Origin of the sequence: Dactylosporangium aurantiacum, from assembly GCF_000716715.1 — a bacterium.
Lineage (GTDB): Bacteria > Actinomycetota > Actinomycetes > Mycobacteriales > Micromonosporaceae > Dactylosporangium > Dactylosporangium aurantiacum.
In genome coordinates, this window is record NZ_JNYJ01000006.1 from 168,084 (window position 1) to 225,754 (window position 57,671).

General features: G+C 74.2%; 45 protein-coding genes and 1 pseudogene (2 of these 46 cut by a window edge). 32 read left to right on the forward strand and 14 right to left on the reverse strand.

Annotated elements, in window-relative coordinates:
- Position 1, reverse strand: partial view of a ParB/RepB/Spo0J family partition protein gene (locus OP18_RS08545; RefSeq protein ID WP_033358194.1) — a 1-nt sliver only. Its footprint begins 938 nt before the window's first position; a 1-nt sliver of its 939-nt coding sequence is all that appears in the window; only part of the start codon is in view: it crosses the left edge, with 1 base visible at position 1; its stop codon lies off the left edge, out of view.
- A 344-nt stretch (positions 2-345) separates the two neighbouring features.
- Here OP18_RS08545 and OP18_RS08550 point away from each other — a divergent pair, with 344 nt between their 5' ends.
- From OP18_RS08550 to OP18_RS62475, 12 genes and pseudogenes are all read left to right on the forward strand, one after another.
- Positions 346-1,476 carry a methyltransferase gene (locus OP18_RS08550; RefSeq protein WP_081970543.1) on the forward strand — a complete coding sequence of 377 codons (1,131 nt, stop codon included), beginning with the start codon at positions 346-348 and terminating at the stop codon, positions 1,474-1,476.
- Positions 1,473-3,011, forward strand: a complete 1,539-nt coding sequence (locus tag OP18_RS08555) for an FAD-dependent monooxygenase (protein ID WP_033358195.1) — start codon at positions 1,473-1,475, stop codon at positions 3,009-3,011. Before OP18_RS08550 ends, OP18_RS08555 begins: the two co-directional genes overlap by 4 nt.
- 15 nt (positions 3,012-3,026) lie before the next feature.
- A complete protein-coding gene (locus OP18_RS08560) occupies positions 3,027-3,377 on the forward strand; it encodes a TcmI family type II polyketide cyclase (protein ID WP_033358196.1) in 351 nt (116 codons plus the stop codon).
- On the forward strand, positions 3,374-4,663 hold the full coding sequence (locus tag OP18_RS08565; protein ID WP_033358197.1) for a beta-ketoacyl-[acyl-carrier-protein] synthase family protein: 1,290 nt from the start codon (positions 3,374-3,376) through the stop codon (positions 4,661-4,663). Before OP18_RS08560 ends, OP18_RS08565 begins: the two co-directional genes overlap by 4 nt.
- Positions 4,664-4,748: 85 nt before the next feature.
- Positions 4,749-5,960: a ketosynthase chain-length factor gene (locus OP18_RS08570; protein WP_033358198.1), complete on the forward strand. Its 1,212-nt coding sequence runs from the start codon at positions 4,749-4,751 to the stop codon at positions 5,958-5,960.
- Between the two features lie 41 nt (positions 5,961-6,001).
- On the forward strand, positions 6,002-6,262 hold the full coding sequence (locus OP18_RS08575) for an acyl carrier protein (protein ID WP_033358199.1): 261 nt from the start codon (positions 6,002-6,004) through the stop codon (positions 6,260-6,262).
- Positions 6,259-7,944 carry an acetyl-CoA carboxylase carboxyltransferase subunit alpha gene (locus tag OP18_RS08580; protein WP_081970545.1) on the forward strand — a complete coding sequence of 562 codons (1,686 nt, stop codon included), beginning with the start codon at positions 6,259-6,261 and terminating at the stop codon, positions 7,942-7,944. Before OP18_RS08575 ends, OP18_RS08580 begins: the two co-directional genes overlap by 4 nt.
- Positions 7,944-8,429 carry an acetyl-CoA carboxylase biotin carboxyl carrier protein gene (locus tag OP18_RS08585; RefSeq protein WP_033358200.1) on the forward strand — a complete coding sequence of 162 codons (486 nt, stop codon included), beginning with the start codon at positions 7,944-7,946 and terminating at the stop codon, positions 8,427-8,429. The genes OP18_RS08580 and OP18_RS08585 overlap by 1 nt, the downstream gene beginning before the upstream one ends.
- A gap of 9 nt (positions 8,430-8,438) precedes the next feature.
- Positions 8,439-9,875 (forward strand): acetyl-CoA carboxylase biotin carboxylase subunit, encoded by a 1,437-nt coding sequence (locus tag OP18_RS08590; protein ID WP_063745454.1) that lies wholly within the window; start codon positions 8,439-8,441, stop codon positions 9,873-9,875.
- Positions 9,842-10,627 (forward strand): 3-oxoacyl-ACP reductase FabG, encoded by a 786-nt coding sequence (gene fabG, locus OP18_RS08595; RefSeq protein WP_033358201.1) that lies wholly within the window; start codon positions 9,842-9,844, stop codon positions 10,625-10,627. Before OP18_RS08590 ends, fabG begins: the two co-directional genes overlap by 34 nt.
- 8 nt (positions 10,628-10,635) lie before the next feature.
- Positions 10,636-11,577, forward strand: a complete 942-nt coding sequence (locus OP18_RS08600) for an aromatase/cyclase (RefSeq protein WP_033358202.1) — start codon at positions 10,636-10,638, stop codon at positions 11,575-11,577.
- A pseudogene (locus OP18_RS62475) lies at positions 11,574-13,013 on the forward strand (FAD-dependent monooxygenase); the annotation flags it as partial. The gene OP18_RS08600 and the pseudogene OP18_RS62475, both read left to right, overlap by 4 nt.
- A gap of 113 nt (positions 13,014-13,126) precedes the next feature.
- On the opposite strand, the gene OP18_RS62480 reads toward OP18_RS62475, so the two are convergent.
- Entirely contained in the window at positions 13,127-14,269 is a 1,143-nt protein-coding gene (locus tag OP18_RS62480) for a sigma factor-like helix-turn-helix DNA-binding protein (RefSeq protein ID WP_425388628.1), read from the reverse strand.
- Between the two features lie 281 nt (positions 14,270-14,550).
- On the opposite strand from OP18_RS62480, the gene OP18_RS08610 reads away from it, so the two are divergent.
- The 7 genes from OP18_RS08610 (at position 14,551) to OP18_RS08640 (ending at position 22,403) form a co-directional block, all read left to right on the forward strand.
- Entirely contained in the window at positions 14,551-16,443 is a 1,893-nt protein-coding gene (locus OP18_RS08610; RefSeq protein ID WP_033358203.1) for a P-loop NTPase family protein, read from the forward strand.
- Between the two features lie 146 nt (positions 16,444-16,589).
- Positions 16,590-17,867, forward strand: coding sequence for an amidase (locus tag OP18_RS08615; RefSeq protein WP_033358292.1), 1,278 nt, complete (start codon positions 16,590-16,592; stop codon positions 17,865-17,867).
- A gap of 11 nt (positions 17,868-17,878) precedes the next feature.
- Positions 17,879-19,363: a glutamine synthetase family protein gene (locus OP18_RS08620; protein ID WP_033358204.1), complete on the forward strand. Its 1,485-nt coding sequence runs from the start codon at positions 17,879-17,881 to the stop codon at positions 19,361-19,363.
- Between the two features lie 15 nt (positions 19,364-19,378).
- Positions 19,379-20,671, forward strand: coding sequence for an adenylosuccinate lyase (gene purB / locus OP18_RS08625; RefSeq protein ID WP_081970547.1), 1,293 nt, complete (start codon positions 19,379-19,381; stop codon positions 20,669-20,671).
- Complete coding sequence (locus OP18_RS08630; RefSeq protein ID WP_033358293.1) at positions 20,646-21,071, forward strand: GNAT family N-acetyltransferase; 426 nt, start codon at positions 20,646-20,648, stop codon at positions 21,069-21,071. The genes purB and OP18_RS08630 overlap by 26 nt, the downstream gene beginning before the upstream one ends.
- 33 nt (positions 21,072-21,104) lie before the next feature.
- Positions 21,105-21,896, forward strand: coding sequence for a DUF3050 domain-containing protein (locus tag OP18_RS08635; protein ID WP_033358206.1), 792 nt, complete (start codon positions 21,105-21,107; stop codon positions 21,894-21,896).
- 99 nt (positions 21,897-21,995) lie between these two features.
- Positions 21,996-22,403, forward strand: a complete 408-nt coding sequence (locus tag OP18_RS08640; RefSeq protein WP_063745456.1) for a (R)-mandelonitrile lyase — start codon at positions 21,996-21,998, stop codon at positions 22,401-22,403.
- A 9-nt stretch (positions 22,404-22,412) separates the two neighbouring features.
- On the opposite strand, the gene OP18_RS56905 is transcribed toward OP18_RS08640, so the two are convergent.
- From OP18_RS56905 to OP18_RS08650, 3 genes are all read right to left on the reverse strand, one after another.
- On the reverse strand, positions 22,413-22,565 hold the full coding sequence (locus OP18_RS56905; RefSeq protein WP_156089368.1) for a hypothetical protein: 153 nt from the start codon (positions 22,563-22,565) through the stop codon (positions 22,413-22,415).
- Positions 22,566-22,730: 165 nt separating this feature from the next.
- A complete protein-coding gene (locus OP18_RS08645; RefSeq protein ID WP_052386398.1) occupies positions 22,731-23,999 on the reverse strand; it encodes a hypothetical protein in 1,269 nt (422 codons plus the stop codon).
- 313 nt (positions 24,000-24,312) lie between these two features.
- Positions 24,313-25,110, reverse strand: coding sequence for an SDR family oxidoreductase (locus OP18_RS08650; RefSeq protein WP_033358295.1), 798 nt, complete (start codon positions 25,108-25,110; stop codon positions 24,313-24,315).
- A 218-nt stretch (positions 25,111-25,328) separates the two neighbouring features.
- Here OP18_RS08650 and OP18_RS08655 point away from each other — a divergent pair, with 218 nt between their 5' ends.
- The 10 genes from OP18_RS08655 to OP18_RS60395 all read left to right on the forward strand — a co-directional run bounded on the left by OP18_RS08655 (position 25,329) and on the right by OP18_RS60395 (position 43,391).
- Positions 25,329-26,942 carry a hypothetical protein gene (locus tag OP18_RS08655; RefSeq protein ID WP_211273474.1) on the forward strand — a complete coding sequence of 538 codons (1,614 nt, stop codon included), beginning with the start codon at positions 25,329-25,331 and terminating at the stop codon, positions 26,940-26,942.
- 10 nt (positions 26,943-26,952) lie between these two features.
- Entirely contained in the window at positions 26,953-27,387 is a 435-nt protein-coding gene (locus tag OP18_RS08660) for a hypothetical protein (RefSeq protein WP_033358209.1), read from the forward strand.
- Positions 27,384-29,525 carry an FHA domain-containing protein gene (locus OP18_RS52170; RefSeq protein ID WP_156089369.1) on the forward strand — a complete coding sequence of 714 codons (2,142 nt, stop codon included), beginning with the start codon at positions 27,384-27,386 and terminating at the stop codon, positions 29,523-29,525. The genes OP18_RS08660 and OP18_RS52170 overlap by 4 nt, the downstream gene beginning before the upstream one ends.
- A 30-nt stretch (positions 29,526-29,555) precedes the next feature.
- Positions 29,556-30,818, forward strand: a complete 1,263-nt coding sequence (locus tag OP18_RS08670) for a cation:proton antiporter (RefSeq protein WP_052386400.1) — start codon at positions 29,556-29,558, stop codon at positions 30,816-30,818.
- Between the two features lie 200 nt (positions 30,819-31,018).
- Entirely contained in the window at positions 31,019-32,386 is a 1,368-nt protein-coding gene (locus tag OP18_RS52175) for a lactonase family protein (protein ID WP_052386401.1), read from the forward strand.
- 142 nt (positions 32,387-32,528) lie between these two features.
- On the forward strand, positions 32,529-34,730 hold the full coding sequence (locus OP18_RS08680; RefSeq protein ID WP_052386402.1) for an MDR family MFS transporter: 2,202 nt from the start codon (positions 32,529-32,531) through the stop codon (positions 34,728-34,730).
- Between the two features lie 77 nt (positions 34,731-34,807).
- Positions 34,808-37,432 carry an MGH1-like glycoside hydrolase domain-containing protein gene (locus tag OP18_RS08685; RefSeq protein WP_033358210.1) on the forward strand — a complete coding sequence of 875 codons (2,625 nt, stop codon included), beginning with the start codon at positions 34,808-34,810 and terminating at the stop codon, positions 37,430-37,432.
- A complete protein-coding gene (locus tag OP18_RS08690) occupies positions 37,429-39,348 on the forward strand; it encodes an amylo-alpha-1,6-glucosidase (RefSeq protein ID WP_033358211.1) in 1,920 nt (639 codons plus the stop codon). Before OP18_RS08685 ends, OP18_RS08690 begins: the two co-directional genes overlap by 4 nt.
- 489 nt (positions 39,349-39,837) lie before the next feature.
- Positions 39,838-43,158 (forward strand): ThuA domain-containing protein, encoded by a 3,321-nt coding sequence (locus tag OP18_RS08695; RefSeq protein WP_081970569.1) that lies wholly within the window; start codon positions 39,838-39,840, stop codon positions 43,156-43,158.
- Positions 43,044-43,391 (forward strand): discoidin domain-containing protein, encoded by a 348-nt coding sequence (locus OP18_RS60395; RefSeq protein WP_245635303.1) that lies wholly within the window; start codon positions 43,044-43,046, stop codon positions 43,389-43,391. Before OP18_RS08695 ends, OP18_RS60395 begins: the two co-directional genes overlap by 115 nt.
- A gap of 143 nt (positions 43,392-43,534) precedes the next feature.
- Here the strand turns inward: OP18_RS60395 and OP18_RS08700 are convergent, their stop codons facing one another.
- From OP18_RS08700 to OP18_RS08715, 4 genes are all read right to left on the reverse strand, one after another.
- Entirely contained in the window at positions 43,535-43,798 is a 264-nt protein-coding gene (locus OP18_RS08700; RefSeq protein WP_033358212.1) for a hypothetical protein, read from the reverse strand.
- 160 nt (positions 43,799-43,958) lie between these two features.
- Positions 43,959-44,837, reverse strand: a complete 879-nt coding sequence (locus OP18_RS08705) for a TIGR03620 family F420-dependent LLM class oxidoreductase (protein WP_156089370.1) — start codon at positions 44,835-44,837, stop codon at positions 43,959-43,961.
- Between the two features lie 74 nt (positions 44,838-44,911).
- Positions 44,912-46,204, reverse strand: coding sequence for a lipopolysaccharide biosynthesis protein (locus OP18_RS08710; RefSeq protein WP_033358214.1), 1,293 nt, complete (start codon positions 46,202-46,204; stop codon positions 44,912-44,914).
- Positions 46,205-46,308: 104 nt separating this feature from the next.
- Positions 46,309-46,716, reverse strand: a complete 408-nt coding sequence (locus OP18_RS08715) for a nuclear transport factor 2 family protein (RefSeq protein ID WP_033358215.1) — start codon at positions 46,714-46,716, stop codon at positions 46,309-46,311.
- 160 nt (positions 46,717-46,876) lie between these two features.
- Here OP18_RS08715 and OP18_RS08720 point away from each other — a divergent pair, with 160 nt between their 5' ends.
- On the forward strand, positions 46,877-50,662 hold the full coding sequence (locus tag OP18_RS08720) for an nSTAND1 domain-containing NTPase (protein WP_052386403.1): 3,786 nt from the start codon (positions 46,877-46,879) through the stop codon (positions 50,660-50,662).
- A gap of 14 nt (positions 50,663-50,676) precedes the next feature.
- On the opposite strand, the gene OP18_RS08725 is transcribed toward OP18_RS08720, so the two are convergent.
- Positions 50,677-51,471, reverse strand: coding sequence for a hypothetical protein (locus OP18_RS08725; RefSeq protein ID WP_033358216.1), 795 nt, complete (start codon positions 51,469-51,471; stop codon positions 50,677-50,679).
- Positions 51,472-51,492: 21 nt separating this feature from the next.
- Between OP18_RS08725 and OP18_RS08730 the strand changes: the two genes are divergently transcribed.
- Entirely contained in the window at positions 51,493-51,774 is a 282-nt protein-coding gene (locus OP18_RS08730) for a hypothetical protein (protein ID WP_156089372.1), read from the forward strand.
- A gap of 39 nt (positions 51,775-51,813) precedes the next feature.
- Here the strand turns inward: OP18_RS08730 and OP18_RS08735 are convergent, their stop codons facing one another.
- Both OP18_RS08735 and OP18_RS08740 read right to left on the reverse strand, forming a co-directional pair.
- Positions 51,814-52,359, reverse strand: a complete 546-nt coding sequence (locus tag OP18_RS08735) for a hypothetical protein (RefSeq protein WP_156089373.1) — start codon at positions 52,357-52,359, stop codon at positions 51,814-51,816.
- 11 nt (positions 52,360-52,370) lie between these two features.
- On the reverse strand, positions 52,371-53,372 hold the full coding sequence (locus OP18_RS08740; protein ID WP_162189756.1) for a PH domain-containing protein: 1,002 nt from the start codon (positions 53,370-53,372) through the stop codon (positions 52,371-52,373).
- Between the two features lie 190 nt (positions 53,373-53,562).
- Between OP18_RS08740 and OP18_RS08745 the strand changes: the two genes are divergently transcribed.
- Positions 53,563-54,459 carry a hypothetical protein gene (locus OP18_RS08745; RefSeq protein WP_156089375.1) on the forward strand — a complete coding sequence of 299 codons (897 nt, stop codon included), beginning with the start codon at positions 53,563-53,565 and terminating at the stop codon, positions 54,457-54,459.
- A 16-nt stretch (positions 54,460-54,475) separates the two neighbouring features.
- Here OP18_RS08745 and OP18_RS08750 read toward each other — a convergent pair whose 3' ends face one another.
- Positions 54,476-56,926 (reverse strand): hypothetical protein, encoded by a 2,451-nt coding sequence (locus OP18_RS08750; RefSeq protein ID WP_033358221.1) that lies wholly within the window; start codon positions 56,924-56,926, stop codon positions 54,476-54,478.
- 231 nt (positions 56,927-57,157) lie between these two features.
- A protein-coding gene (locus tag OP18_RS08755; protein ID WP_033358222.1) for a response regulator crosses the window boundary here: on the reverse strand, positions 57,158-57,671 show its 3' portion. It continues 137 nt past the right edge of the window; the window shows 514 of its 651 coding nt (coding positions 138-651); the start codon falls outside the window, past its right edge; the stop codon is at positions 57,158-57,160.

The window sequence follows — 57,671 nt, forward strand, 5'->3', positions numbered from 1 at the left end:
CGTCGATGGATTTCGGGGCCGTTACGGAACGCTCACCGGTCGGCAGTGAAGGCACCGCAAAGAGTGTTCTGCTTGCTGGCATGAGAACCGGTCTCCTTAGGGAATAGGTCTCCTCAGAATGCGAGGGGCGTCATCGCATTCGCCGCAATGAGTGCAGATGAAGTTTGCTGGACCCCACCTGGTTTGCCAATCGAAGATGTCACCGCTTGGGCGTGAGAATCTCATGAGGATTGCGTGGCGGGATAACTACTGCACTTGCCATGAATGGCTCGACACTGGGGGTCGGCCGCCGCCCTGGCGCGGCATCCGCGCCGTCGCAGCGCACACCTTGACGAAGGAGCCCGCATGTCCGTCGAAACGTTGCCGCCCGCCCAGCTCGCCCGCCTCGCCGACGGCGCCAGGACCGACCTGCGCCGCCTGCAGCAGCGGCTGTCGTCGCCCTCGGCGATGCTGCTGGAGCTCATCCACGGCTCCGTCATCACCCAGTCCCTGTACGTCGCCGCCCAGCTCGGCGTGGCCGACGCCCTGCGCGACGGCCCGCTGTCCGCGCCGGAGCTCGCCGCCCGCGTGCAGTGCGACGCCGACGCGCTGCGCCGCGTGCTGCGCCTGCTCGCCAGCAACGAGGTCTTCATCGAGTACCCCGACGGGTCGTTCGGCCTGACCCCGATGGCCCAGGCGCTGCGCTCCGACGTGCCCGACTCGATGCGCGGCATGGCCGTGCTGATGGGCCACCCGATCCACTGGGAGGACTGGTCGCACCTCATCGACACGGTGCGCACCGGCCAGCCGTGCGTGCCCGCCCTGCGCGGCATGGACGCCTTCTCCTACCTGGCGTCCCAGCCCGAGTACGGCGCGGTCTTCTTCCAGGGCATGGCCAACATGTCGGTGGTCGAGACCCAGCCGATCGTGGAGGGCTACGACTTCAGCGCGTTCCGCACCATCGTCGACGTCGGCGGCGGTGGCGGCGCCCTGCTCGCCGCGGTGCTGCAGCGGGCCACCGGCTCGCGCGGCGTGCTCTTCGACGCCCGGGCCGAGGTCTTCGGCGCCCGCGACATCCTGGCCGCGCACGGCGTCGCCGAGCGCTGCACCATCGCCGCCGGCGACCTGTTCGACCCGGTCACCCCGGGCGCCGACGCGTACGTGCTCAAGCACATCATCCACGACTGGCCGGAGGAGCAGGCGCTGACGATCCTGCGCAACGTCCGCGACGCGATCGCCGAGGACGGCCGGATCCTGCTCATGGAGTTCGTGCCGGAGGAGGGCAACGCCCCGCACCCGGGACGGCTCACCGACCTGATGCTGATGCTGCTGGTCGGCGGCCGCGAGCGCACCGCCCGCGGGTACGCCGAGCTGCTGGACAAGGCCGGGTTCGAGCTGGAGGAGGTCGTCGGCACGACCGCCGCGGTCTCCGTCGTGGTCGGCCGCCCCAAGCCGCGCCTGCGGCACCGCGCCACCGACACGGACGCGGCCGCATGAGCGCCGTGCGGGCCCGCGGTGGCGTCGTCGACTACGACGTGATCGTGGTCGGCGCCGGCCCGGTCGGGCTGATGCTCGCCGCGGAGCTGCGGCTGGGCGGCGTCACCGTCGCGGTCCTGGAGCGGCTGGAGCAGCCCTCCGGCGAGTCGCGCGGGCTCGGGTTCACCGCCCGCGCCGCCGAGATCTTCGACCAGCGCGGCGTGCTGGACCGGCTCGGCGCGGTCGAGACCAGCCCGATGGGGCACTTCGGCGGCGTGCCGATGGACTACACCCTCATCGAGGGCGGCCACTTCGGCGTGCGGGGCGTGCCGCAGCACCGCATCGAGCAGGCCCTCGCCGAGTGGGCCGTCGAGCTCGGCGTGGCGCTGCTGCGCGGCCGCGACGTCGTGGACATCGAACCCGACGAGGCCGGCGTCACGGTCGTCACCGACGCCCGCGACCTGGAGGTCTTCACCGCCGGCTACCTCGTGTGCTGCGACGGCGGGCGCAGCACGCTGCGCCGCATGGCCGGGTTCGACTTCCCCGGCACCGACGCCACCCGCGAGATGTACCTCGCCGACGTCGCCGGCGCGAACATCCGGCCCCGCTTCATCGGCGAGCGCACCGACGCCGGCATGGTCATGTCGGCGCCGCTCGGGGAGGGTCTCGACCGGATCATCGTGTGCGAGGACGGCCGCAAGCCGACCGGCCGCTCCGCGCCGAGCTGGACCGAGGTCGCCGACGCCTGGCAGCGGATCACCGGCGAGTCGCTGCACGGTGCGAACGCCCGCTGGGTGAGCGCCTTCACCGACACGACCCGGCTGGTCAGCCAGTACCGCCGCGGCCGGGTGCTCATCGCCGGCGACGCCGCGCACGTGCACCTGCCGGCCGGCGGCCAGGGCCTCAGCCTGGGCGTGCAGGACGCGGCCAACCTCGGCTGGAAGCTGGCCGCCACGATCCGCGGCTGGGCGCCGGAAGGGCTGCTCGACACGTACCACAGCGAACGGCACCCGGTCGCGGCCCGCGTCCTGCGCAACACCCTCGCCCAGGGGACGCTGTACCTCACCGGCGCGCACATGGAGCCGATGCGCGAGATCATGCGCGAGCTGATCGCGCAGCCGAGCGTCGTGCGCCTGCTGTCCGGCATGGTCAGCGGTCTCGACATCCGCTACGACATGCCCTACGCCACGGGCGCCGACGAGCCGGTCTGGCTCGGCCGGCGGATGCCGCACCGCACGCTCGGCCGCACCGACGGCGATGCCGACGGCGGCCAGGTCCGGGTCCCGGACCTGCTGCGGCACGGCCGCGGCGTCCTCATCGACACCACCGGCGACGACGCCGTCGCCGCCGCGGCGGCCCGCTGGGCCGGCCGGGTGGACCTGGTCCGCGGCGAGTGGGCACCGGCGCCCGACGGTGTCGAGCCCGCCCCGAAGGCGGTCCTGCTGCGCCCGGACGGCTACATCGCGTGGGTCCCGGGCGCCGGTGAACTCTCCCAGGCGTTGACCGCCTGGTTCGGCGCCGACGACGCCGGACGCCCGTCCGGCCGGCACGACTGAACTGGAGCAGAAAACATGTTCAGCACGCTCATCGTGGCGCGGATGGCCCCCGAGTCCGGGCCGTCGGTCGCCCGCCGCTTCGCCGAGTTCGACGCCAGCGACATGCCGCACCGCATGGGCACCCGTCGCCGGCAGCTGTTCCAGTACCGCGGCCTCTACTTCCACCTGCAGGACTTCACCGCCGACCACGGCCCGGCCGCCATCGACGCGGTGCGCGACGACCCGGCGTTCGTCGGGATCAGCGAGGACCTCAAGGAGTTCATCGCCGCCTACGACCCGGCCACCTGGCGGTCGCCGGCGGACGCGATGGCGACCCGGTTCTACCACTGGTCCGCGGCGGCCACGGCCGAGGTGGGGCAGCGGTGAGCACGCCCAACCCGCACCGGCGCCGCCGGGTCGCGGTGACCGGCATCGGTGTCGTCGCGCCCGGCGCGATCGGCGGTGCCGCGTTCTGGGACCTGCTGAGCTCCGGGCGCACCGCCACCCGCACCATCCGCTCCTTCGACGCCTCACGCTTCCGCTCGCGGGTCGCGGCCGAGATCGACTTCGACCCGGCCGCCCACGGGCTGGCCCCGCAGGTGGTGCGGCGCACCGACCGGGCCACGCAGCTGGCCCTGGTGGCGATGCGGGAGGCCACCGCCGAGTCCGGGCTGGACCTGTCCAGCCTGGACCCGGGCCGCATCGGCGTCACCATTGGCACCGCCGTCGGCGCCACCATGGGCCTGGAGGAGGAGTACCGGGTCGTCAGCGACGACGGCCGGCTGCACGTCGTGGACCACCGCTACACCGTGCCGCACCTGTACAACTACCTCGTCCCCAGCTCGTTCGCGAGCGAGATCGCGTGGGCGAGCGGGGCGCAGGGACCGGTCGCGGTGGTCTCCACCGGCTGCACCTCCGGCCTGGACTCCGTCGGGCACGCGTACGAGCTGATCCGCGAGGGCTCCGCCGACGTCATGATCACCGGCGCGACCGACGCCCCGATCTCACCCATCACCCTGGCCTGCTTCGACGCGATCAAGGCCACCACCCCGCGCAACGACGACCCGGAGCACGCGTCCCGGCCGTTCGACGCGACCCGCAACGGGTTCGTCCTCGGCGAGGGTGCGGCGGTGTTCGTCCTCGAGGAGTGGGAGCACGCGCGCCGCCGCTCGGCGCAGGTGCTGGGCGAGATCGCCGGGTTCGGGGCGCGCTGCAACGCCTTCCACATGACCGGGCTGCGCCCCGACGGCCGGGAGATGGCCGAGGCGATCACGGTCGCGCTCGCCGACGCCGGCATGACCCCGGACCGCATCGACTACATCAACGCCCACGGCTCGGGCACCCGGCAGAACGACCGGCACGAGACCGCCGCGTTCAAGCACAGCCTCGGCGATCACGCGTACCGCACCCCGGTCAGCTCGATCAAGTCGATGATCGGGCACTCGCTGGGCGCGATCGGCTCCCTCGAGATCGCCGCGTCACTGCTGGCGATGCGGCACAACGTGATCCCGCCGACGGCGAACCTCACCACCCCCGACCCGGAGTGCGACCTGGACTTCGTGCCGCGGGTCGCCCGGGAGCGGCGGACCGACGCCGTGCTGACCGTCGGCAGTGGCTTCGGCGGCTTCCAGAGCGCCATGATCCTGCGCGACGCCGAGGCGGTGCCGGCATGACCAGGCCGGAGCGCAGCGGAGGGCTGGGCATCACGGGCGCAGTTTCGAGGTCAGGGCGGCGCCGGAGCGCAGCGGAGGTGACGGCATGAGCGGGCCGCTGGTTACCGGGATGGGGGTGGTGGCGCCGAACGGCGTCGGGGTCGAGGCGTACTGGTCGGCGGTGCTGGCCGGCACGCCGGCGATCGGCCCGGTCCGCCGGTTCGACGCCTCCGGCTACCCGAGCCGCCTCGCCGCGGAGGTCGACCTCGACGCCGCGGCGTACCTGCCGAGCCGGCTGCTGCCGCAGACGGACCACATGACCCGCCTGGCGCTGGTGGCGGCGGAGGCGGCGCTCGCCGACGCCGCCGTCGCCCCCGGCACGTACGACCCGTTCGACCAGGGCGTGGTCACCGCCAGCTCGGCCGGCGGCTTCGACTTCGGCCACCGCGAGCTGGAGAAGCTCTGGCGCAGCGGCAACGAGTTCGTCAGCGCGTACCAGTCCTTCGCGTGGTTCTACGCGGTCAACACCGGCCAGATCTCGATCCGGCACGGGCTCAAGGGGCCCAGCGGCGTGATCGTCACCGACGCGGCCGGCGGACTGGACGCCATCGCGCAGGCCCGCCGGCAGCTGCGCCGGGGCAGCCGGCTCATCGTCGGCGGCGGGGTGGACGGGTCGCTGTGCTCGTGGGGGTGGGTCGCCAAGCAGGCCGGCGGCCGGCTCAGCGAGTCCGACGACCCGGCCCGCGCCTACCTGCCGTTCGACGCGCGGGCCGCCGGGCACGTGCCGGGGGAGGGCGGCGCGATCCTCGTCATCGAGGACGCCGACGCCGCCCGCGACCGCGGCGCACCGCACGTCTACGGCGAGATCGCCGGCTACGGGGCGAGCTTCGACCCGGCGCCGGAGTCCGGCCTGCCGCCGACGCTGCACCGGGCCGTGACCGCCGCCCTCACCGACGCGGCCATGGACCCGTCCGACATCGACGTCATCTTCGCCGACGGCGCCGCCGTGCCGGAGCTGGACTGGCAGGAGGCGACGCAGATCGCCACCGTGTTCGGGACGCGCTCGGTGCCGGTCACCGTGCCGAAGACGATGTTCGGCCGGCTCGACGCGGGCTCGGCGGCCCTGGACGTCGCCACCGCGCTGCTGGCGATCCGCGACGGGGTCATCCCGGCGACGGTGCACGTCGAACCGTCGGCCGACTACCCGATCGACCTCGTCGTTGGTGAGCCGGTCCGGCGACGCATCCGCGCGGCGCTGGTCATCGCCCGCGGCCACGGCGGGTTCAACTCCGCCCTGATCGTCCGGTCCGCGGCCTGAGCGGCACCGGGCACGTAACCACACCCTTTCTGGAGGACACCATGACCGGCTCCGTGCTCGATCTTGCCGAACTGCGGCGCATCCTGCGGATCGTCGCCGGCACCGAGCAGGGCGTCGACCTCGACGCCGACATCCTCGACACGTCGTTCAGCGACCTGGGCTACGACTCGCTGGCGCTGCTGGAGGCCGCCGCGCAGATCCTGCGCGAGTTCGGGGTCCGCCTGGACGACGACGCGCTGCTCGAGGCGAAGAGCCCGCGCCAGCTGCTGGACCTGGTCAGCACCGCGGACAGCCACTCGTGAGCACGCTCGCCGTCCCCGTCACCGAACTGGTCACCGACGAGGCCCAGTTCGTGCTGTGCGACAGCTGCCGCACCGCGCTGTACCGGCCGCGGCTGGAACGCGGGCTGAAGGTCTGCCCCGACTGCGGTCACCACCACCGGCTGACCGCCGCCGAGCGGATCGCGCAGCTCATCGACGACCCGGTCGTGCTCGACGTGCCCGTCGAGACCGCCGACGTGCTCGAGTTCGTGGACACGGTGCCCTACACCGAGCGCCTGGACCGCTCGCGGCGGCGCACCGGCCTCGACGATGCCGTCATCGCGGTGGAGGGCACCGTCGACGGCTACCCGCTGGTCGCCGCCGTGATGGACTTCGGCTTCCTCGGCGGCAGCCTCGGCGCCGCCGTCGGCGAGGCCATCACCGTGGCGGCGGAGCTGGCCCTGCAGCGGCGGGTACCGCTGCTGCTGGTCACCGCGTCCGGCGGCGCCCGGATGCAGGAGGGCCCGATCTCGCTGATGCAGATGGCGAAGACCAGCCAGGCGCTCGCCCAGCTCGACGAGCAGGGCGTGCTGACGGTCGCGCTGATCACGGACCCGACGTTCGGCGGGGTCGCGGCGTCGTTCGCGACCCAGTGCGACGTGCTGGTCGCCGAGCCCGGCGCGCGGCTCGGCTTCGCCGGGCGGCGGGTCATCGAGCAGACCATCGGCGACCGGCTGCCCGCCAACTTCCAGACCGCGGAGTTCCTGCGCGACCGCGGGTTCATCGACGTCATCGCGCCCCGCTCGGCGCTGCGCGGGGTCTTGCGCCGGCTGCTCGCCGCCGGCCGCACCGGGCAGTCGCGCCGGCCGCGCCGCATGTACCGCGCCGACGTGGTGCGCAACCCGGACCGGCTGGACCCGATCGACGCGTGGGACGCGGTGCAGCAGGCCCGCGGCCTGGAGCGGCCGACCACCACGGACTACATCGGGCGGATCTGCGGCGACTTCCAGGAGCTGCACGGCGACCGGGCCGGCGGGGAGTGCTCCGCGATCGTCGGCGGCGTCGCCCAGCTGGCGGGGCGGCCGGTGATGGTGATCGGCCATCAGCGCGGGCACACCGCCGCGCAGCTGAAGGCGCACAACTTCGGCATGCCGACACCGGCGGGGTACCGCAAGGCGATGCGCCTCATGCGGTTGGCCGCGAAGCTGCGCATCCCGGTGGTGACGCTGGTGGACACGCCGGGGGCGTTCCCGGGCGCGGCCGCCGAGGAACGCGGCCAGGCGGTGGCCATCGCCGAGTCGATCCGGCTGATGACGGCGCTGCCCGTGCCGGTCGTCACCGTCATCATCGGCGAGGGCGGCAGCGGCGGCGCACTGGCGCTCGCGGTCGCCGACCAGGTGCTGATGTTCGAACGGGCCGTGTACTCGGTGATCACCCCGGAGGGCTGCGCGGCGATCCTGTGGGGCGACGCGGCCCAGGCGCCGGTGGCGGCCCGGGCGCTGCGCGGCGACGCGGCGAGCCTGCTGCGGCTCGGCGTCGTCGACGGCGTGCTGCGCGAGCCGCCGGGCGGCACCCACCAGGACCCCGTGGCCGCCGCGGAGACCTTGCGCGACACGGTCGCGGCGGCGTTGCAGATGCTCGACCGGATTCCCCCGGCGGAGCTGGTACGGCGCCGCCGGGCCAAGTTCCGGCGGTTCGGCGCGCCAGGAAGGCGAGTGGACTGATGGACACCACACCAGAGCGGGACCGGCCGGCGGTCGCCGAGCTCAGCGACCTGCGTGACGCGATCGTCGAGGTGCTGACGTCGCTGCCGCGGCCGCCGAGCCGGCTGCGCATCCAGGCCGCCGACGTCGGCATCGACATCCGCTGGGAGGAGGAGCCGGCGCCCGCCCGACCTGGGCGGGAGCCGGCACCCGTCACCGCGGCCGCCCCGGTGGCCGCGGCGGCACCCGCGCCCGCGGAGCTGGGGCCGGTGCTGGTCGCGCCGAGCGTCGGCGTGTTCTACCAGGCGCCGTCGCCGGGCAGCGAGCCGTTCGTGACCGTCGGCACGGTCGTGGAGGCCGGGCAGCAGATCGGCATCGTCGAGGCGATGAAGCTGATGATCCCGATCTTCGCCGACCGGGCCGGCACCATCACCGCCGTGCTCAAGGCCGACGGCACCCCCGTCGAGTACGACGAGCCCCTGTTCGCGCTCGCCGAGCAGGTCTGAGGGGTCAGCGTGTTCGACAAGGTACTCATCGCCAACCGCGGGGAGATCGCCCTGCGCGTCGCCCGGGCCTGCCGGGAGCTCGGCGTGGCGACCGTCGCCGTGTACTCCACCGAGGACCGCGAGTCCCAGGTGGTGCGCTACGCCGACGAGGCCGTCCACATCGGGCCCGGCGCGGCGCGGGCCAGCTACCGCAACATCGCCGCCGTGGTCGAGGCGGCCCGGCAGACCGGCGCGCAGGCGATCCACCCCGGCTACGGCTTCCTGTCCGAGGACGCCGACTTCGCCGAGGTGTGCGCGCAGAACGACATCGTGTTCATCGGCCCGCCCGCGCACGTCATCGCCCAGCTCGGCGACAAGTGCGCGGCCCGGCGGGTGATGAGCGAGGTCGGCCTGCCCGTGCTGCCCGGCAGCCACGGGCCGGTCGTCTCCGCCGAGGAGGCCACCGCGCTGATGGCCGAGATCGGCTACCCGGCCATCTTCAAGGCCGCGGCCGGCGGCGGCGGGCGCGGCATGGCGGTCGTCACCGAGCCGCGCGAGGTGGTGACCGCCTACCAGGGCGTCACCAGCGAGTCCCTGGCCGTCTTCGGCGACGGGCGGATCTACGTCGAGCGGTACGTCGCCGCCGCCCGCCACATCGAGGTGCAGATCCTGTGCGACGGCCACGGCAACGGCGTGCACCTGGGGCTGCGGGACTGCTCGGTGCAGCGGCGCCACCAGAAGCTGCTCGAGGAGAGCCCGGCGCCCGGGCTGAGCGCGCAGACCGCGGACCGGATGGGGCAGGCGGCGGTCGCCGCCGCCCTCGCCGTCGGCTACGTCGGCGCCGGCACGTTCGAGTTCCTGGTCGACGAGGACGAACGGTTCTACTTCATGGAGGCCAACTGCCGCATCCAGGTCGAGCACCCGGTGACCGAGATGGTCACCGGCGTCGACCTGGTCGAGCAGCAGCTGCGGGTGGCGGCCGGGGAGCGGCTCGCGCTGCGCCAGGCCGACGTGGTGCCCCGGGGCGCCGCGATCGAGTGCCGGATCAACGTGGAGAACCCCGACCGGGACTTCGCGCCGGCGCCCGGGGTGTTCGACGAGTTCGTGGTGCCCGGCGGCCCGTTCGTCCGGGTCGACACGCACGGCTACCCGGGGTACCGGATGCCGGCGATCTACGACTCGCTGATCGCCAAGATCGTTGTCTGGGCGCCGGACCGGGCCGCCGCCATCGCCCGGATGGACCGGGCCCTCGCCGAGTTCCGGGCCACCGGGCGGGCGATCCACACCACCGCCGGGTTCCTGCGCCGGGTGCTCGCCGAGCACACGTTCCGCGACGGCACCCACACCACCACGCTCGTCGGGCACATCCTGCACGACCTCGCCGGCCGTCCGGCGGGTCCGGCGGCCACCCGACCCGAGGAAGGAGCCCCACGATGGGCACGCAAGCACCCCGTTCCGCACTCGTGACCGGTGCCACCAGCGGCATCGGCCTGGCCGTCGCGCGGTCCCTGGCCGCCGCCGGCGACCACGTGTTCATCTGCGCCCGGGACGCCGACGCGGTCAAGAAGACCGTCGAGGACCTGCGCGACGAAGGCCTCACCGTCGAGGGGCTGCGCTGCGACGTGCGGTACACCGACGAGGTCACCGCGCTCGTCGTGGCCGCCCGCGCGGCGTTCGGGCCGATCGGCGTCCTGGTCAACAACGCCGGGCGCAGCGGCGGCGGGGTCACCGCCGACATCAGCGACGAGTTGTGGCTCGACGTCGTGGACACGAACCTGCACAGCGTCTTTCGCACCACCCGGGCCGTGCTCACCGTCGGCGGGATGACCGAGCTGCCCGCCGGGCGGATCATCAACATCGCCTCGACCGCCGGCAAGCAGGGCGTCGTGCTCGGCGCGCCCTACTCGGCGTCCAAGCACGGCGTCGTCGGCTTCACCAAGGCCCTCGGCAACGAGCTCGCCCCGACCGGCATCACCGTCAACGCGGTCTGCCCCGGCTACGTCGAGACCCCGATGGCGCAGCGGGTCCGGCAGGGCTACGCCAGCGCGTACGGCCGCACCGAGGCGGAGATCCTCGACCAGTTCCAGCGCAAGATCCCGCTCGGCCGCTACTCGACCCCGGAGGAGGTCGCCGGCCTCGTCGGCTACCTCGCCAGCGACGCCGCCGCATCCATCACCGCCCAGGCCATGAACGTCTGCGGCGGACTCGGCAACTTCTAGGAGGCGTGATGACCGTCCGAAACACCGTGCACACGATCACCGTGCAGGCGTCCGCCGCCGACGTGTACGAGCTGATCAGCGACGTCACCAACTGGCCGCAGCTGTTCCCGCCCACCGTCCACGCGGTGCGGGTCGAGGGCACCGACGCCCAGGAGCGCATCCGCATCTGGGCGCGGGCCAACGAGGGCGCCAAGACCTGGACGTCGCGCCGCACCCTGCACCCGCAGACCCGCTCGATCACCTTCGAGCAGGACGTCCCGGCGTGGCCGGTCGCCGCGATGGGCGGCACCTGGGGCATCATCGAGCTCGGCGAGGGCCGGTGCGAGGTGCGCCTGACCCACCACTACCGGGCCGTCGACGACCTGCCCGAGCACCTCGAGTGGATCGACCGCGCGGTCGAGCACAACAGCGTCGCCGAGCTCGCCGCCCTGAAGCAGAACGTCGAGCTGGTCACCGCCGGCCAGGACCGGGGCCTGCTGTCCTTCGCCGACACCGTGCACGTCGACGGCGACCCGCGGGCCGTGTACGACTTCCTCAACGCCGCCGACCTGTGGCCGGACCGGCTGCCGCACGTGGCCCGGGCCCGGCTCACGGAGACCACGCCGGGCCTGCAGGAGCTGGAGATGGACACCCGCACCAAGGACGGCAACACCCACACCACGGTGTCGATCCGGGTCTGCGTGCCCAACCAGCGCATCGTGTACAAGCAGATCACCCTGCCCGCGCTGATGACCCTGCACACCGGCGCCTGGCACATCACGCCGGCCGACGGCGGTGGCGTGTCCGTCACGTCGCACCACGACGTGCTGGTCAACGAGGCCAACATCGGCGCCGTGCTCGGCCCGCAGGCGACCGCCGCCGACGCCCGCCGCTACGTGCAGCAGGCGCTCAGCGCCAACAGCAAGGCCACCCTGCTGCTGGCCAAACAGCACGCGGAGAGCACGACATGAGGCCCGCCTCGGTCGACGTCGACGTGCTCGTCGTCGGCGCCGGCCCGGTCGGCCTGCTGCTCGCCGGAGAGCTGCGCCGCGGCGGCGTCGACGTGCTGGTGGTCGACCGGCTCGCCGAGCCGCGGACCGAGTCGCGGGCCTCGACGCTCAGCGCCCGGACCATGGAGCTGCTCGACGAGCGGGGACTGGTGCCGAGCCTCGGCGACCCGCCCCGCGAGCCGGCCGGCCACTTCGGCGGGATCCCGCTGGACCTCAGCGCCCAGCCGAGCCGCTACGCCGGGCAGTGGAAGGTCCCGCAGCCCGTCCTCGAGCGGATCCTCGCCGACGCGGCCGAACGGGCCGGGGCCCGGGTGCAGCGCGGCCACGAGCTGGTCGGGCTGACGCAGACCGGCGACACCGTGCACGCCCGGCTGACGGGTGCGTCCGGTGTCGTGACGGTACGGGCGGCGTACGTGGCCGGCTGCGACGGCGAGGACAGCACGGTGCGCCGGCTGGCCGGGATCGCCTTCACCGGCCCGGCCGCCACGCACCGGATCCTGCGCGCCGACCTGCGCGGGGTGCAGCTGCCCCGGCGCCGCTTCGAGCTGCTGCCGGGCGGGCTGGCGATCTCGGCCCGCAGCCCCGACGGGGTCACCCGGATCATGGTCGCCGAGACCGGCGCCGACGCCGACGTCTCGCGGCCGGCGACGTTCGAGGAGATCACGCTGGTCTGGAAGCGGGTCACCGGCGAGGACGTCAGCGGCGCCGAGGCGTTGTGGGTCAACGCGTTCGGCGACGCCAGCCGGCAGGCCGAGCGCTACCGCGAACGCCGGGTCCTGCTCGCCGGCGACGCCGCGCACCAGCAGCTGCCGGCCGGCGGGCAGGCGCTCAACCTCGGCCTGCAGGACGCGGTCAACCTCGGCTGGAAGCTCGCCGCCGTGGTGCGCGGCGACGCCCCGCCCGGGCTGCTGGACAGCTACCACGGCGAGCGGCACCCCGCCGGGCGGCGGGTCCTGGCCAACATCCAGGCCCAGGCCCGGCTGCTGTTCGACGGCAACCGACCCAGCGGCGCCCGGGAGCTCATGGCCGAGCTGATCGAGCAGCCGACGGTGCGGGACCTGCTCGCGTCCGGCATCAGCGGGCTCGACGTGTGCTACGCCCGCGGGCCGCACCCGCTCGTCGGGCGGCGCGCGCCGGAGCTGGCGGCGCGCCAGACGGGGCTGCCCACGACGACGACCCGGATGCTGCGCACGGGCCGGGGGCTGCTGCTCGACCTGGGCGGCGCCGGCGGCTGGCTGCGGGCGGCGTGGCAGGGCTGGGGTCACCGGGTCGAGTTCGGCGCGGCGGAGCCCGGCCAGGCGTACGACGGCGCCACCGCCGTCCTCGTGCGCCCCGACGGGATCGTGGCGTGGGCCGGCACCGACGGCACCGGCCTGCGGGAGGCGCTACGGACCTGGTTCGGTGCCGCGGATCCGTACGGCGCCGCCGGTCGCGACCCGCCTGCCGGCCTGAGCGAAGGAAGCCGGCCGGGTCGCCAGCGGCGACCCGGCCGGCTTCCGCGCGGGCGGGCTCACCGGGAAGGATCGGGCTCGTCGGTCAGCTCGACGTGCATCGCGGCGAGGCGCTGCGGGTCGGCCACCAGCTCGATGTCGACGATCCGCGAGCCGACGACCGTGAACAGGAACGCCATCGTCGGCCGGCCGTCGGCGACCCACACGGCGCCCGGCGCGCCGTCGATGAGCGCCGGCCGGGCCGAGCGGGCCGGGCCGGCGAGGGCGCCGGCGACCTCGACCGCGCCGCGGATCGTGGACACCCCGGCAGCCGCCACGGCCCGGTCGGAGCGCAGCACCACCTGCGGGTCCAGCACGTCGCCGAAGCCCGCGGTGCGGGCCGCGCCGAGGAACGCCTGGATGGCCTGGCTGCGGCGGCTGTGCTCGCCCGGGGCCGGCTCGCCGCGCCGCACGGTGCGCCGGGCCCGCTCGGCCAGCCGCCGCGCCTGCGCCGGGGTCCGGCCGATCGCCGCGGCGACCTCCTCGAACGGCACGGCGAGCAGGTCGTGCAGGACGAAGGCGAGCCGCTCGGCCGGGGCCAGCCGGTCCAGCGTCACCAGCATCGCCAGCGTCGCCGACTCCGCGATCGCCGCCATCGGCCCGCCCGCGGCGGCCCGGGCCCCGTCGCGCAGGTCGGCGGGCAGCTCGACCGGCGGGTCGCCGGGCAGGTCCGCGGGGAGCGCGGCGGCCAGGTCGTCGGGGAGGTCGGCGCGCAGCTCCTCGCGGATGTCGTCCCAGCGCTCGTCCCACAGCTGCGCCGAGGCCTCGCGCCAGCCGGCGGGCGGCACCGTGCCCGACGGCTCGCGCCAGGGCTCGGGCCACGGCCCGGCGCCGGTGAGCGCGGCGGTCGCCGCGTGCCGGGCGCGGAGCGTGTCGAGGCAGACCCGGGTCACCACATTGGTCAGCCAGGCGGGGACGTTGCCGGCGGTGCCACCGTCACCATGCGTGATGCGCAGCTGGGTCTCGTGCAGGGCTTCCTCCGCGGCGTCGGCAGAGCCGAGGATCCGCAACGCGACGGCACGCAGGTGGGCCCGATGGGTCTGGAAGTGCTGAGCCAGCATCTCGTGGTCGTTCATCCGTGGAGCCCTCCGTCGCCTCGCTCTTCTAGGTATGACCACGGTTCGGGCGGGAATGTGACAACCGCCGGGAGATGTCCGGCGCATTTCGGGAGAGTTGCCGAGTCCGTTTCCTCCCACGGCGGGCGGCGGTCCGCGACGGCCCACGCCAGGACCGCGGTGCCGGCGCCGGCGTTCGACCGGCGCATCTTCACGGTCGAACAACACTATCCAACGGCTTCAATGTCGTGCGCGTTCATTGCGCGCCTTGGCCGCCTATCCGGCCGCCCGTATGGTCGCTGCGGGTATTCATCGACTCTGAATCGGGTGACGAACATGCCCATCCCCATGACTGTGCAAACGTTACTCTCCGTGTCCGGGATCGCGCGGTGACCGCGGTCAGCGCGGGGCGCTCCCGCCGTGAGGCGCTGGACCTGGCGCGGCAGAGCCGCCGCCCCAGCCGTCTCGGCGGGCCCGCCGGCGCCGCACCCGGCCCGGACCACCACCGCAGCGGCGACGCGGGCTTCGTGACACTGCTGCGGCAGGTGTGGCGCAGCGCCGCGCAGGCGCCGGACCTGCACCAGGCCGTCGACACCATGCTGACCCTGGACGGTCACGTGCCCGCCGAGGTGCCGCTGCGCGCACTGGCCACGCCGGCCGCGTGCGCCGTGGCGGCCCTGTGGGGCGCGAGCTGGCAGGGCGAGCACCGGTGCCGGGAGCTGCCGACCGCCGGCCGGACCGCGTACACCGGCGAGGTCGGCCTCGGCACCGACGGCCGGCTGCTGATCCGCACGCCGGGCGAGCCGCCGCTGGACCCCGCCGCGCTCGTCGGGCGGCCCCGCCGCGTCCCCTGGTCCCGCATGGCGCTGGAGCGCTACCACACCACGCTCGCCCAGGCCCGGCTGCGCGCCGAGGAGGCCGCCGCCGACTGCCGGCGCTGGCTGGTCGAGCAGGGTGAGGAGGGGCGCGCCGCGATCCTCGACCGGCTCGAGCAGGCGACCCTGCGCACCGCGCCGTTCATCCTGTACCAGGAGGGCCGGCAGTACACGAACTTCCGCGACCGCAACACGATCGTCGGCAAGACGCTGTGGCCGGGCCACCCGGACTGCGCCTACACGGCGCTGCGCTACCTGCCGCCGGACCTGTGGCCGACCCAGGACGTGCTCATGGTCGTGTGCCTCACCCTGCTGGTGCGCTCCGGCAGCCCCGGGCGCATCGAGGAGGCCAACGGCACCGAGCTCAACCTGGACAACATCGGCGACCTGCTGGAGCGGGTGCGCCGCACGTACGAGCGCGTCGGCGCCGGCACGCCGGTCGCCGCCGCCCCGGACACCCGGGTCGCGTCGCTGGACACGCTGGCCGGCGAGCTGGCCGCGCAGCGGGCCGCCGTGGCCGGGCAGGCGCAGCTGTACCGGGAGATCCACGGCGCGCTGCTGCACAAGGTCGAGCGGGTGGCCGCCGCGCCGGGGCCCGAGGCCTGGGCGCGGGAGGCGGCGCTCGTGGAGCGGCTGCTGGAGCGGCTGCCGGTGCACGGCGGCACCCTCGCCACGCTCGGCGACGCCCTGGAGGCCGACCCGTCCTGGCTGACCCGCCCGCACGGCGGCTTCGGCACCGGCCTGGAGTCGCTGGTCTACGAGACCGTCCGCGCCGCGACCGGCGTGTTCGGTGCCGACTTCGCGATGAGCCGCGGCATGCGCCGCCTCGGCGCGCTCATTGAGGCGATGCGCGGCCAGGAGTGGCAGCGCATCGTCGGCTGGGAGCTGCCGGAGTACTTCTGCTGCGTGGTGCCCGCCGCCGACGCCGACCGGCACTTCCCGGGCGGCCCGGCGAAGGTCGCGGACCTGGCGTGGGCGATGTCGTCGCGGATGCAGTACAACTCGTGGCACTTCGTGCCGGGCAATCTGCCCCCCGAGGCCGCCGCCCTGCGCCGCGACTACTTCGTGCCGCCGACGATGCCCGACATCGCGCACTTCTCCGACCAGCACCACCACGGGCACGTCACCGCCCGGGTCCGCTTCACCGTGCGCAGCCCGCAACCGGTGGAGATCCTCGGCCGGCAGTTCAAGGGCTTCATCGACCTGCGCCTGCTGCGCTGCGACGGCGCGCCGTTCGAGGAGGCCGACCTGCTCGCCGCGCACCAGGCGTCGCGGTTCATCGCCCGGGCCACCGGCCTCGCCGCCGACCTGGCCGCCGCCGGCGACCGGTTCGCGGTCACCGCGTTCGACTCCCGCTGGCACTGGACCACCATCCTGGCGGCCGCCGCGACCGGGAGCCGGCGGTGAGCGCCGGGCTGGGTGCGGCCACCACCCTGCTGCCGTCCTACGAGCCGATCGCGCACGACGGGCCGGCCGCGCTGCGGGGGCGGCTCGCCGGCACCCGGGCCGCGCTCGCCGCGGGCCGCCGCACCGTCACCGAGCACGTCGGCGCCCTGCTGGAGCGCATCCGCGCGGTCGACGGCGAGCTCGGCGCCTACGTCACCGTCGGCGGCGAACCGGCGCTGCGCGCCGCGGCCGAGGCCGACCGGCGCATCCGCCGGCTCGGCCGGGACGCCTGGCGGCACCAGCCGCTGCTCGGCGTCACCGTCGCGGTCAAGGACCTCATCCAGACCGCGCAACTGCCGACCGGCCGGGGCTCGCTGCTGCGCAACGGCCGGCCGCAGGCCGACCCGCCGCTGGTCGCCCGGCTCCGCTCGGCCGGCGCCATCATCATCGGCAAGACCACCACGTCGGAGTACGGCTGGAGCGCCAGCACCGCGAGCCGGGTCGCCCAGGCGACCCGTAACCCGTGGTCGGCGCGGCACTCCGCCGGCGGCTCCAGCGGCGGGTCGGCGGCCGCGGTCGCCGCGGGCCTGTGCGACGCCGCGATCGGCACCGACGGCGCCGGCTCCATCCGGATCCCGGCGTCGTTCTGCGGCATCGTCGGCTACAAGCCGTCGTACGGGCTGGTGCCGTACGTCCCGTCGTGCGCCGACCGGCTCGCCCACGCCGGACCGATGACCGCCCGCGTCGCCGACGCGGCCGAACTGGCCAGGGTGATGACCGGCGCCGCCACCGGCGACCCGGACTCCGCCCTGCGCCACCCGGGGCGCCGCGTCGCCGGGCGGTCGCTGCGCATCGCCTGGATCGAGTTCCCCGGCACCAGTGACGAGGTCCGGCAGGCCGCGGAGCCGGCGATGCTCGCCCTCAGCGGGCTCGGGCACCGCGTCGAGCAGGTCGACCCGCCGTTCGCCGACCCGTATCTGGCCCTGGTCACCGTGCTCGCGGCCGCCGAGGCGGCCGGGACGGCGCCGCAGGACGAGGCGGACGCCGACCCGGGGCGGCTGGCGGTCGCCCGGCACGGCCGCACCCTCGGCGCCGCGGCGCTCGTGCACGCCGAGGAGACCCGGCTGCGGCTGCGGGTCCGGCTCACCGAGCTGATGCAGCGGTACGACGCCCTGGCCATGTGCACGGTCCCGACGGCGCCGTTCGCCGTGGACGCGATCGGCCCGGCGTGGGCCGCCGACCCGGCGGACCTGCTGTGGCTGGCCTGGGCGCCCGGCTGCTACCCGTTCAACCTCACCGGGCAGCCCGCGATCTCGCTGCCGGCCGGTCGCACCGCGGCCGGACTGCCCGTCGGCGTCCAGCTCGTCGGCCCGGTCGGCGGCGACGTTCGGCTGCTGACCCTCGCCGGCCGGCTCGAGGCCGCACTCACCCCCGCAGCCGAATAAGGAGAGCGCCGATGTACGTCCGTTCATGGCCCGCGCCGCTGCCCGCCGGGGTCGGCCGGCCCGGGTTCGTCCAGGAGTTCGGCCTGTGGAGCGCCGAGCAGCACGCCGCCGCGGAGCGCCTCGAGGCGTCCCTCGACGACGTGGACCTGGTCCGGCTGGTCTTCTGCGACCCGCACGGGCTGACCCGGTCCAAGACGCTGAGCGTCCCGGCGTTCCGCGCCGCGCTGCGCAACGGCATGGACTTCAGCCCCGGCCCGTTCATCTTCGACACCGGCCACGCCGTCGCGGTCGACTTCCAGACCGACCCGGGCGTCGGCGTCCCCGAGCTGCGCGGCGCCGGCGACTTCGTGCTCGTGCCCGACCCGCTGACGTTCCAGGTGCTGCCCGGCGGCGCCGCCCGCACCGCGTGGATCCTCGGCGACGAGTACCTGCGCGACGGCCGGCCGCACCCGCTGTCGACCCGGCACGTCCTGCGCCGGGTGGTCGGCTCGTACGCCGACGCAGGCCTCACCCCGATCGTCGGCATCGAGGTCGAGTGGTACCTGACCCGCCGCCTGCCCGGCCCGCCGGGGCAGGAGACCAACGGCTTCGGTGCCCAGGCCGACGCGCCGCGGGTCGAGGCGGTCAACGCCGGCTACCAGTTCAACCTCGACGCCCGGTACGACTCCGTCGCCGGCGTCACCGACCCGCTGGCGCTGCAGCTGGCCGGGCTCGGCCTGCCGCTGCGCTCGATGGAGCACGAGTCCGGGCCCGGCCAGGTCGAGACCACCCTCGACCCGCTGGGCGCGCTCGACGCGGCCGACGCGATGCTGCTGCTGCGCGGCGTCGTCAAGCAGGCGTGCGCGCGGCGCGGGTACCACGCCTCGTTCATGTCGCTGCCCGGCCTGGACGGCTTCGACCCCAGCGGCTGGCACATCCACCAGTCCGTCGCGGACCGGTCCGGTCGCAACCTCTTCGCCGACGCCACCGACCCGGACGCGCTGTCGGAGGCGGGCCGCTCCTACGTCGCCGGGCTGCTCGCCCAGGCGCGGGCCCTGTGCCTGCTGTCCGTGCCGACGGTCAACGGCTACCACCGCCTCGGCAAGGACTTCTCGCTGTCCCCGACGCGGATCGGTTGGAGCTTCGAGGACCGCACGGTGCTGGTGCGCGCCCTCGGCGGCGGCAGCAGCACCCACCTGGAGAACCGGCTCGCCGAGCCGTCCGCGAACCCGTACCTGGCGATCGGCTCGCAGCTGTACGCCGGCCTGACCGGGCTGCACGGCACCGCCGGCCCGGTGCCGGGGGAGGAGGCGACGGTGCCCGGCTCCCTGACCGAGTCCCTGGCCGCGTTCGGCGAGGGCGGCGCCGCCGACCTGCTCGGCGCGCCGCTGGCCGCCTGCCTGACCCGGCTCAAGCAGAGCGAGGCCGCCCGCTTCGCCGCCTGGTCGGCGCAGCAGCCGTCCCTCCCCGCCGGCGTGACGGCGTGGGAGCACCGCGAGTACTTCGAAGTCTTCTGACGGGTGTGATGACCGATGATCCCGAGATACAGCCGGCCCGAGATGGCCGAGCTCTGGTCGGCGGAGACCCGCCTCGCCACCTGGGTGCGCATCGAGGTGCTGGCCGCCGAGGCGATGGCCGGGCTCGGCATCGTGCCGGCCGCCGCGCTGGAGGACATCCGGCGGGCCCCGGTGCCCACGGAGCAGGAGGTCAGCGCCTGGGAGCAGGTCCGCGACCACGAGGTGCTGTCGTTCCTCGCCGCGTACTGCGAGCGGCTGCCCACCGCCTCGGCCCGCTGGGTGCACCTGGGCATGACCAGCTACGACGTCGTCGACACCGCGCTCGGGCACATCCTGGCCCGCGCGACGGACCTGCTCACCGGCGCCGCCGGGGAGCTGGAGCAGGCCCTCACCGACCTCGCCGTCGCGCACTGGGACACCGTCTGCATCGGCCGGACCCACGGCATGCACGCCGAGCCGACCACGTTCGGGCACAAGCTCGCCGGCTTCGCCTTCGCGATCCGGCGCAGCGTCGAGCGGCTCGCCGCGGCCCGCGCGGCGGTCGCGGTCGGCACGATCTCCGGCGCGGTCGGCACGTACGCGCTCGTCGACCCGGCCGTGGAGCGGCACGTGTGCGCCGCGCTGGGCCTCGGCATCGAACCCGCGCCGAGCCAGATCGTCGCCCGGGACCGGCACGCGCAGCTCATCCAGGCGGTCGCCCTGCTCGGCGCGTGCGTGGAGCAGCTGGGGCTGGAGCTGCGACTGCTGCAGCGCACCGAGGTCGCCGAGGTCGAGGAGGCGCGCAGCGTCGCGTACCAGGGCTCCAGCGCGATGCCGCACAAACGCAACCCGACGAAGGCCGAGCGGCTCTGCGGCCTGGCCCGGGTCCTGCGCGGCTACGCCACGACGGCCCTGGAGGACGTCGCCGTCTGGCACGAGCGCGACCTGGCGCACCAGTCCGTGGAGCGGATCGTGCTGCCCGACGCGCTGACCCTGGCGCACTACCAGGTGACCCTGGCCACCGAGGTGGTGCGCACCCTCACCGTGCGCCCGGAGCGGATGCGGGCCGCCGTCGGCCACACCCGCGGCCTGGCGGCGAGCTCGGCGGTCCTGGCCGAGCTGCTGCGCTCCGGCATGGAGCGGGAGCAGGCCTACCGGGCCGTGCAACGCGCGTCGGACCTGGCCGCCGAGACCGGCGGCACCCTGCGCGACGCCTTCGACGCCACCGTCGACCCCGAGGCGTGGGAACCCGAGTGGTACCTGCGCAACCACCACGCAGTGCTCGACCGACTGAAGGAGCTCGATGCAACCAGTGACGCAGCGCGTTGACGGCGCAAGCCTTGACCTGGACGAGGTGCTGGCCGTGTACCGGGCCTCCGGCCTCGGGCAGCGCCGGCCGATCCACGAGCGTGACCGCTTCGCCGCCATGCTCCGCAACGCCAACCTCGTGATCACCGCCCGGCTGGACGGCGAGCTCATCGGCATCGCCCGCAGCATCTCCGACTTCGCCTACGCCACATACCTGTCCGACATCGCGGTGGTCCAGCGCCACCAGCGGGCCGGCGTCGGTCGCGCCCTCATCGCCGCCACCCAGGCGGAGGCGCCCACCGCGAAGGTCATCCTGCTGTCCGCCCCGGCGGCCACCCGCTACTACCCGCACATCGGCTTCACGCCCCACGACTCGGCCTGGGTGCTCGACCCTGCCGTGTCCCCGGTTCCCACCCGTTAAGCGGTCTCAGCCGTACCAGGAAGGAAGGCCCGCATGTCGCGCTACGACTGGGGTAAGGCCAACCCCGCGATCGAGGAGCTGCGCCAGGTCATCGGCAACGCCCGCGCCGCGGTGCTCAAGCACCCGATCTACCACCGGCTGAACACGCTCGAGGACGTCAACGTCTTCACCGAGCACCACGTGTTCGCGGTCTGGGACTTCATGTCCCTGCTGAAGAACCTGCAGCGCAACCTCACCTGCGTCGACGTGCCGTGGGTGCCGCGCGGCTCGAACGAGAGCCGCCGGCTCATCAACGACATCGTCCTGGTCGAGGAGAGCGACGAGCTCGGCGACGGCTTCATCAGCCACTTCGAGCTGTACGTCGCCGGCATGCGGCAGGCCGGCGCCCGCACCGACGCGGTCGACGGCTTCATCGCCGCCGTCCGCTCCGGGCTGCCGGTGCGCCAGGCGCTGGTCGCCGCCCCGGTGCCGGCCGCGGCGGCCGACTTCGTGCGCACCACGTGGCGCTACATCGAGTCGGCCCCGCTGCACTGCCAGGCGGCGGCGTTCGCCTTCGGCCGCGAGGACCTCATCCCCGAGATGTTCGAGCAGGTCGTGAAGATCGACGACCAGGAGGGGCGGCTGGCCACCTTCAAGGACTACCTGGCCCGCCACATCGAGGTCGACGGCGAGCAGCACACCCCCATGGCGATGGCGATGCTCGCCGACCTGTGCGGCGACGACCGCACCAAGTGGGACGAGTGCGGCGCGACCGTCATCGAGGCGCTGCGCGCCCGGGTCGGCCTCTGGGACGGCATCGTCGCCGCCCTCGACGCCCGGCTCTGACCCGGCCCGCCCCGCCGCGGAGGCGCCCACCACCCGGTGGGCGCCTCCGTTGTCGTGCCGTCCGCTGGGCTCATCCCCGCAGCCGAAGGCGAGGCGTCGATGATCACCCGCGGCGGCGCACAGCCGGCCACGGCCGGCCCGGCGGAGAACTTCACCGGCGACGTCCGCGTCCAGCCGCTCTTCGCCGCCGAGGAGACCGCCCAGTACCTGGGAGCCTTCGTCAGGTTCCAGCCCGGCGCGCGCTCCGCCTGGCACACCCACCCGGCCGGGCAGCGGCTCGTCGTCACCGACGGCATCGGGCGCACCCAGCAGGAAGGCGGCCCGGTCGAGGAGATCCGCGCCGGCGACGTGGTGCGGTGCCCGCCCGGGGTCAGGCACTGGCACGGCGCCTCGCCGACCTCGGCCATGACGCACCTCGCCCTCACCGGCGTGCGCGACGGGCAGGCCGTCGAGTGGCTGGAGCACGTCACGGACGAGCGGTACGACCCGGGACGGGACCGACCGTGACGGCCGCGCTCACGCCGCCCGGACCTGGTAGGGCTCGTCCACCGGGGTGACGCGCGGCGCGCCACCGCCCGGCCACCCGCGTGGCACGGTGGTGAGCGGCGCCGAGAACCCTGCGCCGAGCGGCAGGCGCCGCGGGTCGGAGCCGTCGGGCAGCGACTCCATTACGCGAGCGACGGACGGGTGGCGGAGACGACGGCGCCGGGGCGCGGCCGGTGGGGGATCCGGTCGCGGCCCCGGCGGGGTCGTGGCACGCGAGGGTGCCAGGGCCCGGCGGGGCGCAGGTCCGCCGGGCCCGTGCGTGGTCGGGCGTGGTCGGGCGTGGTGCGGTCAGGCGGGGCTGGGCTGGGGGTGGGTGCCGCGGCGCGCCGCGAGCCGGGTGGCGATGCCGCGGGCCAGGGCGCGGCCCCACAGGACCAGGCCGGTGCCGGTGACGGCGGTGCTCAGCAGTACCGAGGTGACGAAGTCGAACGAGGTCCAGATCGTCGACGGGTTGGTCAGGAAGTCGTAGATGGTGGACAGGTAGTGCCACAGCACCGGGATCGTCACCGACACCAGCAGCAGCAGCGCCATCGCCCGGCCGATGAGCCAGAACACCGAGAAGCCCCACACCACGCGGCGCTCCCGCCGCGGCAGGGCGCTCTGGTCCCACAGGGCCTTGCGGCCGGTGACGCGGCGCAGCGCGTTCTCGATGAAGTGCTGGGTGTCGGTCATCAGGTCCTTGCAGCCGAACGCGGTCGCGACCGTGTAGTACAGGTCGGTGCGCACGAACAGGAAGCCCTGCCAGTAGATGCGGCCGATGTACGTCACCGCGACGCCGTTGAGCAGCAGCAGCGTGGTGGGGGAGAAGCTGACCCAGCCTCGGCGCTCGGCCCACAGCACCGCGATGAACAGCGCCAGCGACGCCGAGTCCAGCAGCGCGCCGGCGAGGAACGCCAGGTAGCGGGCGCGCTTCGGGGCGAGCCAGATCCCGGTCATGTCGGTCTCGATGACCGGGATGAACATGCGGTTCGACAGCCGGATCCGCGACGGTACGCCGGCGGCGCGGGCCGCGATCACGTGCGCGAACTCGTGCAGCATCGTGGCGGTGAACCCGATGGCGAACGTGATCCAGGTGAGCATCGCCAGGTGGTGCGGGTAGATCAGGGCCTGGAAGCCCGGCACCACGCCGGGGTCGGTGGCGACCAGGGCGACCATGCCGGCCAGCAGGGCGAGGGCGAGGATGACGACGGGCGGTCCGACGATGCGCCGGGCGGTCTCGGTGCTGATCCAGCTGAGGTGCCCGACGAAGCGGTCCGGCTCGGCCGCGGCGGCCGGCTCGGCGGGCGCCGAGCCGGCCGGCCGGACGAAGCCCTCGGCCTCCAGGGCGCCGACGAACCCGTCGATGTCGACCTGGCGGCCGGTGCGCTCCTCGTAGCGGCGGGAGGTCTCGCCGATCGTGTGCCCGGCGGCGAGGTCCTGCAGGATGCCCAGGCCGCTGCTCGGCAGGGACAGGAAGACGTTGCGGTTGGTGTCGCCGATGGAGACCGTGTCGCCCTCCAGCCGGTGCTGGAACGGCGGCACGTGCAGGACGGTGTCTGGTGCGTACATGGTCGGCATGACTCCTCCTTTCCGAGAGGGCCTGAGGTGTGACGGGCATGGTGCGACGGGCCCCGGGACGGCGAAGGACCGCCCGAGGCCCGTCGAACGCGGCGCTGATGCGGCGATCAGGCCGACACCGAGCAGCCAGCCGTGGTGCTGGTGGTGACCGGCTCCAGCTTGCGAACCTCGATCTTGTCCATGCGGAATCACCTCCTTCTGCGGGCAGCGCGAATCACCAGTTGCCTGGCGCTCTGGGCGACCGGATGCCGGCCAGTCTGGAATCACCTCCCGGCGCGGCGGCCGGAGGTGTGATGAAGGATCGGGGGGCGGGCTACCGCCCGGCGGCCTCGCTCACCGGGGGTGCGGTGCTCGCGCGGACGAAGTCCTCCCACGAGCGCTTCCCGCGCTGCGGCGGCCCCGCCTCGGTGCTGTCCGGCGCGAGCAGCCCACCGGCGTTGATCTTCGCCATGCCCGGGAACCACAGCTGCAGGACGGGGCGGCGCTTGCCGGTGACGCGCAGCAGGTCGCGCAGCGTCCCGGCGAAGGTGGTGCGGTGCGGCCCGGTGAGGTCCGGCACGCGGCCGGCGGGCGGCGCGAGCGCCAGCTCGACGAGCCGGTCCGCGACGTCGGAGGCGTCGACCGGCTCGACCGGGAACCCGCGCGGCACCGGCACGACCGGCAGCTTCGCCAGCTTGCGGGCGCCGCTGTAGATCATGTCGTAGAACTGGGTGGCCCGAAGGACCGTCCACGGCACGGTGGACGCGCACACGACCTGCTCGGCGGCGAGCTTCTCCTTGAAGTAGCCGAACGAGACGCGGTCGACCCCGACGATGGAGATGAAGACCAGGTGGGCGGTGCCGGCCTGCTCGGCGGCGCGGACCAGGGTCGCCGTCGTCGCGGCGTCACCCTTCTGCGCGCTGGCCAGGTGGACGATCGTCGGTGCGCCGGCCACCGCCTCGGCGACGCCGGCTCCGGTGGTCAGGTCACCGACGACATACTCCGCACCGCCGGTGGCCTCCCGCGGGGTGCGGCTCAGCACCCGCACCGGCACGCCGGCCGCGGTCAGCCGGTCGACGACGCGCCGACCGAGTGTGCCGGTGCCGCCGGTCACGAGCACTGGTGCTGCCATGCCGACCACCTCCTCAATGCTCAGCGGACCGTTGCGGACCGGGTGTCACTCATATGACCGGCCCCGCCCGGGAAGTGTGACGGCCGCGACCGGAAATCCTTCCGCGTCTTGTAATCAGCGTCGTTCAACTGCACCCGGCGTCGCTGGACCCTCCGATCGCCTCCGCTCTACCTTCCAGACGGCATACGCCCCGTCGCGAGTCCTTGGGAGGCGCCGCTATGCCCGATCCCCACGTTTACGACCAACCCGGCCGCACGGACACGGTGCACGGCCGCACCGTGCCCGTGCCGGCCGGCCCATCCGGTCCGGCCGGACCGCCCGGCCCACCCGACGAGCTCACCACGCTGCTGCGCGACACCGACTTCTGGTCCGACGGGATGGTCCGCGCCGCCGGCATCCCGATCGTGGACGTCCCGTTCGTGACCGTCGGCGGTGGCCTCGGGTCCTTCGTCACCGTGGACTACCTGCGCATCGCCGGCGTGCCGGCCGACGAGATCCGGGTGCTGTCCAACCTGGACTACCCGTGGCAGACATATGAGTATCTCACCCGAGTTTCGCAGATCCCCGGCCCGGAACGCATCCGCTCGGACTCCTCGTCGCGCCCCGACAACATCTGGGGCTTCCCGTCGTACGCGGTCGGCGAGGCCTGGCGCGAGCGGACGCTGAAGCCGCTGTGGGAGGTGTTCACCGAGCCGCTCATCGCCGACTACTGGACGCCGCGGGTCGGTGCCGTGTTCCGCGGCCTCGAGCGCGAGGCCAAGCGCATCGGCTACCCCGACATGCTCTCCCGCGGCCTGGTCCGCACGGTGCGGCGGCGGATGGACGGCGGCTACTTCACCATCCTCACGCCGCGCCCGGGCGACACCACGACGCAGCCGACCGCGTACCGGTCCCAGTTCGTGCACATCGCCGTCGGGTACCCGGGACTGCGGTTCCTGCCGGACCTGCAGGCGCTGCGGCTCGGCGCCGGCGACTACCACCACGTCGTCAACGCCTACGAGCCGCACGAGCACGTGTACCAGCACCTGATGACCGCGCCCGGCACGGTGGTCGTGCGCGGCGGCGGGATCGTGGCGTCACGGGTCCTGCAGCGCATCATGGACGACCGGGAGCGCAACGGGGCGCAGACCAACGTCGTGCACGTGTTCCGCACGTTCGTCCGCGGGCCGCAGGGCCCGCACCCGTGGCTGCGCCAGCCCGGCGGCGACGGCTGGGCGTACCAGGGCTTCAACTACCCGAAGTCGGTGTGGGGCGGCCAGCTCAAGGCCGAGGTCCGCAAGCTGGACGGCGAGGCGCGGGCCCGGGCGTACCACCAGATGGGCGGCACGTCCACGCCGTACCGGCGCACCTGGCAGCGGCAGCTGGCGGCGGGCCGCAACGGCGGGTACTACACGGCGCTGCAGGGCGCGATCGAGCAGGTCGAGGTCAACCCCGACGGCCGGCTGCGCTGCCGGATCGTCGGCGAGAACGGCGCCCGCGAGATCCACGCCGAGTACATCATCGACTGCACCGGCCTGCAGCCCGACATCACCCACCACCGGGTCCTCAAGGACCTGCTCGACCACGGCGGCGCCGGCCGCAACCCGCTCGGCGGCCTCGAGGTCGAGCGGCACTTCGAGGTCAAGGGCACGGCGAGCGGCAACGGCGCCCTCTACGCGTCCGGGGTCGCGACCCGCGGCGGGTACTTCCCGGGCGTCGACACGTTCCTCGGCCTGCAGATCGCCGCCCAGGAGATCGCCGAGGACCTGGCCCGGCGCGGCTTCGCCCGGCCCCTGACAGTGTCCCGCTCGACCCGGCAGTGGTTCAACTGGCTGCTCAACCGGCCGGTCTGAGGAGACATACATGGTTCCCACCCTGACGGGCCGCATCCAGACCCGTATCGCGCTGCTGGCCACGGTCGGCGCGCTGGTCACCGCCCTGCTCACCCCGTTCCTTCCCGGCGGCGGCCCGCTGCAGCCCCGGTATGGCACGACGTACCTGCTGCTGGCCGCCGTCACCGTGCTCGGGGTCGGCTGGGAGTTCGTCTACCACGCCCTCATGCAGTTCCGCTGGGAGAAGGACTGGCCGACGCTGTTCGGGCTGCTGACCTTCGCCCCGGAGGGCGCGCTGGTGTGGTTCCTGGCCCAACGGGGCTCGGTGCCGGGGCTGCACGCCCCGTCGTTCGCCGCGTTCAGCATCCACTTCCTCGTGGTGTGGCTGTGCGTGTGGCTCATCGCGAACGGGCCGATGCGGGTTCCCTTTCCACGCTGGAGATTTCATGGAGGTCGGCTGCTATGACGATGCCTACGGTGACCGGTGGCGCCGCGACCGGACCGGCCGGCGCGGGCACGTCCCGCCCAGCCCGGCGCCGCCGCGCCACGACCCCCGAGCCGCAGCCACCGTCCCCGGCGGTGCCACCGGAGGCTGAGGCGCCGGCACCGGCGCCGGCCCCGACGGCCCGCCGGCGCGCGGCCGCGACACAGGCGGCGAGGCCGGCCACGTCGGCCGCGGTGAAGGCCGCGCCGGCGAGGTCCCGGGCCGCGGCGGCGGACACGGTGCAGCCGCCCCTGGACGAGCTGGACGAGCCGGACGAGCCGGCGAAGGCGACGAAGGCGCCGAAGGCGAAGACGGTGACGGTGGCGGCGGCGAAGACCACGCCGCGCCGCACGGCCACCGCGAGCGTCGCGCCGCACACCGTCGCACCGCAGGCGCCCGCCACGCCGCACCCCGTGTCGCCGCATCCGGTGGCGCCGCACGTGGTGGCGCCCGCGACGGTCAGGACCGTGACGACGCGGGTGACCACGATGCGGACCGCGACGGGGCGTGCCGCGGCCGCCCGCGCCGCGGCGGCCCGGTCGGCGGCGGCGCGGGCGGCCGCGCTGCCGGCCGTCGCTCCCGCTCCGGTCGTGGCCCCCGAGCCGGCCGGCGCGCAGGAGCCGGCCGGCGCCCTGACCGACGTGCTGACCGACGCCGTCGACGACGCCATGGACACCCGCATGGACGCCCGCATGGGCGACGCCATGGGCGGCGAAATGGGCGGCGGCGTGGGCGGCGGGCTGGACGGCACCGTCGCCGCCGTGGTGCGCGCGACGCCGGGGATGACCGTGCGGCCGCTGCCGGGCAACGGCCTCGTCATGCGCCAGGGCGACCTGGTCCTCGCCGGGGCGGAGGCCGGCATCGGTGTGGTCGTCAAGGCGTTCGCCGAGGTCGTCGCCGCCGGCGGGGACGGGGTGCTGCTGGTGCGCCGGGTGGCCGCGGTCCTCGCCGCCGACTACGCCGGGGCGGTCGCCGCCTGCGCCGCCTGCGGTCCGACCCGCGACGGCCGTCTCGCCGTGCTGGTGTACGCCGGTGCCCGCGCCCACATCGACGCGGCCGGGCAGGCCAGCACGCTCTCCGGCGAGCACGACATCGCCGCGGTGGCCCGGGTCCTGCCGGCACCGGTGGACGCCGTCCGCCTGGAGCTGCCCGGCGCGGCCGACGCCGACCCGCGCACCCGGCTCGACGTCGGCGTGGTGGTGGCGGCCGGGGTGAGCATCACGTTCGCCGACGGCATGCCCAGGCTGACGCCCCAGGAACCGGCGCCGGCCGCACCCGCCACGGCCGCGGCACCGGCCTCGGCACCCGCCGCGCCGGAACACGCGATGGCGCCCGAACCGGCGACGGCACCGCACCACATGACGGCGCCGGAGCACGCGATGGCGCCGCAGCACGCGATGGCGCCGGAACCGGCGATGGCCCACGCCGCCATGCCGGCACCCGCGTACCCGGCGGCACCGACAGCCGTCGCCGCACCCGTCGCCGTGGCGGCGCCCGCCGCCGCGCCGCCGCTGCACGACACCGGGTCCCACGTGGCGGTGGGGCAGCGGCCGCAGGTCGAGCACCGCGCGACGGTGGCGGTCCCCGTGGTGGCGCCGAGCCGCCGCGACGCCGGCGAGGCGCAGCCGGAACGGCCCGTCCAGCCGCACGCCCCGCTGGTGAGCGGGCTGCACTGCCCCGAGGGCCACTTCAACGACCCGCGGCTCAAGTACTGCGGCGTCTGCGGCATGTCGATGACCCAGGCGGCCTCCGTCGAGCAGGACGGCCTGCGCCCTCCGCTCGGCGTGCTGGTGCTGGACCGGGGCGGCACGTTCGTCCTGGACGGTGACCTGGTCGTCGGCCGGGAGCCGCAGGCCGACCGGGACGTCGTCGCCGGGATCGCCCGGCCGCTCGTGCTCGACGAGCCGGCGCTGACCGTGTCCCGGCAGCACGCCCGGATCAGCCTCATCGACTGGGACGTGTACGTCGAGGACCTCGACTCGAAGAACGGCACCCGGCTGCAGCGTCCGGGTGTCCAGCCCACCCACATCGCGGCGAACACGCTGACCCCGATCGGGCCCGGCACGGTGATCTGGATGGGCGACCGCTGGCTGCGGTACGAGTCCAACCGTCACCTCTGAGCCCGCCCCCGGCACCGAGAAAGGCCTGTCGTGACCACGCACCAGCTCGCACAGCTGTTCCTGACCTTGGCCGTCATCATCGTCCTCGCCCGGGTGTTCGGCGCCGCGGCCCGCCGGCTCGGCCAGCCGGCCGTCCTGGGGGAGCTCACCGCCGGCATCCTCGCCGGGCCGACGCTGCTCAGCGCCGACCTGCGCGGCATGCTCTTCCCGGCGTCGATCGGCACCGCCCTCGCGGCGTTGGCGAACGTCGCCCTGGTGCTGTTCATGTTCTGCGTCGGACTCGAGCTCGACCAGGCGCTGCTGAAGGGCCGGGGCCGAGCGGCGGTGGCGGTCTCGATCGGCTCGATCGTCGTGCCGTTCGCGCTCGCCGTCGGTCCGGCGCTGTGGATGGCCGGCAATCACCGGGTCGGTGACCGGTTGCCGTTCGTGCTGTTCATCGGGGCGGCGATGTCGGTGACCGCGTTCCCGGTGCTGGCCCGGATCCTGACGGACCGGAAGATGCACCGGCTGGAGATCGGCGGGCTGGCGCTGGCCAGCGCGGCGCTCGGCGACGTCCTCGCCTGGGTGCTGCTGGCGTTCGTGACGGCGGTCGGCGGGTACGCCGCCGGTGGGCAGTGGCAGGTCACGCTGGCCGTGCCGTACGTGCTGCTGATGCTGTTCGTCGTCCGGCCACTGCTGCGCAGGGCGTGCACCGTGGCCGGCCGGCCCCGGCCGCTCACCCCGGGGCTGCTGTCGCTGCTGCTCGCCGGGCTGCTGCTGTCCAGCTACGCCACCGAACGGATCGGCATCCACTTCATCTTCGGTGCGTTCCTGTACGGAGCGATGATGCCCACGCGCGGCTTCGCCCACTTCCGCCAGGAGCTCGTGGAGCGCATCGAGCCGGTCAGCGGCACCATCCTGCTGCCGGTCTTCTTCGTCATCTCCGGTATGCGCGTCGACCTGTCCACGGTCGGCACCCGTGGCCTCGTCGAGCTGGCGGTGATCCTCGCGGTCGCGGTCGGCGGGAAGTTCGGCGGCGCGTACCTCTGCGCCCGTTCGGCGGGCCTCGGCGCCCGGCAGTCGGGCACCCTGGCGTCGTTGATGAACACCCGCGGACTGACCGAGATCGTGTTCCTCACCGTCGGCCTGCAGCACGCGATCATCGACCGGGACCTGTTCTCCCTGATGGTCGTGATGGCGATCGTGACGACGGCGATGGCCGGCCCGCTGCTGCACTGGTTCTACCCGCGCCACATGGTGGAGCGGGACCTCGCGGCCGCCACGCAGGAACCGGTGCTGGCCGGCGTGAAGTGACCGGCGCGGCGTGTTCAGCCGCGGCCGTGCCGCGGTCGAACAGCCAGCAGTCCACTGTGGACGTACAACGGCAGTGCCGAACGCATCGACGGCGGCCTCCGTACCCCGTAGGTTGAGCCCATCCCCGCCCGGCCCGGTGCCAGGCCCGCATTCAAGTAAATCGACAGACATCAATACGTGTGACACGGAGGGAAACAGTCATGAAAACTCGGCACTGGGTCAGCGCGGCGATCGCCGTCATGGCGGTGCCCGCGGTGCTGGTCGGTGGACCGGCGGCGCTCGGCGGGTTCCTCGGCTCCGGACCGGCGGTCAGCGTGGCCGACAACGACGAGATCGTCCCGTCCGGGGGGCCGATCGCCGGCACCACCGGCTGGGTGTACGTGATGAGCAACCAGGAGTCCGGCAACTCGATCGTCGTCTTCGAGCGCGACGCCGACGGCGGCCTGGTCCGCAAGAGCATCGTCCCCACCGGCGGCCTCGGCGCCGGCCGCGGCCACGACCTGGAGGACGCCAGCGACGCGCTGGTCTCCCAGGGCGCGCTGATCGCCAGCCCCGACCGCAAGCTCCTGTTCGCGGTCGACGCGGGCAGCAACGAGGTGACGTCGCTGTCCGTCGACGGCGGCAAGGTCGAGGTGGTCAGCCGGGTGCCGTCCGGGGGGACCCGGCCGGTCTCCGTCGCGCTGCACGAGGACCTGCTCTACGTCGCCAACGCCGGCGGCCTGGCCCCGAACACCAACGGTCCGTCGGCGTCGGTCGCCGGCTTCAAGGTCGACGGCGAGGGCAAGCTCACCGCGATCGACGGCGCGGTGACGAACCTGCCCGGCGGCCCGACGGCGGCGCCGTCGCAGGTGTCGTTCAACCCCGCCGGCACCAAGCTCGTCGTCACCGAGCGGCAGGCGAACAAGATCGACGTGTTCCCGATCGGCGAGGACGGCAAGCTCGGCACCGGCGTGTCCAACAAGTCCAGCGGCCCGGGCCCGTTCACCGCTACGTTCCGCGGCAAGGACACCCTGGTCTCCAGCGAGGTCGTCGGGTCCAACTACAAGTACGGCGCGCTGTCGACGTACAAGCTGAAGGACGACAACACCCTCGAGGTCATGACCTCCTCGCTGAGCACGGTGGAGCTCGCCGCGTGCTGGACGGTCGACAGCCTGCTGGACCCGAACGTGCTCTACCTCGGCAACGCGCAGAGCGGCACGATCTCCGGCATCCGCTTCGACAAGGACGGCAAGGCGTCGGTGTTCCCGGACGACGGTCACCTGGCCACGACCCGCGACCAGAAGGCGACCCAGGACATGGCGCTCAGCGCCAACGGCCGCTACCTGTACGTGCTGACGGTCGGCTTCGACGAGAAGCTCGCCGACCCGCGGCTGATCACCCACGTCGACGGCGCGCAGTTCTCCAACAAGATGTCGATCAGCGCCTGGCGGGTCGAGAAGAGCGGCGCCCTCACCCCGCTGCCCGGCTACGGCGTGGCCGACGACGTCCCGACCGTCGTCACGCCCGGCGTGGTCACCGAGAGCAAGGGCGGCCTGCCGCCGGGTAGCGAAGGCATCGTCGCCTTCTGACCCCCGGGCCGCCCTGCGACGCCCCGGCCCACCGGCTGAGCCCGACCTCGCCGGTGGGCCGGGATTCCAAGCGGCGGCCAACCGACAGCCCCAGCGCAGCCCACCACCCGCCGTGCCGGTCACCGCAGCAGAGCGAGGAGCCATGTCCGACCAGAATCCGCCCGGGAACACGGGCACCAACGTCACCGTGGCCCTGAGCGGACTCCTGACGGGCATGTTCGTCGCCGCGATCTCCTCCACGGTCGTGGTGACGTCACTGCCGGTGATCGTCCCGGAGCTCGGCGGCGGCCAGGCCTCCTACACCTGGATCGCCACCGCCACGCTGCTCGCCATGACGGTGGCGACCCCGATCTGGGGCAAGCTCGCCGACCTCTTCGACCGGCGGCGGCTGTTCGAGACCGGCATCGCGCTGCTGGTCATCGCGTCGCTGGTGGCCGGCCTGGCCGACAACCTCAACCTGCTCATCGCCATGCGGGTCGTGCAGGGCATCGGCGCCGGCGGCCTGGCCGCGCTGAGCCAGATCATCCTCGCCGACATCATCAGCCCCCGGGAGCGCGGCCGGTACGCCGGGCGCATCGGGGCGGCGCTGACCAGCGCCAACATCCTCGGGCCGCTGGTCGGCGGCCTGGTCACCGACACCATCGGCTGGCGCTGGAACTTCTACCTCGTGCTGCCGGTCGCCGTGGCCGCGCTGGTCCTGGTCCGCCGGGCGCTGCACCTGCCGGCGCGGGAGACGAAGGCCGTCACCGTCGACTACGCCGGCGCCACCCTCATCAGCGCCGGCATCGGCCTGTTCCTCATCTGGCTCACCGCCGGCGGCGCCGAGTTCGGCCGCACGTCGACCCTCGGCTGGTTGCTGCTCGCCGCCGCGGGCGCCTGCCTGGCCTGGGCGGTCCGGGTGGAGCTGCGCGCGCCGTTCCCGCTCATCCCGCCGGCCATCTTCCGCGAGACCACGGTGAGCCTGTCGGTCGTCGCGAGCCTCTTCACCGGCGCGGTCATGTTCAGCTCGCTGGTGTACCTGCCGCAGTACTTCCAGTTCGCCCGGGGCGCCTCCGCCGTCATGTCCGGCCTGATGACGACCCCGGTGATGATCGGGCTGATGGTGTCCACGACCGTCGTGGGGCGGCTCATCACCCGATCCGGCACCTGGAAGCCGTACCTCGTCGGCGGCGGCGCGCTGCTCGTCGTCGGCGTCGGGTGGCTCGCCCAGCTGCGCGCCGACACCCCGTACACCACCGTCGCCGCCGGCATGCTGCTCCTCGGCGCGGGCGTCGGGGCGCTGCTGCAGAACCTCGTCGTGATCACCCAGAACGCCGTGTCACCCGCCGACATCGGCGCCGCGACCGCGGCCGTCACGTTCTTCCGCAGCCTCGGCGGCGCGATCGGCATCGCGGCGCTCGGCGCGTTCATCCAGACCGGCGTCGCGGAGCGGGTCCGCCACGACGCGACCACGCTGCCGTCGGCGCAGCGGCTCGCCCTCAACGCGCGGCTGGACCAGGGCGGCATCCTGGACCCCGGGCAGCTGCCGGACCGGCTGCGGGAGATCGCCGCCGGCGCCTACGGCATGGGGGTCGGCGCGCTGTTCCTCATCCTCGTCGCCGCCGCGTTCGTGGTCCTCGCCGCGGTCGTGGCGCTGCCGCCGGCCGCGCTGAGCCGCGCGACCGCGGTGCAGGCCGCGGCGGGCCAGCCCGTGGCCGCGGACAGCCGCAGCGGCCGCCGCTGGCACGGCGACACGTTCCTGTGGACCGGCGACACGATCCTGCTCCCCGTGGTCGCCCCCAGCCCGGCCGGCGCGCACGCCGGCGCCGCCACCGACCCGCACGGGCAGCCGTACCTGGGCGCCCCCACCGGACCCTACGCGCCGCCGCAGCCGGCGCCGCACGCCACCGGCCGCGCCCACGCCGGCACCTACGCCACCGCACAGGCAGCCGGCCCAGCCGCCGCGCAGGCCGGCGGCCACGGGCTCTACGCCAGCGCCGCCGGCGCGGGGCAGCAGCCGTCCAGCACCGCCGGCGCGGAACCGCGCCCGGACCGCGGTGTCGCCACCGTCGGCGCGGGGCAGCAGCGCCGCCCGGACCGCGGCGTCGCCACCGCCGGTGACGGCTGGCACCGCGCCACCCGGCGGCAGGCCGCCCCGTCGTGGGCCGCCGAGACCGCCGAGTGGCCCCTGGTGCAGGCGCCGGGGACGGACCCGCACGAGGCGTACCAGGTGCCGGTCCCCGGCGACGTCCCGGCGCCCCCGTACGGCGGCGTCAGCCTCGGTCCGCGGGCCGTCGAGTCCCGCGGCGCCGCCCCGACCATCGCCGTCCCGCGGGTGTTCCGGGCCAGCGCCAGGGTGGAGTGACGAGCCGCCGCCGGGCGCCGCGGAGTCATGCGGCACAGGTGACGCTGCGGCACACCGGCAGGTGATGCGCTGGCGGCATGAGCAATCCGGAGCGGGAGCGGGTCGCGGCGTTCGGGCGGCCCGAGGACGGACTCATCGATGCCAGCCCCTGGTACCGGTGGGGTCCGTACCTCAGCGAGCGGGCCTGGGGCACCGTCCGCGAGGACTACAGCGGCGGCGGCACGGCGTGGGAGGCGTTCCCGCACGAGCACGCGCGGTCCAGGGCGTACCGGTGGAGCGAGGACGGCCTCGGCGGGATCTGCGACGCCGAGCAGCGCCTGTGTTTCGCCCTCGGCCTGTGGAACGGGCAGGACCCGATCCTCAAGGAACGCATCTTCGGCCTGACCGGCAACGAGGGCAACCACGGCGAGGACGCCAAGGAGTACTGGTGGTACCTCGACGCGGTGCCCAGCCACGCGTGGCTGCGCTGGCGGTACCACTACCCGCAGCGGGCGTTCCCGTACGAGCACCTGGTGAGCGAGAACCGCCGCCGCTCCCGCGACGAGCCGGAGTTCGAGCTGCTGGACACCGGTGTGTTCGACGGTGACCGGTACTGGATCGTCGAGGCCGACTACGCCAAGGCCGACCCCGACGACCTGCGCATCCGGGTACGGCTGACGAACCCCGGCCCGGACGCGGCGACGCTGCACGTGCTGCCGACCGTCTGGTTCCGCAACACGTGGTCCTGGGAGCCCGGCCGGTCCAAGCCCCGCCTCGCCACCGCCGGCGACGACGCGATCGCCGTCGAGCACGACGGTCTCGGCCCGATGGTGCTGCAGGCCGCGCCCGGACCCGACGGTGCCATGCCGCGGCAGGTGTACTGCGAGAACGAGACGAACGCGCAACGGCTGTTCGGCAGCCCGTCGTCCACGCCGTACCCGAAGGACGGCATCAACGACCACGTGGTGCACGGCGCCGCGACCGTCAACCCCGGCCGGGAGGGCACGAAGGCGGCGTTCTGGTACGAGGTCACCGTCCAGCCAGGACAGACCGCGGAGCTGTCGCTGCGCCTCGCGCCGCAGGCCGACCCGGAGGCGTTCGGGCCGGCGTTCGACCAGGTGCTGGAGCAGCGCCGGGCCGAGGCGGACACCTTCTACGCCGAGCTGACCCCGGAAGGGACCAGCGCCGAGGACGCCATGATCATGCGGCAGGGCTTCGCCGGCATGATCTGGGGCAAGCAGTTCTACAACTACGACGTCGCCCGGTGGCTCAACGGCGACCCGGCGCAGCCCCCGCCGCCGCCCGGCCGGCAGGACGGCCGCAATGCCCGCTGGCGGCACCTGGACGCCTCCGACATCATGTCGATGCCGGACCCGTGGGAGTACCCGTGGTTCGCCGCGTGGGACTCCGCGTTCCACGCCGTGGCCCTCGCCCACCTCGACCCGGCGTTCGCGAAGTACCAGCTGGTGCTGCTGTGCCGGGAATGGTTCCAGCACCCCAACGGCGCGATCCCCGCCTACGAGTGGGCCTTCGAAGACCTCAACCCGCCGGTGCAGGCGTGGGCGGCCATGCAGGTGTACCAGATCGACGGCCGGCGCGACACCGCGTTCCTGATGCGGGTCTTCTCCAAGCTGATGCTGAACTTCACCTGGTGGGTCAACCGCGAGGACGCCGACGGCCGCAACCTGTTCCAGGGCGGCTTCCTCGGCCTGGACAACATCGGCCCGATCGACCGGTCGCACCTGCCGCCCGGGTTCCGGCTGGAGCAGTCCGACGCGACGGCCTGGATGGCGTTCTACTGCCTCAACCTGCTGGAGATGGCGCGCGAGCTGGCCAGGCACGACCCGGCGCTGGACGACCTCGTGGTCAAGTTCCTGGAGCACTTCGCGCTCATCTCCGAGGCGATGCGCACCAACGACCTGTGGGACGAGCAGGACGGCTTCTACTACGACATGCTGCGCGGCGCCGACGGCTCCAGCACGCCGCTGCGGGTCCGCTCGATGGTCGGCGTCATCCCGCTGTTCGCGACCAAGGCGCTGCGCCAGGAGGAGTTCGCCCGGGTCCGCAAGCTGTCCAAGGGCTTCGCCGAGATGCCCGAGCACCACGTCCTGAGCGGCGCCGGCGGCGAGGAGCTGATCGCGGTGGGCGTCGCGGCGCACGGCCGGGCCCGGCGCATCCTGCCGCACCTGTTCGACGAGGAGAGCTTCCTGTCGCCGTACGGGTTGCGGGCGCTGTCCCGCTGGCACGCCGAGCACCCGTTCAGCGTCGAGCTGCCCGGCTGGACGGCGACCGTCAGCTACGAGCCCGCGGAGTCCACCACCGGCATGTTCGGCGGCAACTCCAACTGGCGCGGCCCGCTGTGGATGCCGCTGAACTACCTGGTGCTGCGCACCCTCGAGGACTACCACGCGAACCTCGGCGACTCGGTGAAGATGGAGTACCCGACCGGGTCCGGACGGCAGTGCACCGCCGGCGAGATCGCCGAGGACCTCCGCCAGCGGATGCTGTCGCTGTACCGGCGCGGCCCCGACGGCCGCCGGCCCGCCTTCGGCTGGGTGGACCGCCTGCAGCACGACCCGAACTGGCGCGACAACCTGCTGTTCTACGAGTACTTCCACGCGGACAACGGCGCCGGGCTCGGCGCGATGCACCAGACCGGCTGGACCGGGCTGCTCGCCGAGCTCGTCGCGCGTCCCTCGGCGATGTCGGGAGCGCGGCGATGATCACCTTCGGCCGCCAGGTGTGCGGCGATCTCGACGCGGCGGCGGCCCGCGAGTGGCTGGTCACCGACGGGCTCGGCGGCTACGCGATGGGCACCGTCGCCGGCCTGCGCACCCGCCGGTACCACGGCCTGCTCGTCGTCGCGGCGGCCGGCGGGGCGTCCCGGATGCTCGGCCTCGCCGCCGTCGACCCGGTGGTCCGCGCCGGCGACCGGGTGGTCCGGCTCGCGACCGACGAGTGGGCCGGCGGCGCCGTCGACCCCGCCGGCCACGTCCACCTCGCGCAGTTCCGGCTCGAGGACGGTGTGCCGTCGTGGTGCTGGGACCTCGGCGACGTGGTGGTGCGGCTGGAGGTGGCGATGGCGCACGGCCGGCCCGCGGTCGGCCTCGCGTTCCGCGTGCTGCGCGCCCCCGGCCCGGTGACCCTGGAGCTGACCCCGCTGTGCACGTGGCGCGACGCGCACGGCGAGCGGCACGGCACCGGCGAGCCGCGGGTGACCCCGGTCGCCGACGGCTTCGAGTTCGCGGGCGCGTACCGGGTGAGCGGCCCGAACTGGCGACCCGGCGGCGAGTGGTACCGCGGCGTGCACGCCCGGCAGGAGGCCGCCCGCGGCCTGAACGCCGACGAGGACCTGTGGGCCGCCGGGTACTTCACCGCCGAGCTGGCCCCCGGCGAGACGGCCTCGGTCACCGCGGCCGCCGCGGGCGGCTCGGCACCGAACGGCGGCGACCTCGGCGGCGTCCTGCCGGGCGCGACCGGGATCGTCGCCGCCGCCCGGGACCGGGCCCGCGCGCTCGCCCGCCTCGCCGGCGCCACCGACGACGCCGGCCGGCAGCTCGCCGTCGCCGCCGACCAGTTCGTCGTCGACACGCCCTCGGGTCCCTCCGCGGTGGCCGGCTACCCGTGGTTCGGCGAGTGGTCCCGCGACCTCATGACGTCCTTCGAGGGGCTGCTGCTGACCACCAACCGGCACGACGACGCGCGGCGGGTCCTGCTGCGCGCGGGCGCGACCGTGTCGGAGGGCATGCTCGCGAACACCGCCGACACCGGCACCCTGGAGTACAACACCGCCGACGCCGCCCTGTGGTTCCTGCGGGCGGTCGACCGGTACGCCGGCGCGACCGGGGACATGGACACCGTGGCCACGCTCGCCGACGCCATGGACGAGGTCCTGCGCTGCCACCAGCGCGGCACCCGCTACGGCATCGCCGCGGACCCGGCCGACGGCCTGCTCACCCAGGGCAAGCCCGGATACGCGCTGACCTGGATGGACGCGCGCGTCGGCGGGGAACCCGTCACCGAGCGGCAGGGCAAGGCGGTCGAGATCAACGCCCTGTGGATCGAGGGCCTGGCCACGACCGCGACCCTGTTCGACCGCATCGGCCGCGGCAACGAGTGGGCCGCCGCGGCCGCCCGGGCCGCGACCTCCTTCGGGCAGCGGTTCCCGCGCCCCGACGGCGGCGGCCTGTACGACGTCGTCGACGGGCGGGGCGGCGACGACCCGTCCGTGCGGCCGAACCAGCTCCTGGCGGTGGCGTCGCCGCACGTACCGGCGGCGGACCGGCGCATCGTCGAGACCTGCCGGGCGGCGCTGCTGACGTCGGTCGGGCCGCGCTCGCTCGCGCCCGGGTCGCCCGGCTACGCGGGCACGCACCGCGGCGGGCCGGCCGACCGTGACCGCGCCTACCACCAGGGCACCGTCTGGCCGTGGCTGATCGGCCCGTTCGTCGACGCGGCCCGGCGCGTGGGCGCCGACACCGACGGCGTCCTGGACGGCCTGGAGCTGCACCTGTCGGAGTGGGGCCTGGGCTCGGTGTCCGAGACGATGGACGGCGACGCCCCGCACGCCGCCACCGGCTGCCCGTTCCAGGCCTGGTCGGTCGCCGAGCTGCTGCGCGCCCGCGCCGCCCTGCGTTGATCCCTGGCCGCCTGTGCCGCCGCCCCGGGGGCGGCGCAGGCGGCCTCCTGCTGTCCGCACCCATCGAGGGGTGCACGGAAGTCGATGAACCGTTGCCACGCGATGGCGAGTCTGCTTAACTAATCGGCACCTTGGTGAGAGAGCGCTCTCTGGCCAGGTGGAAGGAGTACACCCCCGCCCCGGTCCGGTCGCCGCCGCCAACGGCGCCGGGCCTGTCACCAACCCCCGACAGCGGTGCGCAGCGGCATCCCGCGGCCTTCGGCGAGGCGGCGTGACCTGCCGCGAGATCGGCGCGCCGGCCACCCGTGCGGCAGCGACGCCCGCGACCACACCGACACATCCCCATCCACCCCGCCGGCGCGGGGCGGCGGCGAAGCCGTGCCCGGACGCCGGGGCCCGACCGCGGGGCCACCTGACCGCGGCCCAGAGATCTGACGTGATCGGCGCACGTCGTTCGCTGCTTTCTGCGTAAGAGAGGTGCAACCGATCATGTTCCGCAGAGTGCTGCTCTGCGTCGCCCTCGTGCTGGCCGGAGCGGGCTTCAACATCGCTCCGGCGTTCGCGGCCGACTTCTCGGTGCTGATCTTCAGCAAGACCGCGGGGTACCGGCACGACGCGATCCCGGCGGGCATCGCCGCGATCCAGCAACTGGGCACGCAGAACAACTTCACGGTCGAGGCGACCGAGGACGCCGGCCAGTTCACCGACACCAACCTCGCCCGGTTCAAGGCGGTCATCTGGCTGTCGACGACCGCCGACGTGCTCGACGCGAACCAGCAGGCCGCGTTCGAGCGCTACATCCGCGCCGGCGGCGGCTACGTCGGCGTGCACGCCGCCGCCGACACCGAGTACGACTGGGCCTGGTACGGCAACCTCGTCGGCGCCTACTTCTCCAGCCACCCGGCGATCCAGCCGGTCACGGTGCGCATCGAGGACACCGCCCACCCGTCCAACGCCGGCATCCCGGCGAACTGGAACCGCACCGACGAGCTGTACAACTACCGCACCAACCCGCGCTCGCAGGTGCACGTCCTGGCCAACCTCAACGAGGCCACCTACAGCGGCGGCACCATGAACGGCGACCACCCGATCTCCTGGTGCCGCGCCTACGACGGCGGCCGGTCCTGGTACACCGGGCTGGGCCACACCATCGAGAGCTACAGCGAGGCGAACTTCCGCACCCACCTGCTCGGCGGCATCAAGTACGCCGCGCAGAACATCGGCAACTGCTCGGTGCAGTCCGCCGCGGGCACGTTCAGCCAGGTGAACCTCGCCAAGGGGGCGGCGGAGACGGGCGAGCCGATGGGCCTCACCGTCCTGCCCAACCGGGGCGTGCTGCACACCTCCCGCGACGGCGTCGTGCGGTACACCGACGTCAACGGCAACACCAAGGTCGCCATGACCCTGCCGGTCTACTCGCACGACGAGGAGGGCATGCAGAGCATCAAGGCGGACCCGAACTTCGCGTCGAACAAGTGGGTGTACATCTACTATGCGCCGCCGCTGTCTACGCCCGCCGGGGACGCCCCGGCGACCGGCACCGCGGCCCAGTTCGCGCCGTTCAACGGGGTCAACAAGCTGGGCCGGTTCACGGTCCGGGACGACTACACCATCGACCCGAACTCGCTGGTGACCATCCTCGACGTGCCGACCAGCCGGGGCACGTGCTGCCACGTCGGCGGTGACATCGACTTCGACGCCGCCGGCAACCTGTACCTGTCCACCGGCGACGACACCAACCCGTTCGACTCGGGCGGCTACGCGCCGCTGGACGAGCGGACCGACCACAACCCCGCCTACGACGCGCAGCGCACCGCGGGCAACAGCAACGACCTGCGGGGCAAGGTGCTGCGGATCAAGCCGGGCGCCACCGGCGGCTACACCATCCCGGCCGGCAACATGTTCGCCCCAGGCACCGCGAAGACGAAGCCCGAGATCTACGCTATGGGCTTCCGCAACCCGTTCCGGATGAGCGTGGACAAGGCCACCGGGGTCGTGTACCTCGGCGACTACGGCCCCGACGCCGGCACCGCCGACCCGAACCGCGGCCCCGCCGGCACCGTCTCGTTCGAGCGGATCGCGGCGCCGGGCTTCTTCGGCTGGCCGTACTGCTCCAACTACAACACCCCCTACAACGAGTACGTCTTCCCGACCGGTCCGTCGCTCGGCCTGTACAACTGCGCGGGCGGCCCGACGAACAACTCGCCGAACAACACGGGCATCACCACCCTCCCGCCGTCGCAGGCCGCCTGGCTGCCATACGGTGGCGCGGGTCCCTGGCGCCCCGAGCTCGGCGGCGGCGGGCCGATGGGTGGTCCGGTCTACAACTTCAACCCCTCGCTGGTCTCCGACGTGAAGTTCCCGGCCTCGTACAACGGCAAGGTCTTCCTGGGCGAGTTCACCAGCCGGTGGATCAAGGCGGCGACCCTCAATGCCAACGGCACGGCCGGCACGATCGAGCAGATCCCGTGGTCCGGCACCGCGATCATGGACATGGAGTTCGGGCCGGACGGCGCCCTGTACGTGCTCGACTACGGCACCGGCTGGTTCGGCGGCGACGCCAACTCCGCCCTGTACCGCATCGAGTACAACAGCGGCGGCAACCGGGCACCGGTCGCCCAGGCCAGTGCCACCCCGAGCGCCGGCGCGGCGCCGCTGACCGTGCAGTTCAGCTCGGCCGGCAGCAACGACCCCGACGGTGACGCGATCACGTACGCGTGGGACTTCACCACCAACGGCAGCACCGACTCGACCGCGGCGAACCCGACGTTCACGTACACCGCGAACGGCGAGTACACCGCGACCCTGACGGTGCGCGACACCAGCGGCAAGATCTCCACCGCCAGTGTCGTCGTCGGCGTCGGCCGGCCCAGCGTCACGCTGGTCACGCCGGCGGACGGCACGCTGTTCAAGTTCGGCGACGCCGTGCCGTTCCAGGTGCAGGTGACCGACCCGAACGCGGGCACGGTCGACTGCAGCCGGGTCACGGTCAGCTACATCCTCGGCCACGACAGCCACGGCCACCCGATCACCAGCAAGACCGGCTGCACCGGCACGCTGCAGACGACCGTAGACGGTGAGCACGACGCCGCGTCGAACATCTTCGGCGTGATCAACGCGCAGTACACCCCGGTCAGCGGGGCCGCGGTCCAGGACCAGCACGTCCTGCAGCCACGGACCCGGCAGGCGGAGCACTACCAGACGATGAACGGCGTGCAGATCGCCGCGAAGGCGGCCGCGCACGGCGGCAACGCGGTCGGCTACATCGAGAACAACGACTGGATCTCGTTCCCGACGTACAACCTGGCCGGCGCCACCACGTTCACCGCGCGGGTCGCCTCCGCCGGCGTCGGCGGCACCATCTCCGTGCGGACCGACTCGCCGACCGGCCCCGTCGCCGGCACGGTGCAGGTCGCGCCGACCGGCGGCTGGGAGACGTTCGTCGACGTCACCGGCACCATCTCGCCGCCGACCGGCACGCACCAGCTGTACCTGGTGTTCACCGGCGGCGCGGGCTCCCTGTTCGACATCGACGACTTCACGTTCGGCACCGGCACCACCCAACCGCCGTCCGGGAACCTGGCGTTGAACAAGCCCGTGACGGCGTCCAGCACCGAGAACGCCGGCACCCCGGCGTCCGCGGCGGTCGACGGCTCGCTGACCACCCGCTGGGCCAGCGCGTTCGCCGATCCACAGTGGATCCGGGTCGATCTCGGCCAGTCCTACGCCATCGGCCGGGTGAAGCTGACCTGGGAGGCGGCGTACGGTTCGGCGTACCAGATCCAGACGTCGGCCGACGGCACGCGCTGAACAAGCCGGCCACCGCGTCCAGCACCGAGGCGGCCGCCTACCCGGCGTCCGCGGCCGTCGACGGCTCGCTGACCACCCGCTGGGCCAGCGCGTTCGCCGACCCGCAGTGGATCCAGGTCGATCTCGGCCAGTCCTACGCCATCGGCCGGGTGAAGCTGACCTGGGAGGCGGCGTACGGTTCGGCGTACCAGATCCAGACGTCGGCCGACGGCACGTTCGAGGTCTACAGCTGACCTGACAGGCCCGGGCGCGGGGATCGTCGGCGGTCCCCGCGCCCGGCCGCCGCGGGCGAGCGGGTGGACGCCGCCGCCGAGCGGCTGGGTGACGTGCCGGCTCCGTGCTGGCGCCGCTGGTCCGGGCCGGGTCCGTCCTCACGTCAGCCGGGCGTGGCGGGCCGGGCGGCCGCGTCGGCGTCGTAGTAGTGCACGCCCGAGCGAGGATTGCGGGTGAGCCAGGCGAGCATCTCGTTGACCTGGAGGGAGTACCACTCGGTATACCCGCACGCCGCGCAGATCCACACCTCGAAGCGCCCCGCCTCGATGCGCTTGTCCGTGCTCCCGCCGTCCGCCGATCCGGAACCCCACCTGGTGACGGCCGGCAGGACATCGACGACGTTGCGGTTGTCGGGTTCACCGAGCATGACCGGGTCGATGTGCCAGACGCGCGCACACTGACACTTGACACAGCGACGACTCGTACGCATGAGCGCACTGTAGAGGCCCGTCCCACCCGGCTCTGGCGCGTCCACGACACGAACCCGTCACATGAGCGTCCGGCGGGAGTGCCGGCGATCGAAGGTGTCAGGGCCTGAACTGCTGGTTCAGCGCCGCCGCCAGCGATCGGAACGCATCGGCGGGAAACGTCGTGGCATCACCGCCGTTGAGGACCTGGATCGCGACCTCGTCGGCGCCGGCCTGGTAATGCCGTTCGATTCCGGCCGCGACCCGATCGAGCGTGCCCCAGGGGATGAGTGCGTCGATGAGGCGGTCGCTGCCGCCGTCCGCGAGGTCTTCGTCGGTCCAGCCGAACCGGCGCAGGTTGTTGGTGTAGTTGGGCAGGCTGAGGTACCGGCGCGTGTACTGCCGGGCCGTGGCACGGGCGGTCGCCGCGTCGGCGTCGAGGACCACCGCGACCTCGGGTGCGAGCAACCGGTCGGCGCCGAGGGCCGTCCTGGCCTCGGCGGTGTGCTCGGCAGTGGTGAAGTACGGGTGGGCACCGGCCGAACGGTCGCGGGACAGCTCCAGCATCCGGGGTCCGAGCGCGGCCAGGATCCGTTGCTCGGGGGCGACCCCAGCCGCGTCGAGGCCGTCGAGGTACTCCACCATCTTCGAGTACGGCTTGCGGTACTCGGTGCCGGTGTCCGCGACCGGCCCGGCGTGGCTGGCACCGAGACCGAGCAGGAAACGGCCGGGGTGCGCACGCTCGGCGTCCTGGACGAATGCCGCCGCCTCGGACGGGGACGAGTGCCAGATGGAGAGGATTCCGGAGGCGACCCCGAGCCGCTTGGTCGCGTCGAGGATGTCACGGAATCGTGGGGGAACGTCTTCCCCGAAGCCGGCCGAGAACCAGAGCCGTGAGTACCCGAGGTGCTCCAGTTCGACCGCGGCGTCGGTGACCGCGGCTCGGCTGTCGCTGTTGATGAAGAACGGTTGCCACACGCTGACGGATCGTGGTGCCATGCCGCCACACTACGTCTCAGTGACCCGACGCCGTAGCGGTAAGCCATCGCGGTCACCCGACGCGGCGGAGTCTGTCAGCCCGTCGCGGACAGTGCCTCGGCGGACGGCCGCCCGACCCTCCGGCGCCACTCGAACAGCAGGATCACGGCGAGCGCGGCCATCTCGGCGGCCGCGGTCGCGCCGGCCGCGCCCATCGGGCCGAACCGGACCACGCCGAACCCGGCCGCGAGGGTCAGCAGCGCTGCCAGTAGCGCCATGGCCTTCGTCGCTCGGCTGTAATGGCCGTCGCCGATCCAGTTGTACATGAGCGCCCGGGTGACCGAGACGAACGGCAGCGCGAGCATGAACAGCGCCAGCCAGCCGGCGGCCGCGCGATGCGGCAGCGACAGCAGCGTGCCGGTGAGCCAGGGCGCGAGCCACGCGACGGCCGCCGCCATGGGGACCGCGCAGACCAGCGCGACCGCCACCGCGAACGACGCCGGATGCCTCGCGTGCTCCAGGCCCAGCCGGCTGCGCGCCCGCGCCACCATCGGCACCTGCAGTGCCGACAGCACCACACCGCCGATGGCCTGATACGCGACGGCGACGGCGCCGAAGCTGCCCATCACCGCGGGCGTGGCCAGCAGCGACAGCACCAGCGTGGCGAACCGGGCCACGTAGAGCTCGCCGAGGGCGAAGCCGAACAGCTGTCGTCCGGAGCGGTACGCCGCGAAGGCACGCCGCAACGTCAGCGTCCGCGGCCGCACGTGCCGCAGCGAGCCGTCCCGGCCCAGGACCAGCTCGCCGGCGACGAGTTGGGCCAGCCCGGCGGTGGCCAGGGCGAGGGTCAGCGGCACGCCGCAAAGGACCAGCACCAGCGACGCGGCCTTGCTCGCGCACATCAGCACCGCGCTGGCCAGGAACCGCGTCCGCCGGTTGAAGTCGGCGATCTGCAGCTGCGCCAGGCCGTTGCCGAGCACCACCACGCCCGCCGCCGCGAGCGCGGTCCCGCTGTAGCCGCGCAGGGCGTAGAACCCGCCGGCGACCAGGGCGCCGAGCAGCAGCCCCGGCACGATCACCAGCGCCCACTGGCTGCGCACGAGCGCGCGCTGGTCCTCCGTGCCGTTGAGGTACAGCATGGCCGACCCGCCGCTGAGCGCGATGAGCACGAACGCCAGCGCCGACGTCATCACCGTGTAGGCGGCGATCTCCGCGGTCTGCCCGAACTTCGCGCACAGTGCCAGGATCGCCGCGCTGAGCAGCCCGTTGACGCCGACGGCACCGGCCGCGACCGCCGAGTTCCGGGCGAGCTTGCGGTAGCCCGGCCCGGGCTGCGCGGGGTCGACGACACCGGCGTCGCTGATCGGCACGCCGGCCGTGGACCGCATGAGCCGTACTCTACGCGTGCCGGGACACCGGACCGACGCGAACGCACACCGGTCCCGCCCGCATCCAGACAGGTGCCAGCGCGCCGGCGCGACGTCACCAGCGGTCAGGCCCGCTGCCAGCCGTCGGGCGGCGGGTGGTGGCCTTCGGAGGACTGCCAGTAGTCGCGGGTCTCGGTGATGAGGCCGGCGTCGTCGAACCGGGCGAACGCGCTCCCGGCGATGGTCTGCTCGGCGCCGGTACCGTCGACGACGGCGGCCCAGTACTCGACCCAGGCGCGGTGGCCGTCGACGACCGGCGTGTTGAACCGCACGTCCGCGACCGCGGACTCGTCGGCGAACGCGTCGCGCAGGTAGTCCAGCACGCCGGCGCGACCGTGGTACGGCGGGCGGAACGGCAGCGAACGGTGGGTGCAGTCCTCGGCGTACAGGGCGGCGACCGCGCCCGCGTCGTGGGACCGCCACGCGGTGACCCAGGTGTCGGCCCAACGCGCGGCCGCGGTGCGGATGTCCACCCGACCAGTATCGCGGCCGTCCGAAGATCGGTCGCCGGTGCCGGTCCGGTGCCACGGCCGTGCCGCGGGACAACGGGATCGCCGGAGCGGGGGATTCCGGCCGTCCGCGTGGTGCATAGGCTGTCCGGGGAAGCGACTGAGGCCCCGGGGAGGAGCGTGCATGCCGGAGGCTTCCGACCTGCCGGATCCGAGCCGGATCGGGTCCCGGGTGGCGTTCAGCCGTGAGCTGACGCTGCTGCGGCAGCGGGCCGGGCTGACGGTCCGGGAGGTCGCCGCCAGCACCGGCGACTTCCGTAACCACAGCACGGTCGGGGACTGGTTCGCCGGGCGCGGGCTGCCGTCGGCCGCGTCGCGGGAGCTGCTGGTGAGGGTGCTGGCCGCCTGCGGGGTCGACGATCCGCAGCCCTGGCTGCACGCCTGGGAAGGGCTGCGGCGGCTGCCCGGGCCGCGGGCGCGCGGGCCGGCGCCGTACCGGGGACTGGCCGGCTTCGAAGCCGAGCACGCCGAGTGGTTCTTCGGGCGGGAGGCGATGACCGCGCAGCTGCTCGGCCGGCTCACCGCGCTGCACGAGACCGGCGGTGGCTGCCTGGTCGTGGTCGGGGCGTCCGGGTCGGGCAAGTCGTCGTTGCTGCGGGCCGGGCTGATCCCCGCCGTGCGCCGGGACGGGCTCGGTGGCGTCCCGTACGACGTCGGACTGTGCACGCCGGGACCGCGTCCGCGGGAGGTGCTGGCCGCGGTGCCCGGCGGTGAGCGGCGGCTGCTCGTCGTCGACCAGTTCGAGGAGGTCTTCACCGTGTGCGTCGACGACGCGGAGCGGCAGGCGTCGCTCACCGCGCTCGTCGGGCTGCCGGACACGATCGTCGTCCTCGGGCTGCGAGCCGACTTCTACGCCTCGGCGCTGCGGCATCCGGAGCTCGTCGCGGCCATCCGCGACCAGCAGTTCACCGTCGGGCCGATGAGCGAGTCCGAGCTGCGCCGGGCGATCGTCGAGCCGGCGCGCAAGGCCGGTCTCGAGGTCGCCGACGGGCTGGTCGAGCTGCTGGTCACCGAGGCCGGGCCGCGCGGCGGCGGGCCGGGCTGGGGGCGCGGGACGGGGGCGCTGCCGCTGCTGTCGCACGCGCTGTACGCGACCTGGCAGCACACCCGGGACCGGCGGCTGACCGTCGGGGACTACCGGGAGGTCGGCGGGATCGACGGTGCCGTCGCGGCCAGCGCCGACGCGGTGTACGACGCGCTCGACGCCGCCGACCGCGACCTGGCCCGGCGGCTGTTCCTCAGCCTGGTCCACGTCGCTGCCGACACGGTCGACACCCGGCGCCGGGTCGGCGTCGAGGACCTGATCGCCGAGTGTGGCGAGCCCGCGCAGCGGGTCCGTGCGGTGCTCGACCGGTTCGTCGACCAGCGGTTGGTCACGGCGGACGCGGACGCGGTGCACCTGGCGCACGAGGCGCTGCTGACCGCGTGGCCGCGGCTGCGGGAGTGGCTCGCCGTCGACCGGGCCGGCCTGCTCGTCGGCCGCCGGCTGCACGAGGCGGCCGTGACCTGGCAGCACGAGCACCGCGACCCGGCGGCGCTGTACCGCGGCACCCGGCTCGCCGTGGCCCGCGAGTGGGCGGCGACGAAAGGCCCGCACGGCGCGATCGGCCCGGTCGCCCGTGCGTTCCTCGACGCTTCCCTGGCCCGCGAGGCCGCGGAGCTCGGCGCGGGCCGGCGCCGCACCCGCCGGCTGCGTGCGCTCGTCGCGGCACTGACCGTGCTGTCGCTGCTGGCCACGGGCGCGACCGCGCTCGCCGTGCGGGCGCAGCGGGCCGCGGACCGGCAGCGCGACGCGGCCGTGTCGCGCAAGGTCGCCGGTGAGCTCGCCGACCTGCGGGTCGACAACCCCGCGCTGGCCAACCAGCTCAGCCTCGCCGCCTACCGGCTGTCGCCGACGGTGGAGGCCCGCGGCGGCCTGCTCAGCGCGCTGTCCTCGCCGTACGCCATCCGGCTGACCGGCCACGCCGGCTACGTCCACAAGGTCGCTTACCGGCCCGACGGCCGGCTCCTGGCCAGCGCCGGAGGCCAGCGCGAGGTGCGGCTGTGGGACACCCGCGACCCGCGCCGCCCGGCGCCGGCCGGCGAGTTCGTCGCGCACGAGGACTTCGTGGCCGCGCTGGCGTTCCGCCCCGACGGCCGGGTCCTCGCCACGGGCAGCGGCGACCACACCGCCGCGCTGTGGGACGTCAGCGACCCGCACCGGCCGACCCGGCTCGCCGTGCTCACCGGGCACACCGACCTGGTGGCCGCGGTGGCGTACCGGCCGGACGGCGACATCCTGGCGACGGCGGGCGTCGACGGGACGGTGCGGCTGTGGGACGTCAGCGCGCCGCGCGCACCGGTGCTGCGGGCGACGCTCGGCGGGACCGCGGCCGTGACAGCGGCGGCGTTCAGCCCGGACGGCGCCACGCTCGCGACCGCGGGTGAGGACCGCACGATCCGACTGTGGCGGCTGACCGGCCCGCCCGCCGGCGTCACCGCCGCCCCGGCCGCCGCCCTGACCGGGCACACCGGCACGGTCGCCGGCGTCGCGTTCAGCCCGGACGGCACCGTCCTGGCCAGCGCCGGCGCCGACCACACCGCCCGGCTGTGGAGCGTCGCCGCCGGGACGGCGCTCGGCACGCTGGAGGGGCACACCGAGGCCGTCAACTGCGTCGCGTTCAGCCCCGACGGGCGCACCCTGGCCACCGGCAGCGTCGACAACACCGCACGGCTGTGGGACGTGACCCGGCCCGCCGCCCCGGCGACCGTGCTCGTCAGCCACACCGGCGCCCCGGGCGACACCGGGTCGATCGCGTCGGTGGCGTTCAGCCCGGACGGCGACAGCCTGGCCAGCGGCGGGTACGACCACACCGTGCGGCTCTGGCAGCTGCCCGGCCCGCCGTCGACCGGGCTGCCGGGCGCGGTGCGGCCGATGACCCTCGGCGGTGACGGGCACCGGCTCTACCTCAGCAACGGCGCCACGGGCACCGCACTCCGGTGGACCATCGGGGACGGGCGGCTCACCGATCCGGTCGAGGTGCCCGCCGGCGGCGCGGCCGCGTTCAGCGCCGACGCCGGGCTGCTCGCCGCCGCCTCACGGACCGACCTGCAGCTGCGCGATCTCACCGGGCCCGCCGTCGGCGCCGAGCTGGCCACCCGCCCGCTCGCCGGGCCGCCCGACGAGCGGCTGGTGGCGGTGCGCCCCGACGGGCGCCTCCTCGTGGTGCTGAGCATCCACTTCCGCACCGGCGAGGTGTGGGACCTCGGCGACGCGCGCCGGCCCGCCCGCGTGGCCCAGTTCGCCCTGGACGCCCACACGAACTCGCTGAACTCGGCCTTCTTCGCCCCCGACGGCCGGGTCCTGGCCACCGCCGGTTTCGACCACACCGTCCGCCTGTGGGACCTCGCCGACCCGGCCCACCCGGCCGCCGCCGGCGTCCTGGAAGGGCACACCGAACCCGTCAACGCGGTGGCGTTCAGCCCCGACGGGCACACGGCCGCGACGACGGGCAACGACCGCACCGTGCGCCTGTGGGACGTCAGCGACCCGCGACGCCCGGCCGCCCTCGCCGTCCTGATCGGCCACACCGGCTACGTCGACGGGGTGGTGTTCGGCCCGGACGGGCGCATGCTGGCGACGGCCGGTGTCGACCGCACGGTGCGGCTGTGGGACGTCACCGACCGCCGCGCCCCGACCGCGTGGGCGACCCTGACCGGCCATTCGGCGGCGGTGAACTCGGTGGTGTTCGGCGCCGCCGGGCGGGTCGTGGTCAGCGGCGGCGAGGACGGCACGGTGCGGTTCTGGGACACCGACACGGCGCGGGTCGCGGCGCGGGTGTGCGCGCTGGCGTACCCGCGGCTGACCCGCGAGGAGTGGGCGCAGTACTTCCCGGGCCTGCCGTTCGACCCGCCGTGCGGCCCGGCCTGAGCGGCCGGCGGACGCTAGTGTCCGAGGACCGTGTGGGCGGCACCGGCGGTCTCGTGGCCGGCTTCATGCTCCGTCGCGGTGAACGTGCCGCCCGCCAGCTCGTGGTGGCCGGGCACCCCGGCGTCGCCGTGCTCGGACTGCCCGCTCACGCCCGCCGGGCCGGCCACGCCGGGCAGGTCGGGCTGACCGGTGACGATCTCGGTCTGGGTGAACTTCGCGCCGGCCAGGTGGTGCTCGGCGACGCCGGCGTCAGAGGTGGTCCCGGCCGAGGCGTCCGGCGTCGGTGGTGCGGGTGCGACGCCCGGGTGGTCCGGACCGGCGTCCGCCGGCGGTGGTGCGGGCGCGAGGCTCGCGTGGTCCGGATCGGTGCCCGGCGTGGGCGGCAGTATCCCGGCAGGTCCCGCGACGCCCGGGAACTGCCCGCCGGCGGGCGCGACGTCGACCGTGGTGAACGCGGCACCGGCGAGCTGCGGCACCGGCGCCGCGGCGTCCGCGGGGTCGGTCGCCTGCTGCTCGGGCCGCTGGAAGAACGTGCCGTCCTGGTACGGGTTCGGCTCCCTGGGATCCTCACGCACCGCGCCGGCGGTGGCGTCCCGCGGCGCGTCCGGGACGCCGGCGTCGCGGTGCACCTGGGCGTGGCCCGCGTCGGTGTGGGGGTGCGCGATCGGTCCGAAGGCGCCGACCGGACCGTGTGGAGCGGGGCCCGCCGCGTCGGGCGGGGGCGCGGTGGCGTCGCCGGTGCCGCCATCGGGGCCGTGGTGCGGGTTGATGCGCCACAGGCCGGGATCGCCGGCGTCGAAGGGGACCACCCCGGCGTCATGGTCACGGCCGTGGTCAGCACCCTGGGTCGTGGTGGCGCCCGCCGCGCCGTGCCTGCCGGCCGCGCTGCCCCCGGCCGCCGTGCCGTGCCCGCCGGCCGGGCCGTGCGCGGCCGGCGGGTGCTGCCCGGTCTGGTGGGTCTGGGCGGCGCCGCCCTGGCTCTCACGGTGATCGTCCTCGCGCCGGCCGCCCTCCTCGTGCGGCCGATCGTGCGGGCGATCGTCGTGCTGCCGGCCGAACCGGCGTGGCGCACCGTCGTGCTGGTGGGGCCCGGCACCCCCGGCCCCCGGTGACGTGCCTCGTGGAAGTCGCTGCATGGACGGTCTCCTCGGTCAGGTCCAGTTCCACCAGGTGCGGGCGCAGTACGACAGGCCGAACGCCTCGGTCCGCTGGACCGACGTCGCGATCCGCCGGTTGAACTCGTCGCGGGCCGCCTGGTAGCGGGCGTTGAGCTCGGGCGTCCAGCCGCGCTCCTGGCCCTGCCGCCAGGTGCTCTTGCCCGACACGAACGCGGCGTACGCGTCGTTCTGCGCCTCCAGGATCGCGCTGACCTCGGCCCTGACCCCCTCCGGGGCCGGCACCGCGGCCCAGGCCTGCAGCATGCCGAACCACAGCTCGGCCACCTTGTCCTGCTGCTGCATGAGCGCCTTGTCGTTCTTGGCCTGCGCGGTCGGGTACGTGGCCATCGCGTCGTAGCACACGACGTTGACCCGATGGAGGTAGTCACGCTGCTGCTGCGCCGGGGAGACCGCCGTAGGGCTGCGGTATCCGCCGGTGGCGTGGTAGCCGGCGTTCGCGTCGTCGCCGTGCCGGCCGAGCGCGAGCACGCCGGCGGCCAATACCAGCACCACCGCGGTGGTGCGGCCCAACCAGGTCATCGCGGCCACTCCTAGATGAGGATCTTCTTCATGGCCCGGCGCTCGAGCACCACCAGCGGCTGGAGCTGGTCGTAGAGACGCTGGACCTCCGCCGGGGTGCCGATGCCGGCGATCGTCACGCTGCGGGTGGCGGTGCCTTCGTAGAACGTGACCTTCAGCGACGCCGTGCCGGTCAGGTACGTCAACGGCGTGCGGACCAGGCTGATCTGGAAGACGTCGTAGTACCAGATCACCAGCTCCGACCGGTGCAGCACGCCCCGGCGCAGGTCGATGCGGCGCTCGTGGAAGTCGAAGGTGTTCAGCTTCGCCTGCAGCGCCACCGCGACCCAGGCGAACACGGCGAAGGCCGCCAGCGCGACCGCGACCGTCACCCCGGTCGTGCCGGCGATGGCATCGCCGGCACCGCAGCACAGGATCACGGCGGCGACCGTGACGGTGACCGCCGGCGGCGCCAGGTGCCGGGCCTGGGTATGCGTCTTGCGCAGCAGCACGCCGGTGCCGACGACGTTGCGCTCGTCGATGTCCGCGGCGAGCGTCCGGGTCTCGGCCGGCGCCGGGACCACGGTGCCGGACCAGACCGCGGCGGCCTCGATCGGGTCCGCGGTGACCGGCGCGGTGACCGGCGCCGGCCCGGGCAGGCGTTCCTCGCACTGCCGCAGCCGTTCCCGGGCGTCGGCGATGTCCCGGTGCCGCAGCGCCTGCCGGAACGCCTCGGCCGCCTCGGCGTAGTGCTCCTGCGCCTGGTGCACGATCCCGAGCCGGTGAGCGGCGAGGTGGTGCTCGGGTTGCCCGGCGAGGACCGCCGCCAGCTCCTCCTGCGCGCCGGCCCACTCCCGCAGGTCCGCGTGGCAGACCCCGAGGGCGTACCGCAACGCGAGGTCGCCGGGGTGCGCCCGCAGCGCCTCCACGAGCCGGTCACGGGCCTGGTCGACCGCGCCGGCCCGGTAGAGCCGCAACGCGCCGTCGAAGGATGCTTCGTCGCCGGTACCGGATGCCGGCCGCTCTTGCGTCACCGGCCCACCATCGGCCGGTACCACACCTGGTGGGAAGGCATACGGAGTCATCCGTACAGACCCGTACAGGCCGTGCCGTGGCCAGGTGCGTCCACTGACCGGATCCGGTCACCGCGCGGTGACCGGATGCGCCCGGTGGCGGCCTACGGTCGTTCGCAGCGGGGTCGAGCGGGAGCCTGGGGGGTGTGACGTGCGGATGTCGCTGCAGCGGCTGCGGCTCGGTCCTGCCGTGGCGGTGGCGGTGGCGCTGGCGGCGGTGCTGTGCCCGCTGCCGGCGTCACCGGTCGCGGCCGAGGAACCGTCATGCGCGAAGGCCGACGTCGTCCTGGCGGTGCGGCAGGCCGACGGCGCGCTGGCCGAGCTGGGCGTCTGCGTCAGCGAACCGGCGTTCTCGGCCGAGATCGTGGTGGACACCCGGGACTGGCGGGGCTTGCGCGGCCTGGCCGCCGTCCGCGACGGCGCGGCGACGGTGGTGTACGGCACGACCACCGACGGCCGGCTGCTGTGGCACCGGCGGGAGGCGGCGGGGCAGCCGTTCTCCGCCGCGGTCGAGATCGGCACCGGGATCGACTGGGCGGCCGCCGGTGGGCAGCTGCTCGTGCCGTACCGGGGGCAGCTCGCCGTGGTCGCCGGCGTCGACGGCACCGGGTACCTCGCGACCGGCGCCCGGATCTTCCGGCACGACGGCTGGGCGACCGGCGCGCCCACGCTGGTGGAGGAGCCGCCGCTGCACTGGGAGCCGATGGTCGAACGGGTGCTGAGCATCCAGTGGGGCCGGTACCTGGAGGCCACCTCCGACGGCGCGCACCTGCGGTTCCACGGGGGCAACTGGTACAACTACGGCCCGGGCGGGGCGCTGGTGCGGTCCGGTTCCTCGCTGTACCACCTCAGCTGGTTCGACAACGCGGTCGTCCTGCAGGGCGAACCGAATCGGCGGCAGCCACTGGCGATCCTGGCGCGGTCCGCCACCGGCGGCTACGCGTCGATCGTGGCGACCACGGACCGGGCGCCGACCGACGCCCGCACGTTCGACGCCACGCCGCCGAAGCTGTGCAGCTACTGCCCGGTCCCGTGGGAGTGGCAGTAGGACCGCGCGGCGGCGCTCAGCGCCAGGAGCAGGTGATGCCGCGGTACGGCGGGCCGGTGTACGTCGCCTTCTGTGCCTCGGTGAAGGTCTGGTCGGACTCGCTCGTGCGGTCGAGGGTCTTGCCGCGCCAGGTGTACGTCACGCGGTGACCCTGCACGGCGGTGAGCTTGAGGGTCGCCACGTCGTAGTCGTAGTAGACGGAGCCCTGGACGAGCTCGGGCCGGCCGTCGTGGTCGTCGTCGCTGCAGCCGATGCCCATGCTGTAGGAGCGCGAGTCGTCGACCATGAAGTGCTCGCCGTCCTCGCCGGACACGCTGTTGTCGCGGACCAGGGTGAGGCCCTGCTCCGTGTACGTGATCAGGATGAGCTGGACGCTGTGCGCGCCGAAGCCGGACTGGACCGCGACCTCGTCGCCGGCCTGACCGTCGAGGTCCAGGTGCGCCTCGATGATCGGCAGCGAGCCCGGGACGCCCTCGGTGTAGGTGAACGGCAGGTCCAGCACGGCGCCGCGGCCGAGGACGGCACGGGCCACCCACTGCTCGAAGCGCCGGTACATGATGAAACGGTCGGGCTTGTCGTCGCCGTCGAGCTCCAGCCTGGTGACGCTGACGCAGACGCTGTCGCGGGGCAGGAACGGGCTGGGCGCCGGGCCGGGGCACCGGTCGATGCGGGCCGGCTGCTCGGCCAGCGCCGCCTGGTCGGCGGCGGGGAACTGGCCGGTCGGGACGCCTTTGGAGAACACGGTCCAGGTGCCGTCCGCCATGATGCACACCCGGTAGGGTCTGGCGCCCCGCGCGGCGGTGCGGGTCAGCTGGCCGCGCTCCGCGTCCAGGCCGAGGTCGGTCAGCCGTCCCGGGTAGGTGTTCAGGTCCGGGTCCGCCATCCCGTAGACGTACCCGTCCCGGCCGGTCTCCGTGCACTGCCAGTGCATCGGTGGCGTCATCATCAGCAGCAGCATCTGGTTGGCGGCGAGCGGCCCGGCGACGGGGTCCGGTCCCAGGCCCAGCGTCGTCGACTGCCCCTGGTCCGGATCGGCGGCGTTGCCGAACGCCAGCCCGGCCGGCGGGACGACCTTCAGCAGCGCGTCGCGGTCGGAGGGGTACTGCCTGGCGGCGGCGTACAGCCGCTCCTGGGTCGTGCGGACCGCCGCCGGTAGCTCGCCGCCGGGTTCGTTGAGCGCCTTCACCGGCAGCACGGCCGTGCGGCGGGCGACGACGTGCTGCCCCGCCGGCCCCTGCGCGGCCGCGAGGAGCACGGTCTCGCCGATCCTCGGCACGTCCCGCAGCGCGGTGGTGACCGCGTCCAGCACGGCGGCCCGGTCCCGCTTCGCCTGCCGCTCCTCGGCGTCGGTGGCGTCGTCCTTGAGCACCGTGTACGACGTCCAGGCGCTGCCCACGCAGTTGGCCAGGGCACCGCCGAGCTCCGGCAGCCGGCGCAGCGCCTTCGTCCGGACGACCTCCTCCGTGACGGGCGCGGCCAGCACGCACTGCACCGTCTTGACGGCGAAGCCGACCGGCACGTACGCCACGGCGAGCACATCGACGACGAACTGGGCGATGACCGCCTCCAGCCCGGGCGTGGCGACGATGTCGACGACGTCGGACCCCGCGGGCAGCTCCAGCTCCAGCCGGCCCTTGCCCGGCAGGTACGTGTAGTCGCGGTTGACCTCGCCGAGCATGCGCCACACGTTGTCCACGACGCTCACCCGGTCGGGCTGGGTGACCAGCATCGGCGGGTAACCGCCCAGTCGCAGGAACTGCGGGTACAGCCGGTTGTTCACGATCGTCAACCGCGCGGACCGGCCGAAGTCGCCGGCCGAGACGCAGACCTTGACGTTGGTGCCGCCCTCGGCGGCGGCCGCCCACAGGTGCGACTCCGTGCCGCAGTCGGGTTGCTTCGCCTCGTACCTGAGGTCCGCGTACGCCTGGCCCAGCGCCAAGGCGACCTTCCCCGGCACCTCGGCGATCTTCGCCGCGTCCTTGATCACGCCCTTGAGGGAGAAGTGCGCGAGCGTGGTCGTGATGGTGCGCCCGGCCGGGTCGAGGACGCCGCCCTCGCCCTCCCAGCGGCCCTCGGCGTCCCTGGTCACCACGGTCGTCCGCGCCCCGTCGGCAGCGAAGGCGGCCGCGTCGACCGGCATGGTGAGCGTGGCGGACGTGCGCAGCTGCCCCGCCGACAGGGTGACCTCGACCGGCCTGGCGACCCACGCCGTGCCGTCCGGCGGCGCCACGTCACCGGCCGGGGCGATGCGCACGTCGGCGTCCACGGTCAGCGCGCCCGGCGCCAGCCGCAGCCGTACCCCGTCCGGCGTCGTCACGGTGCCTCCGGTCGCGGCGGCGACGCGCACGACAGTGGCGTCGTCGCGCAGCACCCGCCACACGACCACGATCGCGCCGGCCACCAGTGCCAGGACAGCGACGACCGCGGCGCCCACCAGCACGGTGCGCCGCCCACCGGGGATCACCATGCGACGACGGTAACCACGCGCCCCCGCCGCGGCCCTCGGTCGCAGGTCGCGGACCCGGTGCCCACCGGTCGGCGGTCCCCGGCGCGTTCAGCGCCGGCACCTGCCGCAACGGCCAGCCGGCCGCGCCTGTCGTGCACCCGGGCCGGGCCGTTCCGCGATCGGCGGCCTCAGGTGTGCACGCCACGGACCACGCCGCCGCCGGTGACGCGGGTGACCTCCCGCGCGGAGGGCTCAGGTGGCGCCCGTGCGGTGGGCGTAGATCACGGCGTGGATGCGGTCGCGCAGGCCGAGCTTGGCCAGGATGCGGCTCACGTGGGTCTTCACGGTGCCCTCGGAGATGGTCAGGCGGGCGGCGATCTCCAGGTTGGACATGCCCTCGGCGATCAGCCGTAGCACGTCGCGCTCGCGGGCGGTCAGGACGTCGGAGGGGACGAGGTCCGCGGGGCGGGGGTCGGTGGCGACGAAGTGCTGGACCAGGCGGCGGGTCACCGTCGGGGCGGCGACGTTGTGGCCGCCGGCCACCGCACGCACCGCCTGGGTCAGCTCGGTGTCGAGGGCGTCCTTCAGCAGGAAGCCGGCGGCGCCGGCGCGCAGGCCGGCGTAGACGTACTCGTCCAGGTCGAAGGTGGTCAGGATGATGACGTGCGGCGGGGCGCCGGGCGGGAGGGGGGCCCGCAGGCGGCGGGTGGCCTCGATGCCGTCGACGCCGGGCATGCGCACGTCCATCAGGACCACGTCCGGGGAC

Coding starts and splice junctions, on each gene's coding strand:
- OP18_RS08550 (WP_081970543.1), top strand. CDS start 346: ATGTCCGTCGAAACGTTGCCGCCCGCCCAGCTCGCCCGCCTCGCCGAC.
- OP18_RS08555 (WP_033358195.1), top strand. CDS start 1,473: ATGAGCGCCGTGCGGGCCCGCGGTGGCGTCGTCGACTACGACGTGATC.
- OP18_RS08560 (WP_033358196.1), top strand. CDS start 3,027: ATGTTCAGCACGCTCATCGTGGCGCGGATGGCCCCCGAGTCCGGGCCG.
- OP18_RS08570 (WP_033358198.1), top strand. CDS start 4,749: ATGAGCGGGCCGCTGGTTACCGGGATGGGGGTGGTGGCGCCGAACGGC.
- OP18_RS08575 (WP_033358199.1), top strand. CDS start 6,002: ATGACCGGCTCCGTGCTCGATCTTGCCGAACTGCGGCGCATCCTGCGG.
- OP18_RS08585 (WP_033358200.1), top strand. CDS start 7,944: ATGGACACCACACCAGAGCGGGACCGGCCGGCGGTCGCCGAGCTCAGC.
- fabG (WP_033358201.1), top strand. CDS start 9,842: ATGGGCACGCAAGCACCCCGTTCCGCACTCGTGACCGGTGCCACCAGC.
- OP18_RS08600 (WP_033358202.1), top strand. CDS start 10,636: ATGACCGTCCGAAACACCGTGCACACGATCACCGTGCAGGCGTCCGCC.
- OP18_RS62480 (WP_425388628.1), bottom strand. CDS start 14,269: ATGCGCCGGACATCTCCCGGCGGTTGTCACATTCCCGCCCGAACCGTG.
- OP18_RS08620 (WP_033358204.1), top strand. CDS start 17,879: ATGTACGTCCGTTCATGGCCCGCGCCGCTGCCCGCCGGGGTCGGCCGG.
- purB (WP_081970547.1), top strand. CDS start 19,379: ATGATCCCGAGATACAGCCGGCCCGAGATGGCCGAGCTCTGGTCGGCG.
- OP18_RS08630 (WP_033358293.1), top strand. CDS start 20,646: ATGCAACCAGTGACGCAGCGCGTTGACGGCGCAAGCCTTGACCTGGAC.
- OP18_RS08635 (WP_033358206.1), top strand. CDS start 21,105: ATGTCGCGCTACGACTGGGGTAAGGCCAACCCCGCGATCGAGGAGCTG.
- OP18_RS08640 (WP_063745456.1), top strand. CDS start 21,996: ATGATCACCCGCGGCGGCGCACAGCCGGCCACGGCCGGCCCGGCGGAG.
- OP18_RS56905 (WP_156089368.1), bottom strand. CDS start 22,565: ATGGAGTCGCTGCCCGACGGCTCCGACCCGCGGCGCCTGCCGCTCGGC.
- OP18_RS08645 (WP_052386398.1), bottom strand. CDS start 23,999: ATGCCGACCATGTACGCACCAGACACCGTCCTGCACGTGCCGCCGTTC.
- OP18_RS08650 (WP_033358295.1), bottom strand. CDS start 25,110: ATGGCAGCACCAGTGCTCGTGACCGGCGGCACCGGCACACTCGGTCGG.
- OP18_RS08655 (WP_211273474.1), top strand. CDS start 25,329: ATGCCCGATCCCCACGTTTACGACCAACCCGGCCGCACGGACACGGTG.
- OP18_RS08660 (WP_033358209.1), top strand. CDS start 26,953: ATGGTTCCCACCCTGACGGGCCGCATCCAGACCCGTATCGCGCTGCTG.
- OP18_RS52170 (WP_156089369.1), top strand. CDS start 27,384: ATGACGATGCCTACGGTGACCGGTGGCGCCGCGACCGGACCGGCCGGC.
- OP18_RS52175 (WP_052386401.1), top strand. CDS start 31,019: ATGAAAACTCGGCACTGGGTCAGCGCGGCGATCGCCGTCATGGCGGTG.
- OP18_RS08680 (WP_052386402.1), top strand. CDS start 32,529: ATGTCCGACCAGAATCCGCCCGGGAACACGGGCACCAACGTCACCGTG.
- OP18_RS08685 (WP_033358210.1), top strand. CDS start 34,808: ATGAGCAATCCGGAGCGGGAGCGGGTCGCGGCGTTCGGGCGGCCCGAG.
- OP18_RS08690 (WP_033358211.1), top strand. CDS start 37,429: ATGATCACCTTCGGCCGCCAGGTGTGCGGCGATCTCGACGCGGCGGCG.
- OP18_RS08695 (WP_081970569.1), top strand. CDS start 39,838: ATGTTCCGCAGAGTGCTGCTCTGCGTCGCCCTCGTGCTGGCCGGAGCG.
- OP18_RS08700 (WP_033358212.1), bottom strand. CDS start 43,798: ATGCTCGGTGAACCCGACAACCGCAACGTCGTCGATGTCCTGCCGGCC.
- OP18_RS08705 (WP_156089370.1), bottom strand. CDS start 44,837: ATGGCACCACGATCCGTCAGCGTGTGGCAACCGTTCTTCATCAACAGC.
- OP18_RS08710 (WP_033358214.1), bottom strand. CDS start 46,204: ATGCGGTCCACGGCCGGCGTGCCGATCAGCGACGCCGGTGTCGTCGAC.
- OP18_RS08720 (WP_052386403.1), top strand. CDS start 46,877: ATGCCGGAGGCTTCCGACCTGCCGGATCCGAGCCGGATCGGGTCCCGG.
- OP18_RS08735 (WP_156089373.1), bottom strand. CDS start 52,359: ATGACCTGGTTGGGCCGCACCACCGCGGTGGTGCTGGTATTGGCCGCC.
- OP18_RS08750 (WP_033358221.1), bottom strand. CDS start 56,926: ATGGTGATCCCCGGTGGGCGGCGCACCGTGCTGGTGGGCGCCGCGGTC.